56 protein-coding genes (1 of these 56 running past the window's edge) are annotated in these 55382 nt (G+C 65.2%); 31 read left to right on the top strand and 25 right to left on the bottom strand.

Going from position 1 to position 55382, the window contains the following annotated elements:
• The 14 genes from ffh to Q4543_RS10745 all read left to right on the top strand — a co-directional run.
• Positions 1–1376, top strand: partial view of a signal recognition particle protein gene (gene ffh, locus Q4543_RS10810; RefSeq protein WP_303438161.1) — the 3' portion only. The gene continues 142 nt to the left of window position 1, outside the view; the window shows 1376 of its 1518 coding nt (coding positions 143–1518); the start codon falls outside the window, past its left edge; the stop codon is at positions 1374–1376.
• Positions 1377–1910, top strand: a complete 534-nt coding sequence (locus Q4543_RS10805) for a GNAT family N-acetyltransferase (protein ID WP_303438159.1) — start codon at positions 1377–1379, stop codon at positions 1908–1910.
• Positions 1907–2437 (top strand): GNAT family N-acetyltransferase, encoded by a 531-nt coding sequence (locus tag Q4543_RS10800; RefSeq protein WP_303438157.1) that lies wholly within the window; start codon positions 1907–1909, stop codon positions 2435–2437. Before Q4543_RS10805 ends, Q4543_RS10800 begins: the two co-directional genes overlap by 4 nt.
• A gap of 111 nt (positions 2438–2548) precedes the next feature.
• Positions 2549–2854, top strand: coding sequence for a chorismate mutase (locus Q4543_RS10795; protein WP_216003090.1), 306 nt, complete (start codon positions 2549–2551; stop codon positions 2852–2854).
• Between the two features lie 39 nt (positions 2855–2893).
• The gene (gene rpsP, locus Q4543_RS10790; protein ID WP_303438153.1) at positions 2894–3259 is read left to right on the top strand and encodes a 30S ribosomal protein S16; all 366 of its coding nucleotides are present in this window, start codon (positions 2894–2896) and stop codon (positions 3257–3259) included.
• 130 nt (positions 3260–3389) lie between these two features.
• A complete protein-coding gene (locus tag Q4543_RS10785; protein ID WP_303438151.1) occupies positions 3390–4178 on the top strand; it encodes a MipA/OmpV family protein in 789 nt (262 codons plus the stop codon).
• Positions 4179–4257: 79 nt separating this feature from the next.
• Positions 4258–4764, top strand: a complete 507-nt coding sequence (gene rimM / locus Q4543_RS10780; RefSeq protein ID WP_303438148.1) for a ribosome maturation factor RimM — start codon at positions 4258–4260, stop codon at positions 4762–4764.
• A complete protein-coding gene (locus Q4543_RS10775; protein ID WP_303438146.1) occupies positions 4761–5549 on the top strand; it encodes a hypothetical protein in 789 nt (262 codons plus the stop codon). The genes rimM and Q4543_RS10775 overlap by 4 nt, the downstream gene beginning before the upstream one ends.
• Before the next feature lie 46 nt (positions 5550–5595).
• Positions 5596–6174, top strand: a complete 579-nt coding sequence (locus tag Q4543_RS10770; protein WP_303438144.1) for a hypothetical protein — start codon at positions 5596–5598, stop codon at positions 6172–6174.
• A 32-nt stretch (positions 6175–6206) separates the two neighbouring features.
• Positions 6207–7019 (top strand): tRNA (guanosine(37)-N1)-methyltransferase TrmD, encoded by an 813-nt coding sequence (gene trmD, locus Q4543_RS10765; protein ID WP_303438141.1) that lies wholly within the window; start codon positions 6207–6209, stop codon positions 7017–7019.
• Positions 7016–7462, top strand: coding sequence for a GNAT family N-acetyltransferase (locus Q4543_RS10760; protein WP_303438138.1), 447 nt, complete (start codon positions 7016–7018; stop codon positions 7460–7462). The genes trmD and Q4543_RS10760 overlap by 4 nt, the downstream gene beginning before the upstream one ends.
• Before the next feature lie 258 nt (positions 7463–7720).
• A complete protein-coding gene (gene rplS, locus Q4543_RS10755; protein WP_216003098.1) occupies positions 7721–8095 on the top strand; it encodes a 50S ribosomal protein L19 in 375 nt (124 codons plus the stop codon).
• A gap of 11 nt (positions 8096–8106) precedes the next feature.
• Positions 8107–8328 carry a 50S ribosomal protein L31 gene (gene rpmE / locus Q4543_RS10750; RefSeq protein WP_216003099.1) on the top strand — a complete coding sequence of 74 codons (222 nt, stop codon included), beginning with the start codon at positions 8107–8109 and terminating at the stop codon, positions 8326–8328.
• A 452-nt stretch (positions 8329–8780) separates the two neighbouring features.
• Positions 8781–10520 (top strand): SulP family inorganic anion transporter, encoded by a 1740-nt coding sequence (locus tag Q4543_RS10745; RefSeq protein ID WP_303438133.1) that lies wholly within the window; start codon positions 8781–8783, stop codon positions 10518–10520.
• Between the two features lies 1 nt (position 10521).
• Here Q4543_RS10745 and Q4543_RS10740 read toward each other — a convergent pair whose 3' ends face one another.
• The 3 genes from Q4543_RS10740 to Q4543_RS10730 form a co-directional block, all read right to left on the bottom strand.
• A complete protein-coding gene (locus Q4543_RS10740) occupies positions 10522–11241 on the bottom strand; it encodes a metallophosphoesterase family protein (protein WP_216003101.1) in 720 nt (239 codons plus the stop codon).
• A 155-nt stretch (positions 11242–11396) separates the two neighbouring features.
• Complete coding sequence (gene serA, locus Q4543_RS10735; protein WP_303438131.1) at positions 11397–12992, bottom strand: phosphoglycerate dehydrogenase; 1596 nt, start codon at positions 12990–12992, stop codon at positions 11397–11399.
• Positions 12993–13075: 83 nt separating this feature from the next.
• Positions 13076–14230: a phosphoserine transaminase gene (locus Q4543_RS10730; protein WP_303438129.1), complete on the bottom strand. Its 1155-nt coding sequence runs from the start codon at positions 14228–14230 to the stop codon at positions 13076–13078.
• 428 nt (positions 14231–14658) lie between these two features.
• Here Q4543_RS10730 and Q4543_RS10725 point away from each other — a divergent pair, with 428 nt between their 5' ends.
• The 5 genes from Q4543_RS10725 (at position 14659) to Q4543_RS10705 (ending at position 19788) form a co-directional block, all read left to right on the top strand.
• A complete protein-coding gene (locus tag Q4543_RS10725) occupies positions 14659–16101 on the top strand; it encodes a cobyric acid synthase (RefSeq protein ID WP_303438127.1) in 1443 nt (480 codons plus the stop codon).
• Positions 16102–16259: 158 nt separating this feature from the next.
• A complete protein-coding gene (locus tag Q4543_RS10720) occupies positions 16260–17165 on the top strand; it encodes a siderophore ABC transporter substrate-binding protein (RefSeq protein ID WP_303438125.1) in 906 nt (301 codons plus the stop codon).
• 1 nt (position 17166) lies between these two features.
• Complete coding sequence (locus Q4543_RS10715) at positions 17167–18099, top strand: iron chelate uptake ABC transporter family permease subunit (protein ID WP_303438123.1); 933 nt, start codon at positions 17167–17169, stop codon at positions 18097–18099.
• Positions 18092–19036 carry an iron chelate uptake ABC transporter family permease subunit gene (locus Q4543_RS10710; protein WP_303438121.1) on the top strand — a complete coding sequence of 315 codons (945 nt, stop codon included), beginning with the start codon at positions 18092–18094 and terminating at the stop codon, positions 19034–19036. Before Q4543_RS10715 ends, Q4543_RS10710 begins: the two co-directional genes overlap by 8 nt.
• Complete coding sequence (locus Q4543_RS10705) at positions 19033–19788, top strand: ABC transporter ATP-binding protein (RefSeq protein WP_303438118.1); 756 nt, start codon at positions 19033–19035, stop codon at positions 19786–19788. Before Q4543_RS10710 ends, Q4543_RS10705 begins: the two co-directional genes overlap by 4 nt.
• A 179-nt stretch (positions 19789–19967) precedes the next feature.
• On the opposite strand, the gene Q4543_RS10700 is transcribed toward Q4543_RS10705, so the two are convergent.
• From Q4543_RS10700 to Q4543_RS10675, 6 genes are read right to left on the bottom strand one after another with little or no spacing between them, the layout of a single operon-like run.
• Entirely contained in the window at positions 19968–20708 is a 741-nt protein-coding gene (locus Q4543_RS10700) for an SDR family oxidoreductase (RefSeq protein ID WP_303438115.1), read from the bottom strand.
• Positions 20709–20718: 10 nt separating this feature from the next.
• Positions 20719–22164 carry an aldehyde dehydrogenase family protein gene (locus Q4543_RS10695; protein WP_303438113.1) on the bottom strand — a complete coding sequence of 482 codons (1446 nt, stop codon included), beginning with the start codon at positions 22162–22164 and terminating at the stop codon, positions 20719–20721.
• Positions 22139–23788, bottom strand: coding sequence for an ABC transporter ATP-binding protein (locus tag Q4543_RS10690; protein ID WP_303438110.1), 1650 nt, complete (start codon positions 23786–23788; stop codon positions 22139–22141). The genes Q4543_RS10695 and Q4543_RS10690 overlap by 26 nt, the downstream gene beginning before the upstream one ends.
• The gene (locus Q4543_RS10685) at positions 23788–24600 is read right to left on the bottom strand and encodes an ABC transporter permease (protein ID WP_303438107.1); all 813 of its coding nucleotides are present in this window, start codon (positions 24598–24600) and stop codon (positions 23788–23790) included. The genes Q4543_RS10690 and Q4543_RS10685 overlap by 1 nt, the downstream gene beginning before the upstream one ends.
• Positions 24597–25535, bottom strand: a complete 939-nt coding sequence (locus Q4543_RS10680) for an ABC transporter permease (protein ID WP_303438105.1) — start codon at positions 25533–25535, stop codon at positions 24597–24599. Before Q4543_RS10680 ends, Q4543_RS10685 begins: the two co-directional genes overlap by 4 nt.
• On the bottom strand, positions 25535–25975 hold the full coding sequence (locus Q4543_RS10675) for an NUDIX domain-containing protein (RefSeq protein ID WP_216003114.1): 441 nt from the start codon (positions 25973–25975) through the stop codon (positions 25535–25537). Before Q4543_RS10675 ends, Q4543_RS10680 begins: the two co-directional genes overlap by 1 nt.
• Positions 25976–26044: 69 nt before the next feature.
• On the opposite strand from Q4543_RS10675, the gene Q4543_RS10670 reads away from it, so the two are divergent.
• Entirely contained in the window at positions 26045–27187 is a 1143-nt protein-coding gene (locus Q4543_RS10670) for an alpha-D-ribose 1-methylphosphonate 5-triphosphate diphosphatase (RefSeq protein ID WP_303438101.1), read from the top strand.
• A gap of 1 nt (position 27188) precedes the next feature.
• Here Q4543_RS10670 and Q4543_RS10665 read toward each other — a convergent pair whose 3' ends face one another.
• Positions 27189–27704, bottom strand: a complete 516-nt coding sequence (locus Q4543_RS10665) for an invasion associated locus B family protein (RefSeq protein ID WP_216003223.1) — start codon at positions 27702–27704, stop codon at positions 27189–27191.
• A gap of 205 nt (positions 27705–27909) precedes the next feature.
• Between Q4543_RS10665 and Q4543_RS10660 the strand changes: the two genes are divergently transcribed.
• On the top strand, positions 27910–28908 hold the full coding sequence (locus Q4543_RS10660) for an asparaginase (RefSeq protein ID WP_303438099.1): 999 nt from the start codon (positions 27910–27912) through the stop codon (positions 28906–28908).
• 86 nt (positions 28909–28994) lie between these two features.
• On the opposite strand, the gene serB is transcribed toward Q4543_RS10660, so the two are convergent.
• From serB to Q4543_RS10640, 4 genes are all read right to left on the bottom strand, one after another.
• Entirely contained in the window at positions 28995–29858 is an 864-nt protein-coding gene (serB, locus tag Q4543_RS10655; protein WP_303438096.1) for a phosphoserine phosphatase SerB, read from the bottom strand.
• Between the two features lie 130 nt (positions 29859–29988).
• On the bottom strand, positions 29989–31671 hold the full coding sequence (locus Q4543_RS10650) for a peptidoglycan -binding protein (protein ID WP_303438095.1): 1683 nt from the start codon (positions 31669–31671) through the stop codon (positions 29989–29991).
• A gap of 3 nt (positions 31672–31674) precedes the next feature.
• Positions 31675–32853: a biopolymer transporter ExbB gene (locus tag Q4543_RS10645; protein ID WP_216003118.1), complete on the bottom strand. Its 1179-nt coding sequence runs from the start codon at positions 32851–32853 to the stop codon at positions 31675–31677.
• Positions 32854–32905: 52 nt separating this feature from the next.
• Complete coding sequence (locus Q4543_RS10640; protein WP_216003119.1) at positions 32906–33448, bottom strand: gamma-glutamylcyclotransferase; 543 nt, start codon at positions 33446–33448, stop codon at positions 32906–32908.
• A 64-nt stretch (positions 33449–33512) separates the two neighbouring features.
• On the opposite strand from Q4543_RS10640, the gene Q4543_RS10635 reads away from it, so the two are divergent.
• The gene (locus Q4543_RS10635; RefSeq protein WP_303438092.1) at positions 33513–34424 is read left to right on the top strand and encodes a DUF2125 domain-containing protein; all 912 of its coding nucleotides are present in this window, start codon (positions 33513–33515) and stop codon (positions 34422–34424) included.
• A 125-nt stretch (positions 34425–34549) separates the two neighbouring features.
• On the top strand, positions 34550–35824 hold the full coding sequence (locus Q4543_RS10630) for an acetylornithine deacetylase/succinyl-diaminopimelate desuccinylase family protein (RefSeq protein WP_303438089.1): 1275 nt from the start codon (positions 34550–34552) through the stop codon (positions 35822–35824).
• Here the strand turns inward: Q4543_RS10630 and Q4543_RS10625 are convergent.
• Genes Q4543_RS10625 through Q4543_RS10615 form a run of 3 tightly spaced genes read right to left on the bottom strand, consistent with a single transcriptional unit; the run spans position 35814 to position 42583 of the window.
• The gene (locus tag Q4543_RS10625; RefSeq protein ID WP_303438087.1) at positions 35814–36713 is read right to left on the bottom strand and encodes a transglutaminase family protein; all 900 of its coding nucleotides are present in this window, start codon (positions 36711–36713) and stop codon (positions 35814–35816) included. The genes Q4543_RS10630 and Q4543_RS10625 overlap by 11 nt on opposite strands.
• Before the next feature lie 9 nt (positions 36714–36722).
• Positions 36723–39089: a circularly permuted type 2 ATP-grasp protein gene (locus tag Q4543_RS10620; protein ID WP_303438218.1), complete on the bottom strand. Its 2367-nt coding sequence runs from the start codon at positions 39087–39089 to the stop codon at positions 36723–36725.
• Positions 39090–39142: 53 nt separating this feature from the next.
• Positions 39143–42583, bottom strand: a complete 3441-nt coding sequence (locus tag Q4543_RS10615) for a DUF2126 domain-containing protein (protein ID WP_303438085.1) — start codon at positions 42581–42583, stop codon at positions 39143–39145.
• Positions 42584–42838: 255 nt separating this feature from the next.
• Between Q4543_RS10615 and Q4543_RS10610 the strand changes: the two genes are divergently transcribed.
• Positions 42839–43792, top strand: a complete 954-nt coding sequence (locus Q4543_RS10610; RefSeq protein WP_303438083.1) for a helix-turn-helix domain-containing protein — start codon at positions 42839–42841, stop codon at positions 43790–43792.
• 6 nt (positions 43793–43798) lie between these two features.
• Here the strand turns inward: Q4543_RS10610 and Q4543_RS10605 are convergent, their stop codons facing one another.
• The gene (locus Q4543_RS10605) at positions 43799–44761 is read right to left on the bottom strand and encodes an NADPH:quinone oxidoreductase family protein (RefSeq protein ID WP_303438082.1); all 963 of its coding nucleotides are present in this window, start codon (positions 44759–44761) and stop codon (positions 43799–43801) included.
• A 281-nt stretch (positions 44762–45042) separates the two neighbouring features.
• Here Q4543_RS10605 and Q4543_RS10600 point away from each other — a divergent pair, with 281 nt between their 5' ends.
• The gene (locus tag Q4543_RS10600; RefSeq protein ID WP_216003126.1) at positions 45043–45417 is read left to right on the top strand and encodes a helix-turn-helix domain-containing protein; all 375 of its coding nucleotides are present in this window, start codon (positions 45043–45045) and stop codon (positions 45415–45417) included.
• A gap of 54 nt (positions 45418–45471) precedes the next feature.
• Entirely contained in the window at positions 45472–46311 is an 840-nt protein-coding gene (gene hisN, locus Q4543_RS10595; protein ID WP_303438078.1) for a histidinol-phosphatase, read from the top strand.
• Here hisN and Q4543_RS10590 read toward each other — a convergent pair whose 3' ends face one another.
• Together Q4543_RS10590 and pip are read right to left on the bottom strand one after the other, a co-directional pair.
• Entirely contained in the window at positions 46312–47835 is a 1524-nt protein-coding gene (locus tag Q4543_RS10590) for an ABC transporter substrate-binding protein (RefSeq protein ID WP_303438075.1), read from the bottom strand.
• Between the two features lie 52 nt (positions 47836–47887).
• Positions 47888–48886: a prolyl aminopeptidase gene (gene pip, locus Q4543_RS10585; RefSeq protein ID WP_303438072.1), complete on the bottom strand. Its 999-nt coding sequence runs from the start codon at positions 48884–48886 to the stop codon at positions 47888–47890.
• 53 nt (positions 48887–48939) lie between these two features.
• Here pip and ubiG point away from each other — a divergent pair, with 53 nt between their 5' ends.
• A complete protein-coding gene (ubiG, locus tag Q4543_RS10580) occupies positions 48940–49686 on the top strand; it encodes a bifunctional 2-polyprenyl-6-hydroxyphenol methylase/3-demethylubiquinol 3-O-methyltransferase UbiG (protein ID WP_303438070.1) in 747 nt (248 codons plus the stop codon).
• Positions 49683–49988, top strand: a complete 306-nt coding sequence (locus Q4543_RS10575; RefSeq protein ID WP_216003131.1) for a YciI family protein — start codon at positions 49683–49685, stop codon at positions 49986–49988. Before ubiG ends, Q4543_RS10575 begins: the two co-directional genes overlap by 4 nt.
• On the opposite strand, the gene Q4543_RS10570 is transcribed toward Q4543_RS10575, so the two are convergent.
• The 3 genes from Q4543_RS10570 to Q4543_RS10560 all read right to left on the bottom strand — a co-directional run bounded on the left by Q4543_RS10570 (position 49985) and on the right by Q4543_RS10560 (position 51517).
• Positions 49985–50425 (bottom strand): MarR family winged helix-turn-helix transcriptional regulator, encoded by a 441-nt coding sequence (locus Q4543_RS10570; RefSeq protein WP_216003132.1) that lies wholly within the window; start codon positions 50423–50425, stop codon positions 49985–49987. The genes Q4543_RS10575 and Q4543_RS10570 overlap by 4 nt on opposite strands.
• Before the next feature lie 66 nt (positions 50426–50491).
• Positions 50492–50752 (bottom strand): glutaredoxin 3, encoded by a 261-nt coding sequence (grxC, locus tag Q4543_RS10565; RefSeq protein ID WP_303438063.1) that lies wholly within the window; start codon positions 50750–50752, stop codon positions 50492–50494.
• A gap of 36 nt (positions 50753–50788) precedes the next feature.
• Positions 50789–51517 (bottom strand): ComF family protein, encoded by a 729-nt coding sequence (locus tag Q4543_RS10560; RefSeq protein ID WP_216003134.1) that lies wholly within the window; start codon positions 51515–51517, stop codon positions 50789–50791.
• Positions 51518–51531: 14 nt separating this feature from the next.
• Here Q4543_RS10560 and Q4543_RS10555 point away from each other — a divergent pair, with 14 nt between their 5' ends.
• Both Q4543_RS10555 and hemH read left to right on the top strand, forming a co-directional pair.
• The gene (locus tag Q4543_RS10555) at positions 51532–52350 is read left to right on the top strand and encodes an SAM-dependent methyltransferase (RefSeq protein ID WP_216003135.1); all 819 of its coding nucleotides are present in this window, start codon (positions 51532–51534) and stop codon (positions 52348–52350) included.
• Between the two features lie 53 nt (positions 52351–52403).
• On the top strand, positions 52404–53456 hold the full coding sequence (gene hemH, locus Q4543_RS10550; protein WP_303438055.1) for a ferrochelatase: 1053 nt from the start codon (positions 52404–52406) through the stop codon (positions 53454–53456).
• A 92-nt stretch (positions 53457–53548) separates the two neighbouring features.
• Here hemH and Q4543_RS10545 read toward each other — a convergent pair whose 3' ends face one another.
• A complete protein-coding gene (locus tag Q4543_RS10545; protein ID WP_303438054.1) occupies positions 53549–53740 on the bottom strand; it encodes a ferrochelatase in 192 nt (63 codons plus the stop codon).
• A gap of 140 nt (positions 53741–53880) precedes the next feature.
• Positions 53881–54471 (bottom strand): L,D-transpeptidase, encoded by a 591-nt coding sequence (locus tag Q4543_RS10540; RefSeq protein WP_216003138.1) that lies wholly within the window; start codon positions 54469–54471, stop codon positions 53881–53883.
• A gap of 195 nt (positions 54472–54666) precedes the next feature.
• Here Q4543_RS10540 and Q4543_RS10535 point away from each other — a divergent pair, with 195 nt between their 5' ends.
• Positions 54667–55236 (top strand): CAP domain-containing protein, encoded by a 570-nt coding sequence (locus tag Q4543_RS10535; protein ID WP_303438050.1) that lies wholly within the window; start codon positions 54667–54669, stop codon positions 55234–55236.
• Positions 55237–55382: the final 146 nt, after the last annotated feature.

Below are 55382 nucleotides of genomic sequence, written 5' to 3'. Positions count from 1 at the left end.
CGCGCCAGTTTATCAAGGCGGTCGAGAAAAAGGCCACCGGCGCGGCGGTCACCAAATCCATCACCCCCGGCCAGCAGGTCGTGAAGATCGTCCATGACGAGCTGATCGCCACGCTTGCCGGCGAAGGCGAGCCCGGCAGCTTGCGCATCGACACACCGCCCTCGCCGATCCTGATGGTCGGCCTGCAGGGTGGCGGCAAGACCACCACCACCGCCAAACTGGCCAAGCGGCTCAAGGAGCGTGACAAGAAAAAGGTCCTGATGGCCTCGCTCGACGTCAACCGCCCGGCGGCGATGGAACAGCTGGAAATCCTCGGCAAGCAGATCGGCGTCGACACCCTGCCCATCGTCAAGGGCGAAGACCCGGTGGCCATCGCCAAGCGCGCCAAGACTCAGGCCAGCCTTGGCGGCTATGATGTCTACATGCTCGACACCGCCGGTCGCCTGTCGATCGACGACGAGCTGATGGCACAAGTCGAAGCGGTGCGCGACGTCGCCAACCCGCGCGAGACGCTGCTGGTGGTCGACGGCCTGACCGGTCAGGACGCCGTGCACACGGCGGAAAACTTCGACAGCCGCATCGGCATCACCGGCGTGGTGCTGACCCGGATGGATGGCGACGGGCGCGGCGGCGCCGCCCTGTCGATGCGCGCGATCACCGGCAAGCCGATCAAGTTCGTCGGCCTTGGCGAAAAGATGGACGCGCTGGAAACCTTCGAACCCGACCGGGTCGCGGGCCGCATCCTTGGCATGGGCGACATCGTCGCGCTGGTCGAGAAAGCGCAGCAGACGCTCGAGGCCGAACAGGCCGAGCGCATGATGAAGCGCTTTTCCAAGGGTCAGTTCAACATGAACGACCTCAAGATGCAGCTCGATCAGATGATCAAGATGGGCGGCATGGGCGCGATGCTTCAGATGATGCCGGGCGCGGCCAAGATGGCCAAGCAGATGGACGATGCCGGCATGGACGACAAGGTCCTGCGCCAGCAGATCGCCCTGATCAATTCCATGACCAAGAAGGAACGCGCCAACCCCGCGCTGCTTCAGGCCTCGCGCAAGAAGCGCATCGCCAAAGGGTCGGGCATGGATGTGGCCGATCTCAACAAGCTGCTGAAGATGCAGCGGCAGATGTCCGACATGATGAAGAAGATGGGCAAGATGGGCAAAGGCGGCATGCTGAAACAGGCCATGAAGGGCATGTTCGGCAAGGGCGGCATGCCCGAAGGCATGGACCCGTCGCAAATGGACCCCAAGCAGATCGAAGCCGCGGCCAAGGCGATGGGCGGCAAGATGCCCGGCGGCTTGGGCGGCTTTCCCGGTCTGGGCGGCGGCGGTGGCCTGCCCCCCGGCCTTGGCGGATTCGGCAAGAAGAAGTAAATGCCAGCCCCTGTCCTGCATACGCCTCGGCTCACGCTGAGGGGCCACACGATGGCCGACCTGACGGCGCTTTGCGCGCTGCTCGGAACGGATCGTGCGTGCTATATGGGCGGGGCGGTATCGCATCTGGACGCGTGGCGCTGGATGGCCTCCGAGGTGGCCATGTGGGACCTGATGGGCCACGGCGCTTGGGGCATCGAAACCCGCGATGGCGTGTTTCTGGGCCAGGTCGGCATCTGCCAGCCGCCGCATTTCCCCGAATGCGAAATCGGCTGGACGCTGCTGGAAACGGCCGAGGGCAAGGGCTATGCGTTCGAAGCCGCAACCGCCGCGCTGCATTGGGCCTGGTCGCAGGGGTTCGGCACGCTGGTATCCTATGTCGACCCGGCCAACGCCCGGTCACGCGCCTTGGCCGAACGGCTGGGCGCGATCCACGACCCCGCCGCGCGCCTGCCCGATGGCGACACGCCGGATGATTGCCTTGTCTTCCGCCACAGCCCCGATTCCGACGGCAACCCGGAGGCCTACGCATGAGCCTTGTCGCCGCCCCTGTCCTTGAGAGCGAAAACCTGATCCTGCGCGGCCCCATTGCGTCGGACGCAGAGCCCGTGATTGCCTTCCTGATGGACCGTCCCCGTTCAGACGGGTTTGGCGGCAGCGATACCCGCTCCGACGCGTGGCGCTGGTTCACGGTCAATCTCGGGCACTGGCTGCTGCGCGGCTACGGCTATTTCACCATCGAGCTGAAAGACAGCGGTTTGCCCGCCGGTCTGTGCGGCATCTGGAACCCCGAGGGCTGGCCCGAACCGGAAATCGGCTGGGTGACCTTTGCCGGTTTCGAGGGGCGCTCGATCGCCTACGAGGCCGCGCTGCGGGTGCGCCGCTACGCCTACGACGACCTCGGCCTGACCACGCTGACCTCGAACATCGTGCCCGGCAATACCCGCTCGGCAAAGCTCGCCGAACGGCTTGGGGCCCGCTATGAGCGGACCTACACCAACGTGGCGATGGGCGAAGACGACCTGTTCCGCCACCCCGGCCCGGACGAGGTGCTGGGATGAGCGCCGCCTGCGAACAGCTCCACCCCGCGACCGCCGCCCTTCGGGCGACAGCGCATGGCATCGCGATGGCGATTTTCGCCGTTTCCCTCTTCAAACCGAAAGGCTGGGCCATTGACTGAAACCATCGACCCGGTTGCGCGCGCCGCATCCCTTCTGAAAGGGCACCGTGAAAGCATCGACAGGCTCGATGCGATCCTTGTCTTCACGCTGGCCGAACGGTTTAAGCACACGCAGGCCGTGGGGGTGCTCAAGGCCACCCACGAGCTGCCCCCATCCGATCCCGCGCGGGAAGAACAGCAGATCGCGCGGTTGAGGGAATTGGCGAGTCAGGCGGATCTCGATCCGGAATTCGCCGAGAAGTTCCTGAATTTCATCATTCAGGAAGTCATCAAGCACCACGAACATCACCAATCCTGACGGCCCCCGTCAGCAACGCCATTCAAAGGAGAAAACCCAATGGCTCTTAAAATCCGGCTCGCCCGCGGCGGTTCCAAGAAGCGCCCCCACTACGCCATCGTCGTCGCCGATTCGCGCATGCCGCGCGACGGTCGTTTCATCGAAAAGGTCGGCACGTATAACCCGCTGCTCGCCAAGGATGACGAAAACCGCGTAAAGCTGGACGTCGAGCGCGTTCAGTACTGGATCAGCCAGGGCGGCCAGACCACTGACCGCGTGTCGCGCTTCCTCGAAGCCGCTGGCGTCATTGAAAAGAAACTGCGCAACAACCCCGACAAGGCCAAGCCGGGCAAAGCCGCCACCGAGCGCGCCGAAGCCAAGGCCGCCAAGGTTGCCGCAGCAAGCGAAGAGACCGCAGCAGAGTAATCCACTGTTGCAAGGTTGCATGGGGCGCGTGGGAAATCATCCCGCGCGCCTTTGTCGTTTGATTGGTGCTGTTATTTCGTGGCAATCACGCTAGTCTTCTCTCGTACCGCTTTGCCCGGGGTCCTGCCAAATGTTCATCGCTCGCCTTGCCTATTGCCTGCCGCTTGCCGCCGCGCTGATCGCCGGCACCGCTTCGGCGCAGGAAGCCGTGTCGACGCAGGGAACGTCGCCCGGCGTGGTGTTCTCGCTGCGGGGCGGCGTTGCCAGCGCCCCCGATTTCTTCGGCTCCGACGATTACACCGCAGGCCCAGACCTTGGCTTCAGCTTCCACGGGCTGACGCTGAACAATGGCTTCAGTCTTGGCGACAGCGATCCGTGGAACGATGCGATGGGCCTCGGGTTCGGCGGCTCGTTCCGCTTTATCCCCGAGCGCGATTCGTCGGACCACGACACGCTGCGCGGCATGGATGACATCGACGCCACCGTCGAGCTTGGCTTTGGCGTCAGCTACACCGGCAACGCCTACGAGGTCTTCGGCAATGTGCGCCGCGGCTTTGGCGGCAGCGAGGCATGGGTCGGCGAAGCCGGGATGGACATCATCGCCCGCCCTGACGAGCGCTGGAAGCTGACCATGGGCCCGCGCCTGTTCTGGGGCAACGACAGCTACGCCAACACCTATTTCGGCGTCGACAGCGACGAGGCCACCGCCTCGCGCAGTGCCTTCGACGCCGATGGCGGGCTGCTGTCCGCCGGCGTCGAGATGGGCGCCAGCTACCAGTTGAACGACGACTGGGGCATCGAAGGCGCGGTGACGTGGGAAAACTACCGCAACGATGCCGCCGACAGCCCGATCGTCGACGACACCGACCAGTGGACCGTGCGGCTGGGTGTGACCCGCGTGATGCGGCTTCGGTTCTGATCCTGCGGGAATGATTGCAAAGGCTCCGGGCGCTGGTCTATCCAGTGACCCGGAGTTTTCATGTTCAGAGGAACGCAACTTGAGCGATACGATCTGCGTCGGCACGATTTCAGGCGCCTTCGGGGTGCATGGCGAAGTCCGCCTCAAGAGCTTTACCGCCGATCCCGAAGCCATTGCGGATTACGCGCCGCTGACCACCGAAGACGGCAGCCGCAGCTTTGATGTGCAGATCACCCGCCCACTCAAGGGCGGCTTTGCGGCGCGCCTGTCCGGCGTGCGCAGCAAGGAAGACGCCGACGCCCTGAACGGCACGCAACTGTTTGCGCCGCGCGACCGGCTGCCCTCGCTGCCCGATGACGAATATTACCATGCCGACCTGATCGGCCTGACGGTGGTCGATCCCGGCGGGGTCGAGATCGGCACAGTCAAGGCAGTGCTCAACCACGGCGCGGCGGATCTTCTTGAACTGATCGTGCCCGGCTCCTCCAGAACCGTGCTGCTGCCCTTTACCCTCGCAGCGGTGCCGACGATCGACCTTGCGGCGGGGCGCATCGTGGCCGACCCGCCCGAGGGCCTGCTGGAATGACGCTTGTCGTCATTCACCCAGGATTTCACAAGACCGGTACCAGCACTGTCCAGATCGCATTGTCCCGAAACCGGGCGCTGCTGGAACCGCATCTGCGGCTGTACCTGCGCGAGGATTTCGAGCCGCTGGCCCATTCCGCACGCAGCTATTCGGTGAGCCGCAGCGACAAGCATCGCGACGCCATCGGCCGCAACGCGCTGCGCTTCTTTCGTGGCATCGGGCGCGACGATCCGCGCCCGGTGCTGATCTCTTCCGAGGATCTGAGCGGGCACATGCCCGGTCGCAACGGCATCACCCGCTACGACGCCGCCCCAACCATTCTGGCGCTGATCGCAGAGAACGCCGCGCATTGGTTCGGCCCCTCGCTGGATCTGACATTCTATTTCAGCACCCGTGCGCCTGACCCGTGGCTGCGCTCTTGCTGGTGGCAGAACCTGCGCTCGACCCGGCTGACGCAGGATCTCGACCAGTTCTCGCAGGGGCTTCCCGACGCCGCGGACCTGCCTGCCATCGTCGGCGCCGTTGCGGCCCGCACCGCGTCCTGCCCGCTCGAAGACAGCACCCTGCGGCCCGAAGGCCCGCTGAGCCCCATGCTCGATCTGCTGAGCCTGCCGGATCAAATTCGCAACCTTCTGGTGAGTCCGCCGCCGATGAACCAGCAGCCGGATCTGGGAATTGCCGAGGTGCTTCTGGCGCTGAATCGCAGCGGCCTGGAGGACGAGGCGCTTTCGGAAGCCAAAAAGACCATGCGCAGGCTTGCGCAGAAACAAGGCAACGTGACCTGACGGCATCCCTTGGGGAGTGCAAGTCTCGGTATTTGCGGAATTCCTCTTGATTTTAGCGCGCCCGCAGGGAAAAGCCTTGTGCAAGACTTTCAAGAAAATGGAGAAAATTGTGAGTACTGTTCGTCACAAGTTGTTTTCCTCCTGGGCAGTGTTGTCGCCCGCGTTCAATAATATTTCCGCGCCAATCCGCACGTTCGGCGTGCGTCCGGGTTTGTCCCGCGCGGCCACCCTTGCCGCACGCCTGCTGGACAGCCGCGCCAACAAACCCAATCTGATGCGCCGCCCTGCGCTGCGTCGGGCGCTGGCCAAGGCCCCCGCAACCGACCAGATGCGCGCCACCGTTGACGCGGTATTGACTGGCGACGCACATGATTGCGCCAGCCCTGCGCTTGCCGAACTCTTCGGCCGCATCATCGAGCACTGGCATGATGGCGATGCCTCGACGCTCGGCAATGCCGAGCTGCTTCAGCTCTGCACGCTCAAGGAACTGGTCGAGGCCGGCCCGGCACGCGCCGCGGAACTGTCGGACCAGTTCGTGCATCCCGACCGCGTGCTGGAAATCCGCGACCGCATTTCCGAACACGGCACTTCGGAGCATAGCATCGCCGAGCAACGCGCCGCTTGAGCCGCGCCGGGCAAGGCGCTAAGGCGTTGCGCATGAGCGACGATCAAACCCCTTCCGCGCCGACCCCGAAATCCCACGGTCGCAAGACCATTCGCGCGGCGACAAAGCCGCGCGAACTGGTCGAGTCCAGCCCGGCGCTGGCCCGCGCCTGGACGGCGCAGGTCATATCGCTGTTCCCCGAGGCGTTTCCGGGGGTGCTGGGCCTGTCGCTGACCGGCAAGGCCTTGCAAGATGGTATCTGGCAGATCGACCCCATCCCCCTGCGCGATTTCGGCATCGGCAAGCATCGCAACGTCGATGACACCCCCGCCGGTGGCGGCGCGGGCATGGTGCTGCGCCCCGATGTGATGGGCAACGCCATCGACGCCGCCCGCGCCCGCATCCACCCGGCCGCCCCGATCATCTACCTGTCGCCGCGCGGGCGGCGGTTCGATCAGGCGATGGCCCAAAGCCTTGCCCGCGGCCCCGGCGCAACGCTGATCTGTGGCCGCTTCGAGGGGCTCGATGAACGGGTCATCGAGCATTACAACGTCACCGAGGTCTCGCTGGGCGATTTCGTCCTGACCGGCGGAGAACTGGCGGCGCAGGCGCTGCTGGATGCCACCGTGCGGCTGCTGCCGGGGGTGCTTGGCAATGCCGAGTCGACCGACGAGGAAAGCTTTTCTCACGGGTTGCTCGAGCATCCGCAATATACCAAGCCCGCCGAGTGGAAGGGCCGCGCCATCCCGCCGGTGCTGATGTCGGGTCATCACGGCGAAATCGCCAAGTGGCGCCGCGCCATGTCGCAAGACATCACCCGCACCCGCCGCCCCGATCTCTGGGCCGCGCATGAGGGCAAGAAATGATCCGCCGCGCCACTCGCGATGATCTGCCCGCCATCGTCGCCCTTCTCGCAGACGACCCGCTTGGCGCGGCGCGCGAGGAAACCGGCGGAGCGCTGGCGCAGGCCTATACTCAGGCGTTCGAGGCCATCGAATCCGATCCGAATATCTGCCTTATGGTGATGGACCGGGGCGGCGCGGTGATCGGCACTCTTCAACTGTCGATGACGCCCAGCCTGTCGCGCAAGGGTGCGCTGCGGGCCACCATCGAGGCGGTGCGCATCCATGCCGATGCCCGCGGCGCCGGGCTTGGCACCACGCTGATCGACTGGGCCATCGCCGAAGCGCGGCGGCGCGGCTGCGCATTGGTGCAACTGACCTCGGATCTGAGCCGCACCGACGCGCATCGCTTTTACCGGCGGCTTGGCTTTCAGCAAAGCCATGCCGGGTTCAAGAAACCGCTCTAGTCCCATATTTTCCTTGATCGGCGCGCCCCCTGCGCCTATACGCAGCTCGTCTGCGCAGCCAACGAGTCGCGCGGGCTTCTTTGGTGTTGCCTGACCCGCTGCTTTGGCGGACCCGGAAGGCCCCGAAGACCCATATAAAGAGAACGACGCCGGTAACCTCCCGCGGGCGCATGTGATGCGGACCCGATCAAAGACGCGGAGCTCTGGGGCGCGAGACATCTTCACGGACCAACCGTGAGCAACCAGGAGAAGCGTCAGATGGACCTGATCGCACAGCTCGAGGCAGAACAGATTGCCTCGCTGGGGAAAGCCATCCCCGATTTCAAGGCCGGCGATACCATTCGCGTCGGATACAAGGTGACCGAAGGCACCCGGACCCGTGTGCAGGCCTATGAAGGCGTGTGCATCAGCCGCAAGAACGGCAAGGGCATCGCGGGCTCGTTCACCGTTCGCAAGATTTCCTTTGGTGAGGGCGTCGAGCGCGTGTTCCCGCTGTATTCGACCAACATCGACAGCATCGAGGTTGTGCGCCGTGGCCGCGTTCGTCGCGCCAAGCTGTACTACCTGCGCGAACGTCGCGGCAAGTCGGCCCGTATCGCCGAAGTCACCAACTACAAGCCGCTCGGCGCGTAAGGAGAGAAGCCATGAAATCCGGCATCCACCCCGATTACCACGTCATCAACGTCAAGATGACCGACGGCACCATCTACCAGACCCGCAGCACATGGGGCAAAGAAGGCGACCAGATGTCGCTGGATATCGACCCCACCGTTCACCCGGCATGGACCGGCGGAACGTCGCGCCTGCTCGACGCTGGCGGCCGCGTGTCGAAGTTCAAGAAAAAGTACGAAGGTCTGGGTTTCTGATCCACGCCTTTTTGCACTGCTTGACGCCGCTCCTTCGGGGGCGGCGTTTTTCGTTCAGGGGCACGCGTCAGGGTTGCCATGGCGCTTGCCGTCCGGCGGGGGGAACGGGACACGATCCCGCTGCTGAAAGATTGGCATGGCGGCGCGAAGCTGCCGTGGCGCCCCAACTGGCTGATCAACGGTGCCAAGCCGCCCCGCGGCGCCCGGCTGCTCAGGGAACAAATCTTGCCATCGGGCTGTTGGAAGGCGATGCTGAGCCGCGCGGGTTGCTAGCCCGGCCTGACATGATGCTGGCGGGCGAACCGCTTTGGCGCCTTGGGCGGCGCACGTTTCGATTGCAGGGCGGCATTTCCGCCCGGCGCGGTGTTTGCGCTTCACAAATTCTATATTTGGAATATATATGCGACATCGGCGGCCCTGATCGCCGCCACGGCCCAATCCAGGACGAACCGATGACCCTACCCCCGATCTCGAGCTACCTGCCGATCCTTGGCTGGGCGCGCAGCTATACCCGCGACACCGCCATGTCGGATCTGGTCGCGGCGATCATCGTGACCATCATGCTGATCCCGCAATCGCTGGCCTATGCGCTTCTGGCCGGACTGCCCGCCGAGATGGGGCTTTATGCCTCGATCCTGCCGCTGGTGGCCTATGCGGTGTTCGGCACCTCGCGCACGCTGGCGGTGGGGCCGGTCGCGGTGGTATCGCTGATGACTGCCGCCGCCATTGGGCAGCTTGGCTTGTCCGATCCGGCCGACATTGCCCTCGCGGCGATCACGCTGGCCTTCATTTCGGGCGTGTTCCTGACCCTGCTCGGGATACTGAAGCTGGGCTTCGTCGCGAATTTCCTCAGCCATCCGGTGATTGCCGGGTTCATCACCGCCTCGGGCATCCTGATCGCGGGGTCTCAGCTGAAGCACATCCTTGGCATCGATGCTCACGGCGAAACCTTGGTGAAGCTGGTGCCGTCGCTGATTGAACATCTCGGGCAGACCAACCTTATAACGCTGGTGATCGGCGTGCTGGCGACGGCGTTCCTGTTCTGGGTCCGCAAGGGGTTGAAGCCGCTTCTGGTCTCGCTGGGGGTGCCGAAAAAGCTGGCCGAGGTCGGGGCCAAGGCCGGACCGGTTGCCGCCGTGGTACTGACAACGCTGGCGGCCTGGACCTTTGATCTTGGCGCCCATGGCGTCAAGCTGGTGGGCGAGGTGCCGACCGGCCTGCCGCCGCTGTCTGCGCCGTCGTTCGACGTGGAGATGTGGCGCACGCTATTGCTGCCCGCTGTGCTGATCTCGATCATCGGTTTTGTGGAATCGGTGTCGGTGGCGCAGACGCTCGCCGCCAAGCGCCGCCAGCGCATCAGCCCCGATCAGGAGCTGATTGGGCTGGGCACATCGAACATCGCCTCGGCGATGTCCGGCGGCTTTCCGGTGACCGGCGGCTTTTCACGATCGGTGGTGAACTTCGATGCCGGGGCCGAAACCCCCGCCGCCGGAGCCTATACCGCCATCGGCATCGGCGTCGCCACCCTAGCGCTGACGCCGCTGCTGTTCTTCCTGCCGACAGCAACACTGGCGGCGACGATCATCGTTGCCGTGCTCAGCCTTGTCGATTTTTCGATCCTGAAAAAGACATGGGTCTACAGCAAGGTCGATTTCACCGCCGTCGCCGCGACCATCGTTCTGACGCTGACGCTTGGGGTGGAAACCGGCGTTTCGGCCGGGGTGCTGCTGTCGATCTTCCTGCATCTTTACAAGACGTCGAAACCGCATGTGGCCGAGGTTGGCCTTGTGCCGGGCACCCATCACTTTCGCAACGTCAAGCGCCACAAGGTCGACACGCTGCCCGACGTGCTGACGCTGCGGGTGGATGAGAGCCTGTATTTCGTCAACGCCCGCTTTCTCGAGGAATACGTGCTGGGCAAGGTCGCCGTCTGCAATGATCTGCGCCACGTGGTGCTGATGTTCCCGGCGGTCAACGATGTCGACATGAGCGCGCTGGAAACCCTCGAAGAGCTGAACACCCGCCTTGGCGAAAACGGCATCGACCTGCATCTGACCGAGGTCAAGGGCCCGGTGATGGACAAGCTCAAACGCTCGCATTTCCTCGATGCGCTGACCGGGCAGGTGTTCCTGTCGCAATATGATGCATGGGTTGCGCTGAAGGGCGGCGGGGATCTCGCCGCCGCCCAGTGAGTTACAGCGCGCGCCGCCCCTCTGCGCCAAGGGCAAAGCCCTTGCGGCCCTCGATCAGGCAGGGCACCAGCGGGCGGCCATAGCCCGCGCCGGCATCAAGGTTGATGCGGTTCACATAGGCTTCGGGCGCTTGCAGGGCGGTATGCCCGTGCACCACGACGCGGCCCCAATCGGTGGTATCGCTGAGGAACGGTTCGCGGATCCACAGCAGATCGCTCTCTTCCTGATCGTGCAGCGCCACGCCGGGACGCAGCCCGGCATGAACAAAGATCTGGTCCTGCGTCTCGTGCAGACGCGGCAGCGCGGCGATCCAGTCAAGATGCGCCTGCGGAATCGCCTTGTGCGCGTCGGCGTGGATATCCTCGGGCCAGCGGCGCACGTCGGTATCGACGCCATAGCTCTCCAGCGTCTTGTCGCCGCCGATCGGCGGATCGGTGTAATACAGCGGACGCGTGGTGCGCCGGTCCTGAAAGGCGAGAAAGTCGAGATAGCGCAGCAGATAGCGGTCGTGGTTGCCCATGATGCAGACCCACGGCCTGCCCTCTGCCTGCCCCTGCATCAACAGCTCGATCACGCCCTTGCTGTCCGGGCCGCGGTCGACGAAATCACCGGTAAACACGATGGGGGCATCCTTGCCGCCCTCGCGCTCGATGGTGTCCAGCGCCATGTGAAGCTGATCAAGATAGCCGTGAACGTCGCCTACGGCAAAAATCGGTTGCATCGGATTGGTCCTTGTCTGACCCGATAATACTTGGTCATGCCGCAGCGCAGAACAAGGGCGGCGCACCGGATTGATAGCGCTATATGGCGCTGCGGACACGACACGAAAAAGGGCGCCCCCAAAAGGAGCGCCCCCAAAGTCAGACCCTGACGGGATCAGGCCACGTCGAAATGCAGCGGCTTGACCTGCCGGAACAGCCCGGTGTTCTTGAGCGCGGCGACCGCCGAGTCCTTCATCGGCTCATCAAGATACGCGATCGCGATGGCCTCGCCGCCCTGCACCGACCGGCCAAGGGTAAAGTTCGCAAGGTTGACCTTGTGCTCGCCCAGCATGGTGCCCAGCGTGCCGATGATGCCGGGGATGTCCTCGTTGGTGGTGTAGAGCATGTGCTCGCCAACCTCGGCGTCGATGTTGATGCCCTTGATCTGGATGAAGCGCGGCTTGCCGTCGCTGAACACGGTGCCCGCGATCGAGCGTTCCTTGGTCGGGGTGGCGATGGTCACCTTGATATAGCCCTCGAACACGCCCGATTGCGCCTGATTGGTGGTGGCGATCTGGATGCCGCGATCCTTGGCCAGCGCCGGGGCCGACACCATGTTCACCTCGGGGTTGATCGACTTCATGATGCCCGCGATCAGCGCGCAGTTCAGCGCCTGCAAGTTCATCGTCGACGCTTCGCCGTCATACAGGATATTGATCGCCTTGATCGGCTCGTCATCGGTCATCTGGCCGATGAAGTTGCCAAGATGACCTGCGGTGGTGATCCACGGCCCCATGACCTTGGCTTCCTCGGCGGTCACCGACGGCATGTTGAGCGCGTTGGTCACGGCCCCGGTCAGCAGGTAATCCGACATCTGCTCGGCGACCTGAAGCGCGACGTTTTCCTGCGCTTCGGTGGTCGACGCGCCAAGGTGCGGGGTGCACACAACGTTTTTCAGGCCGAACAGCACGTTGTCGGTGGCAGGCTCTTCGGCGAACACGTCGAAGGCGGCACCGGCGACATGGCCGGATTTCAGCAGCTCGGCCAGCGCCTTTTCATCGACCAGACCACCACGGGCACAGTTGATGATGCGCACGCCCTTCTTGGTCTTGGCGAGGTTTTCGGCGGACAGGATGTTGCGGGTGCCATCGGTCAGCGGCACGTGCAGCGTGATGAAATCGGCGCGCTTGAGCAGCACGTCCAGCTCGACCTTCTCGATCTGCATCTCGGCGGCCTTCTCTTCCGACAGGAAGGGATCATAGGCCACGACCTTCATCTTGAGGCCGCGCGCACGGTCACAGACGATGCCGCCGATGTTGCCCGCACCGATGACGCCAAGCGTCTTGGCGGTCAGCTCGACGCCCATGAACTTCGACTTTTCCCACTTGCCGGCCTGAGTCGAGGCATCGGCTTCGGGGATCTGCCGCGCCACCGAGAACATCATCGCGATGGCATGTTCGGCGGTGGTGATCATGTTGCCGAAGGGCGTGTTCATCACGATCACGCCTTTTTTGGACGCGGCTTCCTTGTCGACGTTGTCGGTGCCGATGCCAGCGCGGCCAACAACCTTGAGGTTGGTGGCATGTTCCAGCAGCGACGGCGTCACCTTGGTGGCCGAACGGATGGCAAGGCCGTCATACTGGCCGATGATCTCGGCCAGCTTGTCCTTGTCCTTGCCGACGTCGGGCAGGTAATCGACCTCGATGCCACGATCGCGGAAAATCTGGACGGCGGTTTCTGAAAGCTTGTCGGAAACGAGAACCTTGGGCATGGGGATGGTCCTTTGGATATGGGGGGAGCGGTCGGTGGGCCGTCGATGGCCCACCGTTGCGGAATTTCAGGATGATCCGGGGATCAGGCGGTCGCGGTCTGCTCTTCGAGCACCGACTCGAACGCCCATTTCAGCCAGAGGGTCAGCGCCTCGACATCCGACGCCTCGATTGTCGCGCCGCACCAGATGCGCAGGCCAGCGGGGGCGTCGCGATACGCGCCCACATCCAGCGCCACGTTGTACTCTTCGAGCTTCTTGGCGACGGCCTTGGCAAAGGCGGCACCGTCCTTGATGCGATCATCGGTGAACTTGAGGCAGACGGACGTGTTCGACCGCGTCGCCGGATCGGTGGCAAGGTTGGCGATCCAGTCATGACGGTCGCAGAAATCCCACAACACCTTGGCGTTGGCATCGGCGCGCTCTTGCAGCTTGGCCAGACCGCCGATCTCGCGGGCCCAGTCCAGCGCCACGAGATAATCCTCGACCGCCAGCATCGAGGGCGTGTTGATGGTCTCGCCCTTGAAGATACCGTCGATCAGCTTGCCGCCCTTGGTCAGGCGGAAGATTTTCGGCATCGGCCATGCGGGGGTGTAGGATTCCAGCCGCTCGACAGCGCGAGGGGACAGGATCAGCATGCCGTGCGCCGCTTCGCCGCCCATCACCTTCTGCCAAGAGAAGGTGGTCACATCCAGCTTGTCCCAAGGCAGATCCTGCGCAAAGGCGGCGCTGGTGGCGTCGCAGATGGTCAGGCCAGCGCGGGTGGCGGGGATCGCATCGCCGTTGGGAACGCGCACGCCCGAGGTGGTGCCGTTCCATGTGAACACCACGTCGGTGTCGAAATCCACGGTCGCAAGATCGACGATCTCGCCATATTCGGCGGTCTTCACCTCGGCATCGATCTTGAGCTGCTTGACCACATCGGTCACCCAGCCAGCGCCAAAGCTTTCCCATGCAACCATGGTGGCCTTGCGCTCGCCCAGCAGCGACCACATCGCCATTTCAACGGCGCCGGTATCAGAGGCGGGAACGATGCCGATCTTGTAATCGGCGGGAATGCCCAGAATCTCGCGGGTGCCTTCGATGGCAGCGGCGAGCTTTTCCTTGCCGATCTTGGCACGATGCGAGCGCCCGAGCGCAGCATCGGCAAGCATGTCGACAGTGAAATGGGGGATCTTCGCGCAGGGACCAGACGAAAAACGCGGATTCGCCGGGCGTGCGGTGGGGTGCTTGTCAGCCATGTAGCCTAACCTTACAGATAGATGCCCTTCGTTGGGGAAGGGTGTCCCGCCGCTGCTCCTATGCGGCCCGCTTGGCAAAAGCAAGAGTTTTGTCCAGCGCTGCATTTTTGGTCGCCTGCCGGTTGGGCAAGGCGTTTCAAAGCCCAATCCAACTTGTGATCACACATGTCAAGGCTCTGTATATGTTCACTATATCGCGGATTTCTGACCGCTGACACGGATGCAGAGTTTTGCCCGTTTCTTGTGAAACCACAGCACCGCAGGATCACAAAGGTCTTGGATCTGTGGTTTCCGATAGGTTACAAAACCCAGCTTTGACGGGAAACCCCCACCCCGACACCGCCACGACTCGCTCCGGATTGCGGTGCGCGGCGCGCTCCGCTACCCCGTCAGCAGAACCGGCTCATCAGCCGAACAGGAAGACGCGAATGCCAGCGATCATGATTCAGGGTACCGGCTCCAACGTCGGCAAATCGCTGCTGGTGGCAGGGCTGTGCCGGGCAGCGCGGGCGCGCGGGATCGACGTGGCGCCGTTCAAGCCGCAGAACATGTCGAACAACGCCGCCGTGACCGTCGATGGCGGCGAGATCGGTCGCGCACAGGCGCTTCAGGCGCTGGCCTGCGGGCTGCCGCTGCACAGCGACATGAACGCGGTGCTGCTCAAGCCGCAAACCGACACCGGCGCGCAGATCATCGTGCAGGGCAAGCGCATCGCCACCGCCGAGGCGCGCGACTACGCCGCGCAGCGCCCGCGTCTTATGACGGCGGTGCTCGACAGTTTCCGGCGGCTCTCGCAACGGCATGATCTGGTGATCGTCGAAGGCGCGGGCAGCCCCGCCGAGATCAACCTGCGCCCCCGCGACATCGCCAACATGGGATTTGCAAGGGCGGCGAATGTGCCTGTGGTGCTGGCCGCAGACATCGACCGCGGCGGGGTGATCGCCCAGATCGTCGGCACGCAGGCGGTGCTCGACCATGATGATGCCGCGATGATTCGCGGCTTTGTCGTCAACCGCTTTCGCGGCGATCCGGCCCTGTTCGAAGATGGCTACGCGATGATCTCCGATCACACCGGCTGGCCCGGATTAGGCGTGCTGCCGTGGTTCGCCGATGCGTGGAAGCTGCCCGCAGAAGACGCCTTTGATATCGCCACGCCCAAGCGGGCAAAGGGGTTGCACATCGTCTGCTTCGCGCTGTCGCGCATCGCCAATTTCGATGATCTCGACCCGCTGGCGCAGGAACCGGGCGTGCGGTTGACCATGCTCGGGCCGTGCCGGGCGCTTCCCGGCGATACCGATGTGGTGATCCTTCCGGGGACGAAATCGACGCGTGGCGATCTTGCGTTCCTGCGCGCGCAAGGCTGGGATATCGACCTTGCGGCGCATCTGCGGCGCGGCGGCCATGTGCTTGGGATCTGCGGTGGCTACCAGATGCTGGGGGATACCGTGTCTGACCCACAAGGGATCGAAGGGCTTGCGGGCACCACCCAAGGCCTTGGCCTGCTGCGGCTGGATACGGTGATGACCGGTGACAAGCGCCTGACGGAAACCACCGCCACCCATGCCGCCAGCGGGCAGCCGTTTCGCGGCTATGAAATCCACATCGGGCGCAGCGACGGTGCAGACCGCGCCCGCCCCTTTGCCCATATCGACGATCAGCCCGAGGGCGCGGTCAGCGCCGATGGCCGGGTGCAGGGCAGCTATCTGCACGGCATGTTCCGCGACGATGGCTTTCGCGCCGCGTGGCTGGCGCAATTCGGCGTGGCCAGTCGCGGTGGATACGATGCGGGCGTGCTGCGCGTGCTCGACGATCTGGCGGCACATATGGAACGACATCTGGATGTCGCGGGGATCTTGTCGCTCGCCAGATGAGTCCCTCTATCGCGAATTCCGTCTTTGCATAAAGTTGATCGGAAAAGTCAGGGAAGGGATTGCCACCGGCCTATACCCGACCTTATCACTAGGAAACATTCGCGAAGCCGGCCGACGGGCCATGCCACGCCCTTTGTTCCCCGACCCGGAGTTTGCCCATGCGACCGATCCTTCTGGCAGGGCTTTTGGCCTGTGCCACTGCCCTGCCCGCCTTTGCCGCGGACGTCACCATCGAAACTGCCACCGGCCCCGCCACGCTGCCGCAAGCGCCGCAGACCATCGCCGTCTTCGATGCGCCTTCGGTCGACACCATCGCGGCGCTTGGCCAGCCGATCGCCGGGCTTCCCGCGCCGCTGTATCTAAAGAACATCGAGGAAATCTCCAAGGACGCGACCACCGTCGGCACGCTCTTCGAGCCGGATTTCGAGGCACTGGCCGTGATGGCCCCCGATCTGATCATCGCCGGGGGCCGCTCTGCCACGCAGGTCGAGCCGCTGTCGCGCGTCGCCCCCACCATCGACATGACGATTCAGGGCAACGGCATGGTCGATCAGACCCGCGCGCGCATCAAGGCCTTCGGCACCCTGCTGAACCGCGAAGAACAGGCGCAAGCGCTCGAAGCGCAACTTGACGACAAGCTGGCCGCCGCGCGCGACGCGGTTGCGGGCAAGGGCAACGCGCTGGTCATCCTGACCAATGGCGGCAAGATCTCGGCCTTTGGCGCCGGCAGCCGGTTTGGCTGGATCCACGATGCGGTCGGCCTGCCGCAAGCCCATCCGGGGTTGGAGGCCGACACCCACGGTCAGGCGATCAGCTTTGAATTCCTTGCCGAAACCGATCCCGACTGGCTGCTGGTGATCGACCGCGGCGCGGCGATTCAGGCGGGTAGCGAGGCAGCGCAGGCGACGCTCGACAACCCCATCGTGGCGCGCACCAAGGCGGCGCAGAATGGGCACATCGTGTATCTTGATGCCGCGCCCATCTATATCTCGGGGGGCGGCGCCCATTCGATGATGCACACGCTGGACCAGCTGACCGAAGCGTTTTCGGACGTGCAGGGCTGACATGCGCGGCTGGCTCACCACCTTTGCCGCGCTTGCGGCGCTGATCGCGGTCAGCCTGCTGCTTGGGGCGGCGAGCCTTGAGAGCGACGGCTGGCTGCTGCTGGTGAGCCGCATTCCCCGCACCATGGCGGCGTTGCTGGCCGGGGCGGGGCTGGCGCTGGCCGGGGTGGTGGTGCAGCAGGTGGTGCAGAACCGCCTTGTGGAACCGTCGCTCACCGGCGCGCCGGAGGCATCGATGCTGGGCCTGCTGGCGGTGACGCTGATCGCGCCCGGCATGGCGGTTGCCGGCAAGATGCTGATCGCCGCCGCCTGCGCGCTGGTCGGCATGATCGGCTTTCTGGCACTGGCGAAACGCCTGCCGCGCGACGACGCGATGTTGCTGCCCATTGTCGGGATCGTCTACGGAGGCATCCTTGGCGCCATCGGCATCTGGTTCGCCTGGGCAGAGGACCTCGTGCAATATCTTGGCGCGTGGCGGCTGGGTGAATTTTCTGGTGTCATGATGGGGCGGTACGAATGGCTCTGGGCGATCGCGGCGCTGGCCGGGCTGCTGTATCTGGTGGCGGACCGGATCACCATTCTTGGGCTGGGCGAGACGCAGGCGCGCAGCCTTGGGCTGAATTACCGGCAAACGCGGGCCCTCGGGCTGGTGGTGGTGTCGGTGATCACGGCCTTGGTGCTGGTGACGGTCGGAGCCTTCCCCTTCGTCGGGCTGGTCGCGCCCAATCTGGTGGCGCGCTGGCGCGGCGACAATCTGCGCGCCAACCTGCCGATGGTGGCCATCGGTGGCGGCGCATTGCTGCTGGGCGCCGACGTGATCGGGCGTGCAGTGCGCTATCCGTTTGAAATTCCTGCCGCGACGGTGATCGCAGTGCTTGGCGCGGGGGTCTTCTTGTGGCTGCTGCACGCCGCCCCGAGGGCGCGGCATGGCTGAGCGCCGGGTGCTTTGGCTTGGCCTTGGGCTGCTGCTGCTCGCGGGCGCGTTCCTGTGCTGGCAGATCCGTGCGCCCTATGGCTTCATCCTTGAACTGCGCGCCGCAAAGCTGGGCGCGCTGGTCTGCGTCGGGGCCGCCACCGGCGCTGCCACCGTGCTGTTCCAGACGGTTGCGGGCAACCGTCTGCTGACACCGGGGCTCGTCGGCTTTGACGCGCTGTTCGTGCTGCTGCAAACGCTGCTGGTCGCGGCGCTTGGCGGCGTCGGCTTTGCGCAGATCCCCTCGGGGCTGCGCTTCGTGATGGAGGTCAGCGCGATGGGCCTCGGCTCGGTGCTGCTGTTCGGGCTGCTGCTGCGGCGCGATGCGAAAGACATCACCCGGATGATCCTCACCGGCATCATCCTTGGTGTGCTGCTGCGCGGCGCGTCCGAGATGGTGCAGCGCCTCATGGACCCATCGGATTTCGCCGTGGTGCAACAGGCGATGTTCGCCAGCTTCGGCGCGGTCGACCCGGGGCAGCTTGGGGTGTCTGCGGTGGTTCTGCTGGGCGCGCTGGCCGTGTCTCTCCGGCTCGCCCCGGCGCTGGACGTCTGCGCATTGGGGCGCGGAACGGCGCGCGGGCTGGGGCTGGATCACGACCGCATGGTGCGTATCGCGCTGCTGCTGATGGCGGCGATGGTGTCTGTCTCGACGGCGCTGGTCGGCCCGGTAACCTTCCTTGGCCTGCTGACGGCAAGCCTCGCACGACATCTGACCGGCACCCACCGCCACGCGGTGCTGATCCCGGCAGCGGCGCTGCTGGGGGCGCTGATCCTTGTCGCGGGGCAATTCGTGTTCGAACGGCTGCTCGGCAGCGCCTCGGCGCTGGCGGTTATCGTGGAATTCTTCGGAGGGCTGGCCTTCCTCTTCCTCGTGCTCAAACGGAGACCCAGATGATCGACGTCCAGAACCTGAGCTATGTCGTCGACGGAACCGAGATCCTGCACAATGTCTCGACCCAGCTGGACCGCGGCGGCATCACCGCGCTGATCGGCCCCAACGGTGCGGGGAAGTCAACGCTTCTGCACTGCATTTCCGGGCTTGAATCACCGTCCTGCGGCAGCGTGCGGATCGACGGGCTGGACCCGTTTACCGCACCGCCGCGAAGCCGGGCGCGCGCCGTGGCGCTGCTGCAGCAAAGCCCGGCGCTGGTCAGTCGCCTGACGGTGCACGAACTGGTCAGCTTTGGCCGCTGGCCACATCATCAGGGTCGCCCCACGCAGGCCGATCACGACGCGGTGGAGCGCGCATTGGTCGCCTTTGCCCTGAGTGATCTGGCAGAGCGCAGCATCGCAACCCTGTCGGGCGGGCAGCGCCAGCGCGCCTTCATCGCGATGACATGGGCACAGGAAACGCCGTGGATGCTGCTGGACGAGCCGCTCAACGCACTGGACCCGCGCCATGCCCGCGACCTGATGGCGCGGCTGCATGCGCTGTCGCGGGACGGGGCACGCAGCATCGTGATCGTGCTGCACGACATCAACGCGGCGGCGGGCTGGGCCGATCATATCGTCGCCATGAAGGACGGGCGCATCGTGGCGCAGGACGACAGCGCCGCCCTGCTGACCGAAGACACCCTGCGCGAGGTCTTCGACACGCCGTTCGAACTGCTCGAACACCGCGGGCGCAAGGTGGTGGTCGCGCGCTGAACGCGCACAGCCCGTAACGCGACCCCATCAGGCTCTAGCCACGACCCAACCCAGCCGGAATCACAGCCCGTCGCTCCCGACACCGCGCCCTCTCTTCTTCTGGCTCAAAATATCCCGGGGGAGTCTCCGCAAGGAGACGGGGGCAGCGCCCCCAATCCCCCTCGCCACCGGGCAAGGCCTCAGATACAGCGCCCGCCGTCTACCTGCATGCACACGCCTGTCACCATCGACGCCTCGTCCGAGCACAGAAAAAGCGCCGCGTTCGCCATATCTTCAGGGGTCGAAAACCGCCCCAACGGGATGGTCGACAGAAACTTCGCGCGGATCTCCGGGGTGTCCTCACCCATAAAGCTTGACAGCAACGGCGTGTCCCCCGCCACCGGGTTGATCGCGTTCACCCGCACGCCGAAGGGTGCAAGCTCCACCGCCATCGCCCGCGTCGCGGTGTTCATCCAGCCCTTGGAACTGTTGTACCAGTTGAGCTTGGGCCGGGGCGACACCCCCGCCGTAGACGCCACGTTCAGGATCGCCCCTGCCCCGGCGGCCTTCATCCCCGGCACCAGCGCCCGCGCCGTCAGGTAGACCGACTTGCAGTTCACCGCAAAGACCCGGTCGAAATCCGCCTCGCTCACATCTTCCATATAGGCTGGCAGATGCGTCACCCCGGCGTTGTTCACCAAAATGTCGACCTTGCCAAAACCGGCCTGCGCGGCCACCACCATCGCCTCGACGCTGGCGCCATCGGCCACATCGACGCGCTGCGCCACGCCGCCACAGGCTGCCGCGACCCGTTCGGCGCCCTCGAGGTTGATGTCGGCCACCAGAACCTGCGCCCCCTCGGCAGCGAAGCGCATGGCGATGCCCTCGCCAAAGCCTGATCCTGCGCCGGTCACGATGGCGCTCTTGCCTTGCAATCTCATGTCGTCCCCCTCATCCGTGCCGCGCCGCGACGGTCTTGAGCACCGAGAACCCGTAGAGCGCCTCGAAACCCTTTTCGCGCCCGTGGCCCGATTTTCCAGTGCCGCCAAAGGGCAGTTCAACGCCGCCCCCGGCCCCGTAATTGTTGATGAACACCTGCCCCGCCCGCAGCCGTTTGGCCAAGCGCATCTGGCGCGCGCCGCTGTCGGACCAGACGCTGGCGACCAGCCCGTAATCGGTGCTGTTGGCGAGGCGCAGCGCCTCGTCTTCGGTATCGAACGGGATGATCACCTGCACCGGGCCAAAGATTTCCTCGCGCGCCAGCACATGATCGGGCGGCACCGGGCCAAACAATGCCGGGCGCACGTAATGCCCGCCCTCGGGCACCCCTTCGGCCAGTTGCGCCCGCGCCAGCAGCGGCAAATCCGCGCCTTGGGCGATAAACCCTTCGACCCGCGCTTTCTGTCTTGCGTTGATCAGCGGCCCAATGTCGGGATCATCCATCGCCGGGCCGACGACCTTGGCGGCATAAGCCTCGGCCATGCGCTGCGAGACCTCCTCCAGCACTTCGCGCTGCACCAGAATACGCGAGGCAGCCGAGCAGGTCTGCCCGGCGTTCTGAAGCCCGGCATTGACCAGAAACGGCAGCGCAGCATCCAGATCGGCATCGGCAAACACCAGCTGCGGCGACTTGCCCCCCAGTTCCAGCGTCACCGGCACCACGTTGGCCCCCGCCGCCTGCTGCACCGCCGCCCCGGCCCCGACCGAGCCGGTAAAGCTGACGTGGTTCACCCCCGGATGCCCGGCAAGCGCCGCCCCGGCCTCGGCCCCAAGGCCCGGCACCACGTTCAGCGCGCCATCGGGCAGCCCCGCCGCCTGCGCGATACGGGCAAAGGCCAGCGCCGTCAAACATGCATCTTCGGCGGGCTTCAGAACGCAGGCGTTGCCCATCGCCAAGGCCGCCCCGACCGAACGTCCGATGATCTGCATCGGGTAATTCCACGGCACGATATGACCCGTGACGCCATGCGGCTCGCGCAGCGTATAGACGGTGTAGCCGTCCAGATAGGGGATGGTCTCACCATGGATCTTGTCTGCTGCACCGCCGTAGAATTCGCAGTAGCGCGCCAGCGCCAGCGCATCGGCCCGCGCCTGCCCCAGCGGCTTGCCAACGTCCATCGCCTCGATCTGCGCCAGCTCGTCGACATGTTCCAGCACCGCGACGCCGATCCGGGTCAGGATGCGGCCCCGCTCCAGCGCGCTCATCGTGCCCCATGCGCCATCCAGCGCGGCTTGTGCGGCCTGCACGGCGGCGTCGATGTCGGCGGGCGTGCCCTTGGCAATGCGGCCGATCTCGGCTCCGGTCGACGGGTTGGTCAGCGGCAAGGTCTGCGCGCTGTCGCGCCACATCCCGCCAATAAGCATCTGCGCGCTATCGCGCGTGAGGCCATCCAGCATCGGTAACTCCTCCTCCCGAGAGGGGCGGCAGCTTGGGCGCCGCATCCAAGAGTAATTTGGTATACCAATGTTGCGGGTTGTCAAACACCGATGCGGTCGGCCCCTGTTCGACGATCTTGCCAGCGCGCATCACCAGCACCCGGTCGGTGATGCCGCGCACCACGCCAAGATCATGGCTGATGAACAGCGACGCCAACCCGTGCCGGTTCGTCAGCTCTGCGATCAGATCAAGGATGCGGGCGCGCACCCGTACATCCAGCGCCGAGACCGCCTCGTCGAAGATCACCAGTTCGGGGCGGATGATCAGCGCGCGGGCAATGGCGATGCGCTGGCGCTGACCGCCGGAAAAGGCGTGGATGTGCCTTTGGGCATCTTCGGGGGCAAGGCCAACCTCGGCAAGCGCCTCGGCGATGGCGGTTTCGGGCGCCACCCCCGTGAGGTGAAACGGCTCGGACACCAGTTTTCCAACGCGGTGGCGCGGGTTGAAGCTGCCGTAGGGATCCTGAAACACCGCCTGCATCTGGCGGCGGGTGCCTTTGCTGCCCACCGGTTGACCGCCAAGGGTGATGCTGCCCCCCTGCACCGGCTCAAGGCCTAGAATGGCGCGGGTCAGCGTCGATTTCCCGCAGCCGGATTCGCCCACCAGCCCGACACGCTCGCCGCTGGCAACGGTCAGGCTGACGCCATCGACGGCACGCGCCGGCGCACCGCGTTTCAGCCCGGCGCGCCGGCCCGAATAGCTGCGCACCACGTCCTTGGCCACCAGCAGCGGGGCGCCGGGGCCCTTGGGCATCACGTGCGGCTGGTGCGCTGACGCCTCGAGCAGCGCGCGGGTGTAGGGGTGTTTGCGCTGTGCCAGAACCTGCGCGGTGGGCCCGGTTTCGACGATCCGGCCAGTCTTCATCACTGCGATGCGGTCGGCGTGCTGCGCCACGACCGCAAGGTCGTGGGTGATGAGCAGCATCGCCATACCATCGCTTCGCACCAGCCCGTGCAGCAGATCGAGAATCTGCGCCTGCGTGGTGACATCCAGCGCGGTGGTCGGCTCGTCTGCGATCAGCAGCTTTGGCTTGAGCGCAATGGCCATGGCGATGACGACGCGCTGGCGCTGGCCGCCGGAGAGTTCGTGCGGGTAGCGCGAGGGTGGAATTTTTGCCGGATCGAGGCCGGTCCGGGCGAGGGTTTCGGCGGCCTGCCTGTTCGCTTCGCCCCGTGAGGTTTTCTGGTGAATGCGGATGGTTTCGGCGACCTGATCGCCGATGCGGTGAAACGGGTTGAGCGCCGTCATCGGTTCCTGAAACACCATGCCGATGTCGCGGCCGCGGCGGGCGCTCATCTGCGCTTCGGTTTCGGACAGAAGATCTGTGCCGTGCAGCGCGATGCACCCCTGCGGACGGGCGCCCTTGGGCAGCAAGCCCATGGTTGCAAAGGCGGTCATCGACTTGCCGGAACCGGATTCACCGGTGAGGGCAAGGATTTCCCCGGCGGCCAGAGACAGCGAGACATCGTGCAGGATCGGCGTGTCATGGATGCGCAGCGACAGGTGATCGAGGGCAAGCAAGGGGGGGCGCTGCCCCCCCGCCTGCGGCTCCCCCCCGGGATATTTGAGGCCAGAAGAAGACATCAGGCGGCGCGTCCTTGCAGGCGTGGATCGAGGCGATCGCGCAGCCCGTCTCCGAGCAGGTTGAGGCCGAGGACGGTCAGGACGATGGCCGTGCCGGGGATGATGGCGACATGCGGCGCGAGGGCGACCATGGTTTGTGCATCGGCGAGCATCCGGCCCCAGGACGGGATTGGCGGCTGCGCGCCAAGGCCGACGTAGCTGAGCCCGGCTTCGGCGAGGATGCCGAGCGAGAACTGAATGGTGCCCTGCACGATCAGCAGGTTCATTGTGTTGGGCAGGATATGTTCGACGCTGATGCGCAGGGCGGATTTACCGGCGGTGCGGGCGGCGAGGATGAATTCGCGATGCCAGAGCGGCAGGGCCGCGCCTCGGGTCAGGCGGGCGAAGACCGGGATGTTGAAGATGCCGATGGCGAGGATGGCGTTGATCGCGCCGGGACCAAGCAGCGCCGTGACGAGGATGGCGATGACGAGGCTGGGGAAGGCGAAGACCAGATCGTTGAAGCGCATGATGGTCTCGTCGAGCCAACCGCCCTGCCGTGCGGCGGCGGCAAGGCCAAGCGGCACGCCAAGGCCCATGCCGATGCCCACCGCCACCAGCGCCACGGCCAGAGAGGTCCGCGCGCCGGTCATGATCATGCTCAGCATGTCACGGCCAAGGTGGTCAGTGCCGAGGAGATGCTGCACCGATGGTGGCTGGAGCCGGGCGGGAATGTCGACGCTGGTGACGTCTCCCGGGGTCCAGGCAAAAGACAGCAGGGCGGCGGCGAGGACCAGCACGGTGAGGACGGCGCCAAGAACGAGGGATTTCATCGGCGCAGCCTTGGGTCGGCGGCGACATAGGCGAGATCGGTCAGGAAATTCACCGCGATCACCGCGAAGACCAGCAGCATGGTGACGGATTCCACCACGATCAGGTCGCGCTGGGTAATGGCCTGAAAGATCAGCCGCCCAAGGCCGGGCAGGAAGAACACTTGTTCGATGATGATTGCCCCTGCCAGCAGGAACGAGAATTGCAGCCCGAGGATGGTCAGCACCGGGATCAGCGCCGCCCTCAGCCCGTGGCGCCAGAGCGTCTGGCGGCGCGACAGGCCCTTGGCGCGGGCGGTGCGCATGAAATCTTCGGACAGGATGTCGATCAGCGACGAGCGCAGCACGCGCGCAAGGATCGCCGCCTGCGGCAGCGCCAGCGCCACCGCCGGAAGGGTCAGCGATTTCAGCGCCATGACCGGGTCGCTCCAACCCGGAAAGCCGCCGGCGCTGAACCAACGCAGCTTCAGCGCGAAAAGCAGCACCAGCAGCATGGCGAACCAGAAGTTGGGAATCGCAACGCCCAGCTGCGTCGCCCCGACAACGCCCAGATCCGCGGCCTTGCCGCGATGCGTCGCCGCGACGATCCCGGCGGGCAGCGCGATGACCACCGCCAGCCCCAGCGCCAGCAGCGCCAGCGGCAGCGACACCTGCACCCGCTCGGCGACCATCTGCGCCACCGGCGCGCGATAGGTGTAGGAAACCCCGAAATCACCGGTCATCATGCCGCCGATCCATGCGAGGTAGCGTTGCACGGGCGGCAGATCGAGCCTCAGTTCGCTGCGCAGCGCCGCGACCGTATCGGGTTGCGCGTTCATCCCCAGCATGAAGCTGGCGGGATCGCCCGGCGCCACCTCGACCACGAGGAAGATCACCGCCGAGGCGACGACAAGGCTGAGCGCAAGACTGACCAGCCGCCGTGCAAGATAGCCCATCATTACCGGACAATCCGTTCCAGCGGATCGTATCGCACACCGTCGCCCCATGCGGCCTGCAACAGGCTGTCGGGCTTGAACCGGATGCCCGACAACTCGCTCCGCGAAAACAGGCGGCGCCGGGTGACCACGCCTTCGGGGTCTTGCCAGTCATCGGACAGCGTGCCGCCCGCGAGGGCGCAGCGAAAGAACAGCTCGACCTGATGGAAGCCATGTTCCGGCGCGTGGAATTCATTGACCAGCGCCAAGGCGCCCACCGTCACCGACAGGCCGCATTCCTCATGCACTTCGCGCGCCAGATTGTCGTGCAGCGAGCTGCCCTTTTCCACGCCGCCGCCGGGCGCGCACCAAAGATCGCTGAGGCCACCGCCATAAGCGTTGACCAGCAGCAGTCGATCATCAATCAGGATCAGCGCGCGCGCGGCAAGGCGGGGAGATGTCATGCCCCAAGTTTTGCACCTTTATCGGGGCGGCGGAAGGGCTTATTGCGACCCCCGACAGGAGGCCACGAGATGATCGCACTGAGCTTTGAAGGCGCGCGGGTGATGCGCCCCGCCGGATGGGATGACGCTTGTCTGAGCATCGCCGACGGGCGGATCGGCGGCGATGGTGCGCGCGTCGATCTGAGCGGTTACGACATTCTGCCCGGCATCGTCGACATCCACGGCGATGGCTTCGAGCGCCACATGGCCCCCCGGCGCGGTGCCTTGCGCGAAAGCACGGCGGGCGTGCTTGCCTGCGCGCATGAGCTGGCGGCGAACGGCATCACCACGGCGATGCTGGCGCAGTTCTGGTCTTGGGAAGGCGGGATGCGCGGGCCGGAGTTCGCGGCCGAGGTCTTTGCCGCGGTACACGCCGTCGCGCCGACGGTGCCGGTGGATCTGCGGCTGCAACTGCGGCTGGAGACGCATTTCCTCGACAGTTTCGCCGATGCCGAAGCGGCTGTGGCGCGCTGGGGCATCGGGCAGGTGGTGTTCAACGATCATCTGCAGCACGACCGGTTGGCATCGGGGCGAAAGCCGCAGCGGCTGACCGGGCAAGCGCTGAAATCGGGCCGCTCGCCAGAAGCCCATCTGGCGCTGATGACCGCCCTGCACGAGCGCCGCGCCGAGGTTCCCGCCGCGCTGGATGCGCTCTGCGCAAGGCTGCGCGCGCGCGGGGTGATCCTTGGCAGCCACGATGACCGCAGCGCCGAAGATCGCGCAATATGGCGTGCCCGCGGTGCGCGGCTGTCGGAATTTCCCGAAACGCTGGACGCGGCGCGGGCAGCGCGGGAGGCTGGCGATGGCATCGTGCTAGGCGCGCCCAACGTGGTGCGCGGCGCATCGCACGCGGGCAACATCGCGGCGGCAGAGCTGATCGGGAACGGGCTATGCGACGCGCTGGCATCGGATTACCACTACCCCGCCCCGGCCCGCGCCGCGTGGCGCTGCGTCGAACTGGGCCTGCGGGACGAAGCCGGCGCGTGGCGGCTGGTGTCAGAGGGTCCGGCCCGCCTGCTGGGTCTGCACGACCGGGGGCGAATCGAACCCGGGCTGCGCGCCGATCTCGTGATCCGGCACCGGGGCACGGGCCGCATCGCCGCCACCATCGCGGGCGGCGAGATCGCCTTTCTGTCCGGTGAGATCGCGGCACGCTTCCTCGCGCGCCGCTAGCTTACTTGCAGCGCTTCTCGGCGTCTTCGATCGCGGCGGTGAACCCCATCAGCGAAAAGGTATCCTTGGTCTGCGTGCCGCGCGCCGAATGCGCCGTCAGCACCGCATCAGAGCCGGATCGCATCGCGGCGATCAGCTTGGCATCATCCGCCGGAGACGCGGGCCACGCCCATTCTCCGTCAACGTAAAGCTCGAACTGGTTGCCGCTGACATTGGCATTGACGGTCGACCCGGGGGCAAAGGGATAGCCGCCGGTAAACGCCACCTGCCCGGCCACATTCGCGCCGGGGCGATAGAACACCATCAGCAGGATATCGCCCCGCCTGACCGACACAACGCGCCCGTCCTTGCTGTTGACGCTTTCCTTATAGGTGGTCACCGCCCAGCATTCGCGCGGGTTGTCCCCCTCGAATACCGACCAGTCGGTGATCGCGTTGACGCGGTTCTGACTTTCTTCCTGCGCCGTAGCCACCCCTGCGAAAGCAAGCGCAACGGCCCCGGTCAATGCCCCGATCATGGAAGAGCGAAATGCCTTCATGTCCTGCAGCCTCCAGCTGTCTTATTTCCTCGACGCCTGCCTCCTCGCATGGCTCCCGGGTCTTGACCAGCGGGGCACACGAAGCGCATAGGCCGTTACTACTCGACCGCGGCAGGATAGACTGAAAAACCTGCGCCCATAAAGCCCCTGTTGGCAAGATATCGCCTGATTGTGAGGACCCCAGATGCAACAGCCCCCCGTGCCCATGGTCGACATCATCCGCGGCCCCTTCGCGGAAAGCGCCCATCTTGGTCATGCTGTTCTGTGCGACGAGACCGGAGAGATCGCGCAAGCCTGGGGAGATCCGGACACGGTGATCCTGCCGCGCAGCTCGGCAAAGATGCTTCAGGCGCTGCCGCTGGTCGCTTCGGGCGCGGCAGAAGCCTTCGGGCTGAGCACAGAGCGGCTGGCCCTGTCCTGCGCCTCGCACGAAGGCGCGCCGGTGCATGTGGCAGCGGTCAACGCCTGGCTGAGCGATCTGGAACTGAGCGACAATGACCTGATCTGTGGCCCGCAACCCTCCCGTGACAGCGCGCTGAAACTGCAAATGATCCGCGATGGCCAAAGCCCCTGCCGGGTGCATAACAACTGTTCGGGCAAACACGCGGGCTTTCTGACGCTGACCAGACACCTCAAGGCCGGGCCGGATTACGTCGATCCCGCCCACCCGGTGCAGACTTCGGTGAAGGAGCTGTTCGAGACCGTCACCGGTGCCCCGACCCCGGGCTTCGGCATCGACGGCTGCTCGGCGCCGAACTTCGCAACCACGATGCACGGCATGGCGCGGGCAATGGCGTTCTACGCCTCGGCGCATACCCGCTCTGATACGCTCTCAAAGGCCGCCGCCGCGCTCACGCAGGCGATGATCGCCCATCCGCTGCTTGTCGCAGGCGAGGGCCGCGCCTGCACCCATCTGATGCGTGCCGCCAAAGAGCCGGTCGCGATCAAGACCGGCGCCGAAGGCTTTTTCATCGCCATCCTGCCGCAGCGCCGTCAGGGCCTTGCGCTCAAGATCACCGACGGTGCGACCCGCGCCGCAGATTGCGCCGTCGCGGCGATTCTCGCCTCCCTTGGCGTGCTCGACCCGGACCACCCCGACGTGAAACGCTCGCTCAACCCCGACGTGCTCAACTTTGCAGGCCTTCAGACCGGCGAAATCCGCCGCGCCCCAAGCTTCCCGTAAGGCGCCCCTCTTCATCTTGCCCTTAAACTCCGGGGGTGTGGGGGCTGGCCCCCACCTCCGCCCCGTGTAATCAGCGCAGCCTCCGTTCAGGCGAATTCCGCTTTCGAATAGCCCTGAAGATACAACAGCGCTGTCAGGTCGCCGTGGTTCACCCGCAAGCCGCATTGCGCCTGCACCGATGGTTTGGCGTGCAGGGCGACGCCCATGCCTGCCCGCGTCAGTATGCCAAGATCGTTGGCCCCGTCACCCACCGCGATCACATCCGCCTCAAAGATCCCAAGCTGTGCGGTGATCTCTTCGAGCGCCTGCACCTTGGCTTCGCGGCCAAGGATCGGGCGCGCGACCTCTCCGGTCAGCCGTCCGCCGCTGGCGATGAGCGTGTTTGCGCGGGTCTCGTCAAAGCCGACAAGGTCGGCAATCTTCTTGGTAAAGGCGGTGAACCCGCCCGACACCAGTGCCGCATAGGCACCGCTTGCCTTCATCGTCGACAGCAGCAGAGGCGCGCCGGGCATCAGCGTGATGCGCGTTGCTAGAACCCTGTCGATCACGCTTTCCGGCAAGTCTCTGAGCAGGCCGACACGCTCGATCAACGCGCCTTCGAAATCGAGCTCGCCGTTCATGGCACGGGCGGTGATATCCTTGACCCGCGCCCCGACCCCGGCCTCATCAGCCAACTCGTCGATGCATTCCTGCTGGATCATTGTCGAATCCATATCGGCGAGCAGCATCTTCTTGCGCCGCCCCGTGGCGGGCAACAGATTGAGGTCCGCCTGATCGGCAATCGACGCGCGTAGGGCGTCAAGGTCGGCGGGCGCAATCTCGACCGGGAACTCTGCGGCTTCGCCGTTCGACAGCCAAGTGATGTCGCCACCCCCGAGCGCGTTGCGAAGCGCCGAAACCAGCGCGGCATCAAGCGCCTCCGGACGGGCGATGAGAGAGACGATGTGCATGGCGGCCTCCTGCATGAATTGCCGCGCTTCTGGCACGGGAGCGCATGGTTTTCCAGCCTTGCTATGCAGGAGACAGTGGGGGCCAGCCCCCACACCCCCGGAGTTTAAGGGCAAGATGAAGAGGGGCGCCTTAGCGTTCGGTCAGCTTCAGCTCGATGCGGCGGTTCTGGGCGCGGGCGTCGACGGTGTCTGCCGGATCGACGGGCTGGTATTGCCCAAAACCATTGGCGGCCAGCCGATCTGGCGGGAAGCCGAGGTAATCCACGAGGTAGCGTACCACCGACAGCGCCCGCGCCTGACTGAGTTCCCAGTTGTCGGCATAGCGGCCCGTGCCGCTGAGCGGGAGGTTGTCGGTATGGCCATCAACCCGCAGGATCCAGTCGATGCCGGCGGGAATGTCATTCATCACCCCGCGCAGAATGCTGGCGATCTTGGCGATTTCCTGCGTGCCCGCCGATGACAGCTCTGCCGCGCCCGGGTCGAACAGCACCTCTGAGGAGAAGACGAAGCGATCACCCTCGATCCGGATGCCTTCCTGATTGCCAAGCACCCCGCGCAGTTTTCCGAAAAATTCCGAGCGGTAGGCTTCGAGATCCTTGGCCTGCTCCTCGAGCCGCTTGCGTTCGGCTTCTTCGAGCTGGCGGCGGCGGCGTTCTTCGCTGGCAACACGGGCGAGCGCTGCGTTCAAGTCCTGACCAAGATTCTGAAGCTGCACCTGGCTGGCGTCATCGCGCGATCTGGCATCGTCGAGCAGCGCCTGAAGCTGGCCAAGCTGGTTGCGCAGCGCCGCAGCCTGCTGGTTGAGCAGTTCGGTCTGACGTTCGGCTTCGCTGGCGCGAGCTTCGGTCTGCGACAGCTGATCGCGCGCCACTGACAGCAGCGCCGCCCGCTTTTCCGCTTCGGACAGCCGCTCGCGCAGGGTTTCGCTGGTTTGCGCCTGAGACTGCGCGGTTTGCAGCTGGTCTTCCAGCGTGTCGCGGGCAGAGCGGGCGGCGGCGAGCAGGGTCAGGGTGTCTTCGGCACGTTTGCGCTGTTCTTCGAGGGCGAGGGTCATCGCCGTCAGTTCGGTGTCGGCATTTTCCAGCCGGTTGCGCAGCGCGGCGGCGGCTTCGGCATCGGCGAGGCGCTGCGCCTCTTCTTCGCTGAGGGCCTGTTGCAGCGCGTCCACCTGCCCGCTCAGCGTGCCGATCTGTGCCTCCTTGCCAGCGTTTTGCGCGCGCAGATCTTCGGCCAGCGCCTCGAGCGCCTCGCGGCGGGCGGCAGCGAGACGCGCGGCTTCGGCGGCGGCGTCGGTTTCGCTGCGGGCCGCGGCCAGCGCGGTCTCGAGCGCGTCGCGTTCAGAGCCGAGCCGGTCACGATCTGCGGCGAGCGAGGCAATTTCGCCCTGCGCCTGCGTTTGTTGCGCCAGAAGCGCGGCGACGCGCTCTTCGAAGCCGCTGATGCGGTTCTGAGCTTCGTCGAGCTGCGCAGCCTGCTGATCGCGGGTCGCGGTCAGCTGCGCGATCAGGCCAAGCTGTTCGCTCATCCGGGTTTGTGCATCGGACAGCGTGGTTTCCAGCTCGCCGATGCGGCCGGTCATTTCCCGATTGCGGCGCTGTTGCAATCCCAGCGCCTGACTGAGATCGGCAAGATCGGACGACAGCGTATCAAGCTGGCTTTCCTGCCCGCTGATGGTGTCAGACAGCATCGACTGGATCACCATGAAGATGGTCAGCACGAACATCAGCACCAGCAGCAGGCCGGTCATCGCATCGACGAAGCCGGGCCAGATATTGGCCTGAAACCGTGCGCCGGTGCGTCGTGACAGCGCCATGGCTCAGCTCTCGTGGCGGGGCGGTTGCGGGCGCTGCCCCTGCACCAGCTTGCCCACGGTGCGGTTGAGCGTGGCCAGATCGGTGCGCAGCTCGGCCATGGTTTCCTGCCGCCCGGCCGAGATTTCCTCGAGCAGGCGCAGCATCTGCACGTCGATGGAGCGCAGGCGCATCCGGCTTTCGGCATCAAATCCATCGGCGGTTTCGCGATCCGAGATCGCTTCGGCCAGCCGTTCCTGTCCTTCGGCGATGCGCGCGAGCGAATTGGCCGAGGGCGCGGTGGCTTCCAGTCGTTCAGTCATCCGTTCCAGCGAATCCGCCAGTTGGCCAAGGCGCGCGTCGACCTCTTGCTGGCCGTCCTGACTGCGCGAGAACATCAGCGTCAGCCGTTCCATCTGGTCGGTCATCTGGTCGAGCACATGCGCCACGACATCGTCGGAGCCGCCTTCGCCATCGCCGCTGAACGACAGCCGGGTGATCGAGCTGAGCCATTCCTCGAGTTCGCGGTAAAAGCGGTTCTGGCCGTGGCCGGCGAACAGTTCCAGAAGGCCAAGGATCAGCGATCCGGCAAGGCCCAGCAGCGACGAGGCAAAGGCCACGCCCATGCCGCCAAGCTGGCTTTCAAGGCCGGTCATCAGGCGGGCAAAGGTATCGGTGCTGGATTCACCTTCGGTCGGGGCGAGGCTGCGGATGGTATCGACCAGCGCGGGCACGGTGGTTGCAAGGCCATAGAACGTGCCCAGCAGGCCGAGGAAGATCAGCAGCGAGACCAGATAGCGGGTGATCTCGCGCGCCTCGTCGATGCGGGTGGCGACCGAATCGAGGATCGAGCGGGTCGACGAGGTGGTGATCTGAAGCCGCGTGTCGCGTCGCCTAAGCAGCGCCGCGAGCGGGGCCAGCAGGCGCGGCGGGGTGGCCCCGGCATCGCGGCCAAAGGCAAAGTTCTCGATCCAGCGCACCGACTGGATCAGCTGCACCACCTGCCAGAAACAGGCCAGCACGCCGAGCCCGAAGACAAAGACGATGAAGCCGTTGAGATAGGGGTTCGACTCGAACACCGGCAGCACGCTGGGCAGCAGCACAAAGCCCCCAGCAGCACACAGGCCAAGAACCGCGAGCATGAGCGCGGTCTGACGGAAGGGTCGGCTGAAATGCGGCTCGGCCTCAAGGTCGGGCTTGTTCATATGGCGTCCGGATGGCTCTTCTGATTGCGGCGAGCCTACGGCGGCAGCCCAGTCAAGCCAAGCGGTTATCGGCCAGATGCTGCACGCGCGCCCGCAACCAGTGCAGCTCTGCATCGGGAATGCCAATCTGGTCGAGATGATCGGCGGTGTTTTCGAGATATTGCCGGTTCGGCCCCATGCCGCCGGTGGCGTTTGCGATGATTTGCGCCTGCTCTTCCAGCGGCAGGCCGCCGCAATATTGCACATGATGCGGGTCGATGACGTAGGTGACCGCCTCGATCCGTGCCCCGCTGTCCAGATCGATGGCGAGGTTGCGTTCGATATAGGCCGACGAGATCAGTTCGCGCTCGCGCAGGTAGGCCAGCGTGCTGTCTTCGGTGCCCGGAGCAGCGCGCAGCGCAAGCCCCTGACACAGCGCGCCGGGACACTCATCCAGCGCCAGCACGAGGCCGGGCGTGTCGATCGTGCCACGGTGATGGATCGAGCGCATGCAGAAGCTGCGGTGATAATCCGGCAGTGTGGCATGCACCGTCTCCGCGACCTCGAAGCCGGGATTCCACAGAAGCGAGCCATAGCCAAAAACCCAGAGCGTCATGCGTTTTCCTTTCCCCATTGGCACTGTAAACACCACGTTGAACTGCCATGAAAGGGGCTTGCCCGTGAAACCTCTGCTTGCCGCCATCGTTCTTGCCGCTCTCGCCTGGTCGGGGGTCTGGTTCTGGCAGGCCCATGCCCAGAGGCAAGCCATCGACGCCTGGGCCGCCAGCCGCGCCGCCGACGGCGTGATGGTGCATTGGGATGACGTTGCGGTGAAAGGGTTTCCCAACCGCATCGACACCAGCTTTACCGGACTGCGCAGCGAGGGCGACGGGCTGACCCTCGAAACCCCGCAACTGATGCTGATGCAGATGGTGTGGAACCGCGATCACATCATCCTTGCCCTGCCACAGGGGGCCTCGCTGAGCAGCGGCGAGGAGGTTTACCACATCGACGGAGACGGGCTGCGCGCCAGCATCGTCAGCGACGACGGCAGGATGCAGCGCCTGCACGTCGAGGCGGCTGTGCTTAACCTGTCGGGCGGCGTTTCGGCGGCGATGTCCGGGGTGACCGGCGCGGTGACGCTGATCCCCGAGGAGCCCGCTTATCATGCCACCTTCAACGCCGCCGAGCTGGCGCTGCAGGACAGCCTTGGCAGCGGCGGTCTGCGGCTGGACGCAACGGTCGGGGTCACGCAGGCGGGGCAAGCCGACATCACCCGCATCCGGCTGGCGCGGCTGGAACTGGATCAGGGCGCGCTTCAGCTGGCGGCGACAGGCGATGTCGACGTGACCGAGGGCGGGGTGCTGGATGGCAAGCTGAGCGTGCGGGCCGAAAACCTTGCCGAGGCGCTGGAAGCCGAGCGCAAGGCGGGGCGCATCGCTCCGGCAATGCTCGCGATGATCGAACAAGGCGCGGCGTTGCTGTCGGGCCTGTCGGGGCGCAAGGACAGCATCGATGCCACGTTCGAATTCCGCAATGGCCGCACATGGGTTGGCATTCTGCCCATCGGCCCGGCACCGCAGCTGCGCTAGACCTCAGGCGTTTCTGCAGAAGTTTCGCCCCCGAACGCGCCGCGCCCGCAGGGTTTTCCCGGCGAACATCCCTGCGGCTTTCGGGGCGGCTTGCACAGCGCCGCATTCGCGGGAACACTGCGCGCATGAGTGATCCCCTGTCCCACCGCATCGAAGCGAAACGCGCCGAGCTGATCGACCTGACCCAGGCGCTTATTCGCGTGCCAACGCTGAACCCGCCCGGCCAGCATTACCGCGACATCTGCGAGCTGATGCAAAGCCGCCTGTCAGCCCGCGGTTTCGAGTGCGAGATGATTCGTGCCGTTGGATCGCCCGGCGACAGCGACCGCTTTCCGCGCTGGAATCTCGTCGCCCGCCGCACGGGCACCCGGCCCGGAGATTGCGTGCATTTCAACAGCCATCATGACGTGGTCGAAGTTGGTGCTGGCTGGACCCGCGATCCGTTTGGCGGCGCTTTGGAAGACGATCGCATCTACGGGCGCGGCGCCTGCGACATGAAGGGCGGGCTGGCCGCATCGGTCATCGCCGCCGAGGCGTTTCTTGAACAACACCCCGATTTCGCTGGCTCCATCGAAATCAGCGCAACGGCGGACGAGGAATCCGGCGGTTACGGCGGCGTCGCCTATCTTGCGCAGCAGGGCTATTTCGCGCCCGAGCGGGTGCAGCACGTCATCATCCCCGAACCGCTCGACAAGGATCGTATCTGCCTTGGCCATCGCGGCGGCTGGTGGGCCGAGATCGAGACCAAGGGCGAGATCGCCCATGGCTCTATGCCCTTTCTGGGCGATTGCGCCGTGCGGCACATGGGCGCCGTGCTGCAAGCCTTCGAAGACAGGCTGTTCCCTGCCATGGCCTCGCGCCACACCGACATGCCCGTGGTGCCCGAAGGCGCGCGCCAGTCGACGATGAACATCAATTCCATCCACGGCGGCCAACCCGAAAACCCGCCCGATTTCGATGGTCTGCCCGCCCATTGCGTGCCCGACAGCTGCCGCATCACCATCGACCGTCGTTTCCTCGTCGAGGAAACCGCCGACGGGGTGCGCGACGAGGTCATCGCCCTGCTCGACGATCTCAAGGCCAACCGCGCCAATTTCGACTATGACATCCGCGAATTGAATCGCGTCATCCCGTCGATGACCGACCGCGATGCGCCGGTGGTCACGACCGTGGCACAAGCGATCCGCGACATGCTGGGCACCGATCCCACCTATGTTGCCTCGCCCGGCAGCTATGATCAGAAGCACATCGACCGCATCGGCAAGCTGAAGAACTGCATCGCCTATGGCCCCGGCGTGCTGGAACTGGCGCACAAACCCGATGAGTGGGTCGGCGTGACCGACATGATCGACAGCGCCCGCGTCATGGGGCGCAGCCTTGAAAAGCTGCTCACGCGGTGAGCTTTGCCTCGACGGGCACCACATCGACCATGTGGCGCGTCTCATGCCCGCCTTCCGAGCGCAGCGAGCCTTTCGACGGCGCAACGTCGGAATAATCGCGCCCGAAGCCCACGGTCACGTGGTCGAGCCCGACGCGGATCGCGTTGGTCGGATCGAATTCGACCCAGCCCGCATCGGGGCCGCACCACGCCCGCACCCAAGCGTGCATGGCATCGGCGCCCTCCAGCCGGGGCTGGCCCTCGGGGGGAAGCGTGCGCAGAAAGCCCGACACATAGCCCGCCGGAACGCCAATCTCGCGCAGGGCCGAGATCATCACATGACTGATGTCCTGACAGACGCCGCGGCGGGCGCGGAAGGCTTCGATCGGAGTCGTGGTGACTTCGGTGGCGGAACTGTCGAAGTCGAACAGATCGTTGAGCGCATGGCTCACGGCCTCGACCGCCTCAAGCGCCGACATCCCCGGCCGGGTGCAGCAACGCGCAAAGGCGGCGATCTCGGATTCGTGGCGCAGACGCGGCGACGGGCCAAGGAAGTGATGCGGGCTGGGGGCACGGATGCTCTGGATCTGTGCCACCGCGCGCGGCAGATCGCTCAGCGCGCAGCTCAGATCGAGCCCGTCGCGCGGGGTGCGGCGCAGCACCCGGCCTTCGAATAGGAAGTCGATCTCGGACAGCCGCCCCTCGTGGGTGACCTCTGTCGTCGGATTGCCGAAGAAATCGACATCGTCGAGCCGGAAATCCGGCGGCGGATCGGTGGTCACCTGCCCATAAAGCAGTTGCTGCTGACCTTCGATGCTGCGCGGCAGAATGCGCAGCAGCGTGCGATGTGATCCCGCCGGGTGGTCGTACCGGTAGGCGATGCGCAGCTTGATGTCATAGCTTTGCGACATGAAACGCCCCTAGCTCAGGTATTGCGCGGTCAGCGCTTCGGAGATCCCGGCCAGTTCGCGCCGGATCCGGTTCAACCGCCGGGATGAAATCTGGCCAGAGGTAGACACCGCCAGCATGGTCTGAAGCATCAGGATACGCCGGGTCGCCTCGCCCATGCGCGGCTGCGCCGTGGCCTCGGCGATCTGTTCTTCCTCTTCGCGCAGGATGTCGATCTGGTAGAGCAGCGAGCGCGGGTTTTCCCGGTCGAGCGCCAGCATGTCGATCACCGTCTCGCGGCTGGTCTCGATGGTGTAGCGGCGGCGGTGGGTCATCACGCTGTCGCCGATCTCGACCGCGGCATCCAGCCCGCCGGGAGGGGTTGCCTCGTCCGCCAGCACCGCCAACACGGCGGCAATGTGATCGGCCCGTTCCAGCGCCCGCCCCAGCGTCAGGAAGCGCCAGCCGAGAAAGCGGAACATATTGTCATGGACCAGACCGGAAAAGCCCGCCGTCTTGCGCAGCAGAACGGTCATGGCGCGGGCGGCATCGTCGCCGTGAGTGACCTTGGCGGCCAGCTTGCGGGCGGTTTCCGACAAATCGTTCAGCGCGTTCCAGCCATCGGTCGAAAACCGGTCGCGCACCTTGCTCGCGCAGACCACCGACGCATCGAAATGGCCCAGCAGCATGACAGGCACCGGGTCTTCGATGTCATGGCCAAAGGTGGTGAGGAATTCGCCAAGGGCCGAAACCAGCGGCACGTTGCGCGTGCCATGCTCTTCGAGCCTGAGATGCCATGCCCGCAGCACCCGCACCGCGCCCTCGGCGCGTTCGGCGTAGCGCCCAAGCCAGAACAGGTTGTCCGCCGCCCGCGCCGGAAGCAGCCCCGGCTGGCGGCGCAGAAGCGGCCCGGATGCCGTGCTGGTCAGCGTGTCGGCATGGATCGCCTTGTCGGACATCACCCAGACATCGGCGACCGAGCCGCCCGCCTGCATGGCCAGCGCCGTCGGATCGCCGTCGCGCCCGATGCGGGCATAGCCGCCGGGCATCACCGCCCAGCCATCTGGCGTGCGCGTGGCAAACACCCGCACCACCATCGGGCGCGGTTTCAGCTTGCCGTCGATCATCGCGGGGGTGGTCGACAGGGTGACGGCCTCTTGCCCGACCAGCGATTTGCCCTCGCGTGCGATCCAGTCTTCGATCGGGCCGCGCGCCTCGCCGCGGAACTTGCCGCCAAGCGCCGTGGTGCGGTCGATGTCAAAGGGCAGCTTGGTCGACTGCGCCGAACCGATCATCATCCGTTCGAGGTTTTCCAGCACATAGGCGCGCTCGTGATCCTGCCCGCACCACCATGTGGCGATGTTCGACATCTTCAGCGGCGCGCCCATCAGGTGTTCGCAGATGCGCGGCAGGAACGCCATCAGCGCCCGCGCTTCCAGCACGCCAGAGCCGAGGCAGTTCACCAGATCCATCGCGCCAGAGCGCAGCGCCGAGACCATGCCGGGGGTGCCGAGCGCCGAGGTCTCATCCAGTTCGAGCGGATCGGCAAAGCGCGAATCCAGTCGCCGCCACAGCACCGAAACCGGCTCTGGCCCGGCGATGGTGCGCACCGAAAGCTGCCCGTCCTGCACCTTGAGATCTTCGCATTCCAGCAGCAGGAAGCCGAGGTAGCGGGCGATATAGGCGTGTTCGTAATAGGTGTCGGTGTGCTGCCCCGGCGTCAGGATCGCCACGCGCCCGCCATCGCCCCCCTTGAGCCCGACCATCGCGTCGCGGAAGACGCGAAAGAAGGTCGCGAGCCGCTCGACGTTGCTTTTGGGGAACAGATCGTGAAACACCCGGCTGGTCGCCATGCGGTTTTCAAGCGCAAAGCCCGACCCGGATGGTGCCTGCGCCCGATCGCCCAGAACGAACCACGACCCATCGGGCGAGCGGCCGATCTCGAAGGCCAGAAAATGCAGGTAATGCCCCGAGCGCGGCTTGATCCCGACCACAGGGCGCAGCCATTCGGGGTTCTGCGCGATCAGATCGGCGGGCAGAAACCCGTCCCGGACCAGCTCGCCGTCGCCGTAAAGGTCGGCCATGACCTTTTCCAGCAGCTCGGCCCGCTGCGCGATGCCCTCGGCCAGCCCGTCCCATTCATCCTGACCAATGATCACCGGCACATGGCTCAGCGGCCAGTCGCGCATGGTCGATTCATCGCCGGAATACTGGCGGAAATACACCCCGGTATCGTGCAGATACTGATCGCCCCGCGCAAAGGAGCGGGCCAGCTGTTCGGGGCTCTTGCTTGCAAGGTAGCGTATCAGCGGATCCCAGACAGGACGCAATGTCCCGTCCGGGCGCTTCAGCTCATCGGCAACCCCCGGCAGGGACTCGTAGCCCTGAAGGAAGCGCATCAGCGCATCGGGTGTGCCGACCTTGTTCAAGCGTCTCCATCTCCGTCACGGGGTCAGAGGCCGGGCATCCGCCGCAGATCCAGAGTCATCGGGAACTCTGGATGCGGATATTCGGTCTCTGGCCAATAGGAACCGGGGGTATGACCCAGTTTCTCGAACCGCGCAAGGCGGCGGGCATCGGCTTCGTTGGTGTTCACCGGGAAGGTATCATAGTTCCGCCCGCCCATATGTGCGACATGATAGGTACATCCGCCCAATGCCTTGCCCGTCCATGTATCGAAGATATCGAACACGAGCGGCACGTTGACCGGCAGCGTCGGGTGCAGCGCCTCGGCCGGCTGCCACGCCTTGAAGCGCACGCCGCCAACCTTGACGCCATTGGCATCGGTCTTTGCCAGCGGCACCGGGCGCTTGTTGCAGGTGACGATATAGCGGTCCGGGTCCATCGCGGTCAGCTGCACCTGCATGCGCTCGACCGAACTGTCGGTATAGCGCACGGTGCCGCCGATGGCGCCGCGTTCGCCCAGAACATGCCACGGCTCGAGCGCCTGATTGAGCTGCAGATGCACGCCTTCGTATTCGACCTCGCCCGCAAAGGGGAAACGGAATTCCTTTTGCGCCTCGTACCATTCGGAGCGGAAGTCAAAGCCGTGTTCCTTGAGATCGCGCAGCACATCAAGGAAATCCTGCCAGACGAAATACGGCAGCATGAAGCGATCGTGCAGCGTGGTGCCCCAGCGCACCGGCTTGCCCTGAATCGGCGCTTTCCAGAACCGCGCCAGCAGCGCCCGGATCAGCACCTGCTGAGCAAGCGACATCTTGGCATCTGGCGGCATCTCGAAGCCGCGGAATTCCACGAGGCCAAGCCGCCCGGTCGGCCCGTCGGGCGAGAACAGCTTGTCGATGCAGATCTCGGCCCGGTGGGTGTTGCCGGTGACATCGATCAGCATGTTGCGCAACAGGCGGTCGGTCAGCCACGGCTGCGGCGGCTCGCCCTCTCCCGGCGCCGGGAAATGCGACAGCGCGATTTCCAGCTCGTACAGGCTGTCGTGGCGCGCCTCGTCGATGCGCGGCGCCTGACTTGTCGGCCCGATGAACAGCCCCGAGAACAGGTAGGACAGCGACGGGTGTCGCAGCCAGTACAGCACCATCGAGCGCATCAGGTCGGGCCGGCGCAGGAACGGGCTGTCGAGCAGCGTCTCGCCGCCGACCACCACGTGGTTGCCACCGCCGGTGCCGACATGCTTGCCGTCGATCATGAACTTGTCGGCGCCAAGCCGGGTCTGGCGGGCGTCTTCGTAGACGCCGAAGGTGATCTCCTTGACGTCTTTCCAGTTGTGGGCCGGGTGAATGTTGACCTCGATCACGCCGGGGTCGGGCGCAACGCGGATCACGTTCAGGCGGCTGTCATTCGGCGGGGTGTAGCCTTCGATGTGCAGCGGCAGGCCAAGCTCGGCGGCGGTTTGCTCGGCGGTGGTCAGCAGTTCGAGGTAATCCTCCAGCGCCTCGACCGGCGGCATGAACAGGCACAGGCGGCCATCGCGCGGCTCGACCGCGATGGCGGTGCGTACCTGACTGCCCGCCGGATCGACGCCGACGCCCTGAGGCATCATGGTCTGGCGCGCGCCGGTGTCACGGGCCGCGGTGACCCTCTGCTCGTGGCCGGGGGTGACATCGGGCAGGGTTTCCGATTCCTCGCGGGCCTGATCGGCCTCGTCCTGCGCAATGCGTTCCAGCGCGTCCATCAGCGCGGCGCGGCGCTCGTCGAATTCGGCGTGGAAATCGGGCAGTTCCTCGACCGGCACCGAGGGATCGGTCGGATAGACATAGGGGTAGGACGAGGGCGGGATGTAGGGCAGCGCGCCCAGCGGCAGGCGGAAACCCACCGGGCTGTCACCGGGGATCAGGAACAGATGGCCGCGCCGGGTCTTCCATTTCTCGGACTGCCAGCGCGTGGTCGGCGGGACATGCTTGCTTTGCCACTGGCGCTGGATCGGCAGCACATAGCCCGCCGCCTTGTTGAGCCCGCGGTTGAACACCCGCGCTATGCGCGCCCGCGTCTCGGGATCCTTGAGCTTGTTGTCTTCGGGGGTCACATTCACCGGAAGTTCGGCTTCCTTGATGATCCATTCCACCGGGTCTTCGAAAGCGGGCTGCGCGAAATCCGGGTTCAGCCCGATGTTCTCGGCAAAGGCGGCCATGAATTTCCCGGCGTCGGCGGCATCGGCCCCCTTGGCTGTTTCACGTGCGACAAGATCGGGGTTCTTCCAGATCGGCACGCCGTCGCGCCGCCAGTACAGCGAGAAGGTCCAGCGCGGCAGCGTTTCGCCCGGGTACCATTTGCCCTGACCGTAATGCAGGAAGCCGCCCGGCGCGAAGCGGTCGCGCAGCTTGCGGATTAGCTGGTCGGCCTTGTCGCGCTTGGTCGGTCCGACGGCGGCAGTGTTCCACTCGGCGCTTTCGAAATCGTCGATCGACACAAAGGTCGGCTCGCCGCCCATGGTCAGGCGCATGTCCTGCTGCTTGATCACCGCATCGACCTTGTCGCCAAGCTTGTCGAGCGCCTCCCATGCCTCGTCCGAGAACGGCTTGGTGATGCGCGGATGTTCGGCGGTGCGGATCACCGTCATGTCGAAATCGAACTCGACCTTCGGCGCGCCGTCGGCGGCAAACCCGCCGGTGATCGGCGCGGCGTTGCGGTAATGCGGCGTTGCGGCCAGCGGGATATGCGATTCCCCGGTCAGCAGGCCCGATGTCGGATCAAGCCCGATCCAGCCCGCGCCGGGCAGGAACACCTCGCACCACGCGTGCAGGTCGGTGAAATCGTGATCGGTGCCGGACGGGCCGTCAAGCGCCTGAAGATCCGGCTTCAGCTGGATCAGATAGCCCGAACAGAACCGCGCCGCAAAGCCGAGGTTGCGCAGGATCTGCACCAGCAGCCACGAGGTATCCCGGCACGAGCCGCGCTTTTGCTGAAGCGTTTCCTCGGGGGTCTGCACCCCCGGTTCCAGCCGCACGATATAATCGATGTGCTGCTGCAGCTTCATGTTGATGTCGACGAGGAAATCGACGGTGTTCATCTTCTTCTTGGGAATGCCCTTGAGGTACTCCTTGAGATGCGGGCCGACCGGCTCGGGGCGCGAATAGATGCGCAGGTCGTTGCGAAACTCTTCGGGGTATTCAAACGGCCACTCATCGGCGATCTCGTCCACGAAAAAGTCGAACGGGTTGTAGACGGTCATGTCGGCGACCAGATCGACCTCGATCTTGAACTCGCGCACCGGCTCGGGGAAGACGAAGCGCGCCAGCCAGTTGCCATAGGGGTCCTGCTGGTGGTTGACGAAATGCCCGGCGGGCGACACCCGCAGCGAATGCGAGATCACCCGCGTGCGGGAATGGGGCGCCGGGCGCAGGCGGATCAGCTGGGGCCCAAGTGTGACCGGGCGGTCGTACTTGTAGTGGGTCAGGTGGTGAATGCTTGCCGTGATCGCCATGTGAGTCCCGTCTGCCTAAAGTGAAGTGCCAACTCTTGAGAATTACCCAATCGGTGATCACCCTGAATGTAAAGCTCGCGAAAGGGTCGAGGGCGCACGGGGTCTCGCCTTCTTGCGCCATCGCACCATCGTTGCGCAGTGGCGTGGGCTCTTGTTCCAAGGTCGCATGGCGCGTCGCCGGGTCGGAAGATTAGGCTTCGCCCAGACAGAAGGCCCCTCGCGCAAAGGCGGCCTCGCAGCGGAGGAACACCACAGATGACGCCATCGACCGAGCATATCGACCGGGTCTTCAGGACCGTCAGCTCTGACCGGGCGGCGACGAAATCGCTGCTTGCGGCCTCGTGGAAACGCTCGATGACCCATTATGGGCTCGACCCGGCGCAACGGCGGGCGAAAGAGCGGCTCGACCAGCCCGCGCTGAGCCGTCGCAAGGATCGCGTCGGGCAGCTGCTGGATATCGCCATGCCAAAGCTCGACCAGCTGTTCGGGCTGGTCTGTGGGTCCGGCTGCGGCGTGCTGCTGACCGATGAATTCGGCCTCGTGCTCGACCAGCGCCGGACCGACGCCGATGCCGGCACCTTTGATTCCTGGGGGCTGTCCCCCGGCGCCGATTGGTCCGAGGCCGCCGAGGGCACCAATGGCATCGGCACCTGCCTTGCCGAAACCCGGCGGCTGACCATTCACCGGGGCGACCATTTCCTCGCCCGCAACATCTCGATGAGTTGCATGGACGCGCCGATCTTCGGCCCCGATGGCGCGGTGGTGGCGGCGCTGGACATCTCGTCGGCGCGGGCCGATCAGACCGAAGGCATGAACCGGCTGATTGCCGCAACCGTGGCACAGACCGCCCGCGCCATCGAATCCGACCTGTTCCGCGCGCATTTCCCCAAGGCCCGGATCATTGTCGCCGACAGTGACGACGACGCAGCGGTCCTGCTGGCGGTGGATGCCGACGATCTGGTGATCGGGGCGACCCGCGCCGCGCGGCGCAGCTTTCGACTGGAACCGCGCGGCGCGCTCAAACCGCGCCCGGCGGCGGATCTGTTCGATCGCGGCGAGGACGAGCCGAGCGGCTTTGAAAAGGCCCAGCGGGCGGCGGTGGTGCGGGCGCTGACCCGCGCCGAGGGCAATGTCAGCCAAGCCGCCCGCGCGCTCGGGATCGGGCGCGCGACGCTGTATCGCCGGATGAAACGGCTCGGCATGAGCTGACAGCCCTCAGGGCATCGTGATCACAACCTTGCCGGTGGATTTGCGGGTCCGGAGCAGATCGAGCCCTTCGGCCACCCGCTCCAGCGACAGCACATGGCTGACATGCGGGCGGATTCGCCCCTCGGCGTACCAGCCGAAAAGGGTTTCCAGCGAGCCGGTCAGCACCCCCGGCGCAAAGTCGAGATAGCCACCCCAGTACAGGCCCATCACCGTCAGGTTCTTGACCAGCAGGTGATTGGCCTTGATCTGCGGCACCTCGCCCGAGGCAAAGCCGATGCACAGGATGCGCGCTTCGGGTTTGCAGGCGCGGAAGGCGTCGGTGAACTGCGCACCGCCAACCGCGTCATAGACCACATCCGCGCCGCCCAATGCCTTGACCTGAGCGCGCAGATCCCCCGCCGTGGCGTCGATCAGATGATCCGCCCCGGCCGCCTGAGCCACCTTCAGCTTGTCAGCGCCTCTTGCGCAGGCAATCACATTTGCGCCCATCAGCTTGCCGATCTCGACCGCCGTCAGCCCGACCCCCCCGGCAGCCCCGAGCACCAGCAGCGTCTCGCCGGGGCGCAGCCGCGCCCGGTGATCCAGCGCCAGATGCGAGGTGCCATAGGCGATCTGGAACGCCGCCGCGTCTTCAAAGCTCATGCTGTCGGGCATCTTCACCGCCCGCGCCGCGTCAAACACGCCGCGGCTTGCGAGGCCGCCCTGCCCGCCGAACACCGCGACCCGGTCGCCCACGGCAATTCCGGTGACCCCTTCGCCCAGCGTCTCGACCACACCGGCGACCTCCATCCCAAGCGTGAAGGGCAGCGGCGGCGTGTTCTGATAGCTGCCGTCGATCATCAGCAGATCCGCGAAATTCAGCCCGCAGGCGCGGATTGACACGGTGATGTGATCAGCCTTCGCCTCGGGATCGGGCAACTCTGTCAGTTGCGGAGAAATATCATGCGAATTAATGTGATAAGCGCGCATTTGCGTCTCCGGCCTATGCCATAGTTTGGTTGTTATAACCTTTTTGAGTCAATAACACGAAAATCTAGAATGCGACTCATCTTTCACTCAACCTTAACTTGTTTCATGTTAACTCTCCTCATCGTTAGGGGCGCAAAATGCTTGCTTCGGTGCAATCCGCCGATGTAGTTTCGCGCCATCAGGGATTGGCTGAGGCGACGCGTCTCTTGGTCGTTCGGCCGTTGATGCCAGAACAAGAAGAAAAGACATCGCCCCACCGGGCGTGATAGAAGGAACAACCGATGACGCATCCCGTCGACGTCCATGTAGGCAAACGCATCCGCCACCGCCGGTGGCTGGTGGGAATGACCCAACAGCAACTTGCCGAACAGGTCGGGATCAAGTTCCAGCAGATCCAGAAATACGAAACCGGTGCAAACCGGGTCAGCGCATCCCGGCTTTGGGATATCGCCGACGCGCTCGACGTCCCGGTGAGCTTTTTCTTTGAAGGCATCGAATCCGAACAGGACGCCACAGACGCCCCGGTCGCGGCCATGCCCGCCGACATCCTTGGCGACAAGGAAGCGCTCGATCTGGTGCGTTCGTATTACGCGATCCCCGAGAACCAGCGTCGCCGACTGTTCGAACTCGCCCGCGTCCTGTCCGACGTGGCTTGAGCCTCTGGGCCCGCTGCGGTAGCTGATCAGCAGATCCAGCAACGGAGCGGGCACATGACCTCTACTCACGCCAACGGGGCCAGCGGCCGTCACCGTGCCGATATCTCCGAACCGCTCGCGGCAGAGCTTTGGGCGACCGCTCATGCGTTGGCCGATGCCGCACGCGCGGCGATCTTGCCGCATTTCCGCGCGCTTGGGCTTGATGCCGAAAACAAGGATGCCTCTGGCTTCGATCCGGTGACCATCGCCGACCGCGCCGCTGAGGTCGCGATGCGCGAGGTTCTGGCACAGCGCCGCCCAGCGGATGGCATCCTTGGCGAAGAGCTGGGCACCACAACCGGCACCAGCGGACTGACATGGGTGCTTGACCCGATCGACGGCACGCGCAGCTTTCTGTCGGGCACCCCGACCTGGGGCGTGCTGATTGCCCTGTCCGACGACAGCGGCCCCCGGCTTGGCATTGTCGATCAGCCCTTCACCGGCGAGCGGTTCTGTGGTGGCCTCGGCCGCGCCGACTATGTCGGCCCGCTTGGCACCCGCGTGCTTGGTACCCGAGGCACCACGGATCTGGCCAAGGCGATCCTCTTCACCACCTTCCCCGAGATCGGCACCCCTGCTGATCGAATCGCATTCGAAAAGGTCAAGGCGCAGGCGCAGCTGACCCGCTACGGCACCGATTGCTATGCCTATGCGCTGCTGGCGGCGGGGCACATCGACCTTGTGATCGAGGCGGGGCTGTTCCCCTATGACGTCGGCGGCCCGATTGCGGTGATCGAGGCGGCAGGCGGTATCATCACCAATTGGGAAGGCGGCCCGGCCCATGGCGGCGGCCGCGTTCTGGCAGCGGCAAATGCGTCGCTGCACGCCAAGGCGCTGGCGCTACTCAACGGCTGATCAGGCCAGCCACCAGCGTTCCGCCATCCGTGCATTGTCCAGCCCACGCGCTGTCCCAAGGGTCTGCGGCGTGGCGATGCGCTCGCCCACCGCTGACAGGTGGTCGGCAAACACCGGGATCAACAGGCCACCCTCATCGCGCAGGATCTGCTGCATCTCGGCATAAAGCCCCCCGCGCCGGGCGCTGTCGAGCTCGGACCGGGCTTCGAGCAGCAGCGCCTGAAACCGCGGGCTTTGCGCCATGCCCCAATGCGATTCGTTCCACGGCGCGCCGTGCTGAAGCGCGGTCGAGAACATCCAGTCTTCGGTCACCCGGCCCGACCACGCGGTGGCGCGGAACGGCCTATCTTGCCAATCAGCATCCTGTGCACCGGTTGGCACGATCTCAATCCCGGCGGGGCTGGCAGCGTTCGCATAAAGCTGCGCCGCCCCGGGCGCGCCCTCGAACGCGCTGTCCGAAACATGCAGCGCAACGGAAAGCCGGCTGAGCCCCGCTTGCCGCAGATGCCATGCGGCCAGATCCGGGTCATAGGCGGGCGCAGTCAATGCAGCATCGTGGTGATTGAGCGGGCCGATGGGGCTGTCGGCCCCGATACGGCCATGCCCCAGCAACACGGCATCCAGAATCGCCTGCCGGTCGATGGCGTGTTTCAGCGCCTGCCGGATGTGCCGCGCGTCAAACGGTGCGGTGCCCGTTTGCATCGCGAAGCCGTAGAACTGGTTGCCCGACACCTGCTGCACCGTCAGCCCCGGCACGTCGCGCAGCCGCGCCGCCCGCGACGGTGCAACCCGGTCGATGACATCGACCTGCCCCGAGCGCAGCGCCGAAGCCCGCGCCGCGCCATCCGGCATGGCGTGAAATTCCAGCGCTTCGAACCAGCCCGCGGAACCGTCCTTGTAATGCCCCTCGACCCGCGTGCCGACAAAACGCCGCCCCGGCTCGAATGCCGCGACGCGATACAGCCCGGTGCCGATTCCCTGCGCCATCGCCTCCGAGATGCGGCTCGCCGGATAGATCAACAGTTGCGGATCGGCGAGCAGGTAGGGGAAATCCGCATTGCCCGCCGCCAGCGTGAACCGTATGCGATGATCCGACAGGCGATCTGCCTTTGCGATGGTCTCGACCAGCGGCCGCGCGCCAGAGCCGCCGCCCTTGTGCAGCGCCAGCGAGGCGAGCACATCGCGCGCACCAAATTCGCTGCCGTCGTGAAAGCGCACGCCTTTGCGCAGCGTCACGTCCCAGATGCGCGCGTCGGCGCTGGCAGTCCAGTCGGTGGCAAGCTCGGCACGCAGCGAGCCGTCGGCGGCGATTTCGGTCAGCGTGTCGAAAACAGCCATCGCGGCAGCGGCCATGAATCCGCCAGTGATCTTGCGCGTATCCCAGCTGTCGGTGGCGCTTGCGCCCGACAGCCCAGCCCGCAGCGTGCCGCCGATACGGGCAGGCGCTGCGGCAAGACCAGACGCGCCAAGCACCGCCGCGGCCAGCGCGGTCTGGATCAGGCGACGTCGTTTGAACCCGCTCATGCAGCCCCCCTTGGGCCGAAACGAATCCCGGCCAGGACAGAAAGACCAGAGGTTAACGGGGCCATGGGTCCTGTAAACCTTCTTCTGCGGCGATCTTGTCCATCACCCGCACCAGCTCGGCGCTGATTCCCGGTTCGGATAGCGCGTGCCCGGCATTGCGGATCATCCGCAGATCGCAATCGGGCCAGGCCCGCGCCAATTCCCACGCGCGGCGCGGCGGGCAGATCATGTCGTAGCGCCCCTGCACGATCACGCCGGGGATGTCCGCCAGCCGATCGACATTGTTCAGGATCCAGCCATCCTCGGCCAGGAAGCCCGCGTTAACGAAGTAATGGTTTTCCAGCCGGGCAAAGGCGCGGGCGTAATCGCCGGGCGCATCGCCGCCGCTGCCGTTGGAATAGACCGAGGCCAGCGCGTTTTCCCAGCTGGCCCAGGCGCGGGCAAAGCGCGTCTCTTCCAGCACGTTGCCCGAGAACAGCCGCCGGTGATAGGCGGCGATCAGATCGCCCTGCTCCTCCTCGGGAATCATGTCGCGGAACCGCGCCCATGGCTCGGGCCAGAACTGCCCCGCGCCGCCGCCATAGAACCAGTCAAGCTCGGCCTGTGTCATCATGAAGACGCCGCGCAGCACCAGCCGCCGCACCCGATCCGGATGGGAGATGCCGTAGATCAGCGACAGCGTCGCGCCCCAGCTGCCGCCAAAGACGATGAAATCCTCGATCCCCAGCGCCTCGCGGATCGCCTCGATATCGCGCACGAGATGCCAAGTCGTGTTGCCCTCGACCGAGGCATGGGGCTGCGAGCGCCCGCACCCGCGCTGATCGAACAGCACCACGCGATAGGCGCGCGGATCGAAATAGCGGCGCATGGCGGGCGAACAGGCGCCACCGGGGCCTCCGTGAAGCACGATGACCGGCAGACCTCGGGGGTTGCCGCATTGTTCGACATAGATCTTGTGTCCATCGCCCATGTCGATCATGCGTTGGTCGAATGGGTCGATGGGCGGATAGAGATACTGCACTGCGCTCTTTTGGCCCGAGTTTTTGTCCATATCAGGACTATATTGGCAGGCAGGCCCGAATGACCATGGGGGAAATTCAAGATATGAGCATCACTGTCGACCCAGCCGAGATCGCCAAGTTCGAGGCGATGGCCGCCGAATGGTGGGACCCTGCCGGCAAGTTCAAACCGCTGCACATGATGAACCCGGTGCGGCTTGATTACATCACCCGGCAGGTGGCCGCCGAATACGGCCGCGACCTTGCGTCGGATCGCCCGTTCGAAGGGCTGCGCATCGTCGATATCGGCTGCGGCGGCGGCCTGCTCTGCGAGCCGATGGCACGGCTTGGCGCCACCGTGGTGGGCGTCGATGCCGCCGAGCGCAACATTCCCGTGGCGCAGCTGCACGCGCAGCAATCGGAGCTGACGATCGACTATCGTCACACCACCGCCGAAGCGCTTGCCGCAACGGGCGAGCAATTCGACGTGGTGCTCAACATGGAGGTGGTCGAGCATGTGGCCGACCCCCTCGCCTATCTGAGCGCCTGCCGCGCCCTGCTCAAACCCGGCGCGCTGCACCTGTGTTCGACGCTGAACCGCAACGCGAAAAGCTTTGCGATGGCGATTCTCGGCGCGGAATGGGTGATGCGCTGGCTGCCCAAAGGCACCCATGACTGGCAGAAATTCATCACGCCGGACGAGCTTTACGAGCTGTTGCGCCGCGCCGGGCTGACCCCGGTCGACCGCAAGGGATATGTGTTCAACCCGATCAGCTGGGCCTGGCATATTTCCGATCGCGACCTGTCGGTCAACTACGTGACCGCCGCCCTCGCCCCGGGAGAAAAAGCATGAGCCTGATTCCCGAGGGCAACCGCCTGTTCGTCATCGACATCGACTACACCGCGCCCTTCGAAGAGGTGCAAAAGGTGCTGGCGCCGCACATGGACTACGTGCGCGCCTGCTATGCCTCGGGGGTGTTCCTGATGTCGGGGCCCAAAGAGCCGCGCACCGGCGGCATCGTCATCGCGCAAGGCACACGGGCGCAGATCGACGGTATCATCGCGGGCGATCCATTCACCACCGCCGGGGTGGTTGCGACCACGATCACCGAATTTTCCGCGTCGAACATGGCCGAGGCGCTGAAGGCGCTCTAGTCGCCCTCGAGCTTGAGGCGCAAGTCGCGCAGCACCGGCAGCATGGCCCGCACCTTTTCGGCGCCAATCTCGCCGACCAGCTCGGTCACCACCGGGGCCATCGCCAGCAAGGCCGCCTCGCGGGCGTTCTTGCCAGCGGTGCTGATCGCCACCATCTTGCGCCGCGCATCGTCCCAATCGGGGCGGATATGCACGTAACCGGCCATCTCTAGCTTGGCGAGCGTGTTGGTCATCGCCCCGCGCGTGACATGAAAGCTACGCGCCAGCTGCGCCGGGCTGCGTTCGTCCTGCGCCCGCGCCAGATGGTTGAGCACAGAGAAATGCGAGATTTCCATCTTGTTGGGCAGCACGCGCGTCAATCTGTTCCGCAGGAGCTGGTCCGCGGTCAGGATCTCGCTAAAGAGCGATATGGCAAGCGCGGTCTCTGGTTTGGTCATTCTGCCGTGTCTGTCTGGGTGCCGCTCGTTCTGGACCGCAACCCCCGGACGGGTCAACCGGAAAGCTCAGGCTGCGGCGAGAAGCGCATCGAGCTTGCCGTCGCGTTCCAGCGCATATAATTCGTCGCAGCCGCCCACATGTGTCTTGCCGACAAAGATCTGCGGCACGGTTCGCCCGCCGTTGGACCGCTGGGTCATTTCCGCACGGCGCGAGGGTTCGACCGCAAGGTCGATCTCGTGAAACGCCGCGCCTTTCGAATTCAGCAGGCGCTTGGCAGCCTGACAATAGCCGCAATAGGGGGTGGTGTAGATCTCGATCGGTTGCATCAACGGGGCCTTTCGCTTCGCGCTATTTCACCGGATCTAAGCCTCCTTTGCAACGCGCGCCAGTACGCTGACGCAAACTTCACTGGCGCCTGCCGCAAGACAGGCCTCGGTTGCCGCACAAAGCGTCGCACCGGACGTCAGGACATCATCGACGATCAGCACCGGGCGGCCCGCAATCGCCGCCACGCGCGACGGGCGCACCCGCAGCACATCGCTCAGCGTGGTGTAGCGCTGCTCGCGGGTCTTGCCCTCGAGCGAGGCGGTATGCCGGAGCCGTTCCAGCGCATCGGGCGCATGATCGATGCCAAGCTCGCGCGACAGCGCACGCGACAACAGCGCCGACTGGTTGTAGCGGCGTTTGAAATGGCGCCGAAAATGCAGCGGGATGGGCACCGCCACCATGTTCTCGCGCAGCAATGGCCGGATCTGGCGCGCCATCCACACGGCGGCGGGCAGCGCGATGTCGTGGCGATCGCCGTGCTTGAGCATCAGCACCAGCTTGCGCCCATTGTCCTTGTAGACAAGCCCGGCCCGCCCCTGACTCCACGCCGGGGGCGTGGTCAGGCAGTCGTCGCAGAATTCCGCATCCTCCGAATCGCCGATCAGCGGCACCCCGCAGCAATCGCAGACCAGCCCCGAGATGAACGGCGTATCGCGCCAGCAGGGGCCGCACAGGCCGAAATCGGTTTCCACCAGCCCGCCGCAGATCAGGCAGCGCGACGGGTAGACCAGCTTCAGCACGGTTTGCAACGCGGGCATGAACATTCTAACTGTCCTCCATGACCAGTCCCGCGCCCCTCGTCGACCGCCCCGCCCTTGCCCGGCACAGATCTCGTGCCGCGAGCAACCCCGCGCTGTTTCTGCACGAGGCCGCCCGCGACGAGGTGCAGGATCGCCTCTTCGTGGTTAACAGAACGTTTAAATCGCCGGTCGTGGTGAGCCCTTTTCCGCAGGTCTGGCAGGAAATGCTGCCGGGGCTGGACGTCATTCCTGACGAAGACGTGCTGGCGCTCAAACAGGGCGCGCATGATCTGGTGATCCACGCCATGGCGCTGCATTGGTCGAATGACCCGGTCGGCCAGCTGGTGCAATGCCGCCGCGCGCTGGCCCCGGACGGGCTGTGCCTTGCGCTGTGTTTCGGCGGGCAGACCCTCAGCGAGCTGCGCAGTGCGCTTGGTCAGGCGGAAATCGAGATCTCCGGCGGCCTGTCGCCGCGGGTGCTGCCGATGGGCGAGATCCGCGACCTAGGCGGTTTGCTGCAGCGTGCCGGGCTGGCGTTGCCGGTGGCCGACAGCTTTGCGCTGACCGCGAGCTATGAAAGCCCGCTGCACCTGATGCGCGACCTGCGCGCGATGGGAGAGACTAACGCCTTGAGCGCGCGGCTGAAACAGCCGACGCGGCGCGCCGTGATGCTGCGCGCCGCCCAGCTTTACGCGCAGACCTTCGGAACCGATGGCCGCATCCCCGCCACCTACGAGATCGTCACGCTGACCGGCTGGGCCCCCGACGACAGCCAGCAAAAGCCGCTGCGCCCCGGATCTGCGGCGCATCGTCTCGCCGATGTACTGAATACGCGGGAAACGCCCCTGAGCGATTGATTCATTCAGAATCTGCGATACCTAAGCAAAACACTTTGGGAAAAGGTCAGGAAATGCTCGACGACACCGCCAGCCGCCCCGTTCACGCCCCCGCCGACCACCCGAAGGTGTCCGCGCCGAAGGTCGGCATTCTGCTCGCCAACCTTGGTACGCCGGATCACTACAGCTATTGGCCGATGCGCCGGTATCTCAGTGAGTTTCTTTCGGATCAGCGGGTTATCGACTATCCGAAATGGAAATGGCAGCCGCTGCTTCAAACCATCATCCTGACCAAGCGGCCCTTCAGCTCTGGCAGGAACTACAAGTCGATCTGGAACGAGGAGCTGAATGAAAGCCCTCTGATGACGATCACCAAGCAGCAGAGCTCCGCCATCGCCGCACGGATGCAGGCGCAGTACGGCGATCAGGTGATGGTCGATTACTGCATGCGCTACGGCAACCCGTCAACGCAGTCGAAGGTCGATGCGATGGTCAAGGCCGGTTGCCGCAAGATCCTGTTCTTTCCGCTCTATCCGCAATACGCCGGAGCGACCTCGGCCACCGCCAACGACCAGTTTTTCCGGGCGCTGATGGATCAGACCTGGCAACCGACGGCCCGCGTCGTCGATCCCTACTTCGAACATCCGCGATATATCGAGGCCCTCGCCCAGTCGGTCGAACGCGGCTATGCCGCGCTGCCGGACAAACCCGACATGCTTGTGGTCAGCTATCACGGCATGCCGAAACGCTACCTGATGCAGGGCGACCCCTACCACTGTCAGTGCCAGAAGACGACGCGCCTGCTGCGCGAACAGCTCGGCTGGGACGAGACGCAGATCACCACGACCTTTCAGTCGGTGTTCGGCCCCGAGGAATGGCTCAAGCCCTACACCGTCGATCATGTCGCCGAGCTGGCGAAACAGGGCAAGAAAAACATCGCGGTGATCGCCCCTGCGTTTTCCGCCGACTGCATCGAGACGCTGGAAGAGATCAACGAGGAAATCCGCGAAAGCTTTGAACACGCGGGCGGCCAGCGGTTCAGCTATATTCCCTGCCTCAACGACGACGGCGCGCATATCGATGCGCTGTGCACGGTGATTTCAGAGAATCTTGGCGGCTGGGTCTAGGACCCGGCCAGCCCGACCCGGGCGCTAGACACAGAAAAAGGCGATGCCTGCGGGCACCGCCTTTTTCAAATTCAAAAACCGAAAACCCGGTATCAGTTCGACGCAGCTGCGGCGATCACGGCGATCAGCAGCAGCGGGATCACGATGCCGGCCGACGACGACGACTGCTGTGCTTCTTCGACGACGACAACGGGTTCCATGACCACGTCATCCTTAGCATAGGAGCCAGCCATTGCGGTCGATGCAGTTGCAGCGAAAACGGTGGCGAGAGCGAACTTCTTCATGTTAACCTCCAGAAAATCGCTTGTCGTAATGATTTCAAACGACAAGCACCCAAGACTTACCTCGTGAGTCTGTCTAACCAGCAATCAAAGTTTTTTGCAATCTGACTCACTTCGCCCGTGTCCAGCCTGCCGCAGTATTGTCAAATTAGCAACACCTGCGTCCCGACCTCTGCCATGTCGTAAAGAGCTTCGATGTGCTCGTTATACAGGCCGACGCAGCCATTCGAAGACCGGCGGCCGATCTTGCGGGTGTCATGGGTGCCGTGGATGCGATAGTAGGTCCAGCTCAGATGCAGCGAGCGGGTGCCAAGCGGATTGTCCGGGCCGGGGCCGACGAAATCGGGCCACTCGGGGTTGCGTTCCTTCATCGACGGCGTCGGACGCCAGCTGGGCTTGGGGTCCTTGAGGATCACCTCGGTGCGGCCGCGACGGGTCAGATCCTCGGTCAGCGGCACGGAACACGGGTAGAGATGATAGGTGCCGGCCTCTTCCCAGTAGTGCAAGGCGCGCGACTGGGTATCGACAAGGATCGCGCCCTTGGTCAGGTTCGAGAAATACGGCTGCCAGTCGAGCGAGCGGAAGCTCGACACGTTGCGGCGCACGATATTAGAGACATCCCGCTCGATCTCGACCGTACCGGTGCTGTCGAGCGTTTGCGCCAGTGCCGGAGTTCCGACAAATGCCGCTCCGGCCGCAAGGAACGCGCGCCGGTCAAAACCTGTACCTGCCATGTGGATCCTGTCCCCCAAGCTGGGTCCGGCCATGCGCCGGACATACGGATAACAAGGGCACATCATATGACCTGAATGCCGCAGTCGCAAATCAAACCCGGCGCATTCACGCCGATGTGCGTTTGATTGGCAACGCCCAACGCGCTAATCGGGATCAAACCCGAGATTTCGATCCGAAACAACCAAGGCAGTATTATGCAAAGACGTGCGTTCTTGATGATGGGGGCGGCGCTGCTGGCGGCAGCCTGTGCCCCCGCGCCCTATAACGAAGCTCCGGCGCTTGGTCCGGATGGCAAGCCTCTGCCCAAGGTTTACCGGATCTCGGCCAATGACACCGGACGGATCGAATATTCGGTGCTCGATTCGGTCAACGCGCTGCGTCAGGCCCGCGGGGTTGCGCCGCTGCAGCTGAATGCCCAGCTCAACGCCGCCGCCGCGACCCATTCGCGCGACATGTCGGTGCAGAACCGCCCGTGGCATTTCGGCTCGGACGGCTCGTCGCCGATCGACCGGGTGCAGCGCGTCGGCTACACCGGGCGGCTCGTGGGCGAGAACATCTCGGAAACCTACGAAACCGAAACCGAAACTCTCGCGGCTTGGATGGAAGATCCCGCCACCCGCGACGTGATCCTTGACGCGGCAGCGCGCGATCTGGGCATCGCCTGGTATCAGGAGCCGAACGGCAAGATCTGGTGGACGCTGGTCACCGGCGTGCCGAGCGCGTCTTCGATTCCGGGCGCCGAGCAGATCGCCCTCGGGCAGTAAACCCCCTGGCAGGGGGGGGGGGGGGGGGGGGGGGGGCCCCCCCCCCCCCCCCCCGGGGGGGGGCCGCCCCCGCCCGGGGGGGTTGGTGGTGGGGGGTGGGGGCGGGGCCACCCGGGGGGTGGGGTGCAGAAGGCGGGCGGGCCCCC

Source organism: Salipiger sp. 1_MG-2023 (assembly GCF_030547555.1).
Classification (GTDB): Bacteria; Pseudomonadota; Alphaproteobacteria; order Rhodobacterales; family Rhodobacteraceae; genus Salipiger.
This window is presented reverse-complemented; position numbering and strand designations above follow the sequence as displayed.

Excerpts from the sequence above, each read along its gene's own strand:
- Q4543_RS10720 (WP_303438125.1), top strand. The coding sequence starts at position 16,260 with ATGCGACCGATCCTTCTGGCAGGGCTTTTGGCCTGTGCCACTGCCCTG.
- Q4543_RS10600 (WP_216003126.1), top strand. The coding sequence starts at position 45,043 with ATGACGCATCCCGTCGACGTCCATGTAGGCAAACGCATCCGCCACCGC.
- Q4543_RS10725 (WP_303438127.1), top strand. The coding sequence starts at position 14,659 with ATGCCAGCGATCATGATTCAGGGTACCGGCTCCAACGTCGGCAAATCG.
- rpsP (WP_303438153.1), top strand. The coding sequence starts at position 2,894 with ATGGCTCTTAAAATCCGGCTCGCCCGCGGCGGTTCCAAGAAGCGCCCC.
- Q4543_RS10760 (WP_303438138.1), top strand. The coding sequence starts at position 7,016 with ATGATCCGCCGCGCCACTCGCGATGATCTGCCCGCCATCGTCGCCCTT.
- Q4543_RS10745 (WP_303438133.1), top strand. The coding sequence starts at position 8,781 with ATGACCCTACCCCCGATCTCGAGCTACCTGCCGATCCTTGGCTGGGCG.
- rpmE (WP_216003099.1), top strand. The coding sequence starts at position 8,107 with ATGAAATCCGGCATCCACCCCGATTACCACGTCATCAACGTCAAGATG.
- grxC (WP_303438063.1), bottom strand. The coding sequence starts at position 50,752 with ATGCAACCGATCGAGATCTACACCACCCCCTATTGCGGCTATTGTCAG.
- Q4543_RS10560 (WP_216003134.1), bottom strand. The coding sequence starts at position 51,517 with ATGTTCATGCCCGCGTTGCAAACCGTGCTGAAGCTGGTCTACCCGTCG.
- Q4543_RS10605 (WP_303438082.1), bottom strand. The coding sequence starts at position 44,761 with ATGCGCGCTTATCACATTAATTCGCATGATATTTCTCCGCAACTGACA.
- Q4543_RS10730 (WP_303438129.1), bottom strand. The coding sequence starts at position 14,230 with ATGGCTGACAAGCACCCCACCGCACGCCCGGCGAATCCGCGTTTTTCG.
- Q4543_RS10690 (WP_303438110.1), bottom strand. The coding sequence starts at position 23,788 with ATGTCTTCTTCTGGCCTCAAATATCCCGGGGGGGAGCCGCAGGCGGGG.
- hemH (WP_303438055.1), top strand. The coding sequence starts at position 52,404 with ATGCTCGACGACACCGCCAGCCGCCCCGTTCACGCCCCCGCCGACCAC.
- Q4543_RS10680 (WP_303438105.1), bottom strand. The coding sequence starts at position 25,535 with ATGATGGGCTATCTTGCACGGCGGCTGGTCAGTCTTGCGCTCAGCCTT.
- hisN (WP_303438078.1), top strand. The coding sequence starts at position 45,472 with ATGACCTCTACTCACGCCAACGGGGCCAGCGGCCGTCACCGTGCCGAT.
- pip (WP_303438072.1), bottom strand. The coding sequence starts at position 48,886 with ATGGACAAAAACTCGGGCCAAAAGAGCGCAGTGCAGTATCTCTATCCG.
- Q4543_RS10545 (WP_303438054.1), bottom strand. The coding sequence starts at position 53,740 with ATGAAGAAGTTCGCTCTCGCCACCGTTTTCGCTGCAACTGCATCGACC.
- trmD (WP_303438141.1), top strand. The coding sequence starts at position 6,207 with ATGAGCGACGATCAAACCCCTTCCGCGCCGACCCCGAAATCCCACGGT.
- Q4543_RS10555 (WP_216003135.1), top strand. The coding sequence starts at position 51,532 with ATGACCAGTCCCGCGCCCCTCGTCGACCGCCCCGCCCTTGCCCGGCAC.
- Q4543_RS10660 (WP_303438099.1), top strand. The coding sequence starts at position 27,910 with ATGCAACAGCCCCCCGTGCCCATGGTCGACATCATCCGCGGCCCCTTC.
- Q4543_RS10615 (WP_303438085.1), bottom strand. The coding sequence starts at position 42,583 with ATGGCGATCACGGCAAGCATTCACCACCTGACCCACTACAAGTACGAC.
- Q4543_RS10535 (WP_303438050.1), top strand. The coding sequence starts at position 54,667 with ATGCAAAGACGTGCGTTCTTGATGATGGGGGCGGCGCTGCTGGCGGCA.
- Q4543_RS10700 (WP_303438115.1), bottom strand. The coding sequence starts at position 20,708 with ATGAGATTGCAAGGCAAGAGCGCCATCGTGACCGGCGCAGGATCAGGC.
- Q4543_RS10640 (WP_216003119.1), bottom strand. The coding sequence starts at position 33,448 with ATGACGCTCTGGGTTTTTGGCTATGGCTCGCTTCTGTGGAATCCCGGC.
- Q4543_RS10710 (WP_303438121.1), top strand. The coding sequence starts at position 18,092 with ATGGCTGAGCGCCGGGTGCTTTGGCTTGGCCTTGGGCTGCTGCTGCTC.
- Q4543_RS10575 (WP_216003131.1), top strand. The coding sequence starts at position 49,683 with ATGAGCCTGATTCCCGAGGGCAACCGCCTGTTCGTCATCGACATCGAC.
- Q4543_RS10645 (WP_216003118.1), bottom strand. The coding sequence starts at position 32,853 with ATGAACAAGCCCGACCTTGAGGCCGAGCCGCATTTCAGCCGACCCTTC.
- Q4543_RS10695 (WP_303438113.1), bottom strand. The coding sequence starts at position 22,164 with ATGCTGGATGGCCTCACGCGCGATAGCGCGCAGATGCTTATTGGCGGG.
- ubiG (WP_303438070.1), top strand. The coding sequence starts at position 48,940 with ATGAGCATCACTGTCGACCCAGCCGAGATCGCCAAGTTCGAGGCGATG.
- Q4543_RS10570 (WP_216003132.1), bottom strand. The coding sequence starts at position 50,425 with ATGACCAAACCAGAGACCGCGCTTGCCATATCGCTCTTTAGCGAGATC.
- Q4543_RS10610 (WP_303438083.1), top strand. The coding sequence starts at position 42,839 with ATGACGCCATCGACCGAGCATATCGACCGGGTCTTCAGGACCGTCAGC.
- Q4543_RS10785 (WP_303438151.1), top strand. The coding sequence starts at position 3,390 with ATGTTCATCGCTCGCCTTGCCTATTGCCTGCCGCTTGCCGCCGCGCTG.
- Q4543_RS10590 (WP_303438075.1), bottom strand. The coding sequence starts at position 47,835 with ATGAGCGGGTTCAAACGACGTCGCCTGATCCAGACCGCGCTGGCCGCG.
- Q4543_RS10625 (WP_303438087.1), bottom strand. The coding sequence starts at position 36,713 with ATGTCGCAAAGCTATGACATCAAGCTGCGCATCGCCTACCGGTACGAC.
- Q4543_RS10665 (WP_216003223.1), bottom strand. The coding sequence starts at position 27,704 with ATGATCGGGGCATTGACCGGGGCCGTTGCGCTTGCTTTCGCAGGGGTG.
- Q4543_RS10715 (WP_303438123.1), top strand. The coding sequence starts at position 17,167 with ATGCGCGGCTGGCTCACCACCTTTGCCGCGCTTGCGGCGCTGATCGCG.
- Q4543_RS10620 (WP_303438218.1), bottom strand. The coding sequence starts at position 39,089 with ATGCGCTTCCTTCAGGGCTACGAGTCCCTGCCGGGGGTTGCCGATGAG.
- Q4543_RS10675 (WP_216003114.1), bottom strand. The coding sequence starts at position 25,975 with ATGACATCTCCCCGCCTTGCCGCGCGCGCGCTGATCCTGATTGATGAT.
- Q4543_RS10670 (WP_303438101.1), top strand. The coding sequence starts at position 26,045 with ATGATCGCACTGAGCTTTGAAGGCGCGCGGGTGATGCGCCCCGCCGGA.
- Q4543_RS10775 (WP_303438146.1), top strand. The coding sequence starts at position 4,761 with ATGACGCTTGTCGTCATTCACCCAGGATTTCACAAGACCGGTACCAGC.
- serB (WP_303438096.1), bottom strand. The coding sequence starts at position 29,858 with ATGCACATCGTCTCTCTCATCGCCCGTCCGGAGGCGCTTGATGCCGCG.
- serA (WP_303438131.1), bottom strand. The coding sequence starts at position 12,992 with ATGCCCAAGGTTCTCGTTTCCGACAAGCTTTCAGAAACCGCCGTCCAG.
- Q4543_RS10740 (WP_216003101.1), bottom strand. The coding sequence starts at position 11,241 with ATGCAACCGATTTTTGCCGTAGGCGACGTTCACGGCTATCTTGATCAG.
- Q4543_RS10705 (WP_303438118.1), top strand. The coding sequence starts at position 19,033 with ATGATCGACGTCCAGAACCTGAGCTATGTCGTCGACGGAACCGAGATC.
- rplS (WP_216003098.1), top strand. The coding sequence starts at position 7,721 with ATGGACCTGATCGCACAGCTCGAGGCAGAACAGATTGCCTCGCTGGGG.
- Q4543_RS10630 (WP_303438089.1), top strand. The coding sequence starts at position 34,550 with ATGAGTGATCCCCTGTCCCACCGCATCGAAGCGAAACGCGCCGAGCTG.
- Q4543_RS10540 (WP_216003138.1), bottom strand. The coding sequence starts at position 54,471 with ATGGCAGGTACAGGTTTTGACCGGCGCGCGTTCCTTGCGGCCGGAGCG.
- Q4543_RS10650 (WP_303438095.1), bottom strand. The coding sequence starts at position 31,671 with ATGGCGCTGTCACGACGCACCGGCGCACGGTTTCAGGCCAATATCTGG.
- Q4543_RS10800 (WP_303438157.1), top strand. The coding sequence starts at position 1,907 with ATGAGCCTTGTCGCCGCCCCTGTCCTTGAGAGCGAAAACCTGATCCTG.
- Q4543_RS10805 (WP_303438159.1), top strand. The coding sequence starts at position 1,377 with ATGCCAGCCCCTGTCCTGCATACGCCTCGGCTCACGCTGAGGGGCCAC.
- Q4543_RS10685 (WP_303438107.1), bottom strand. The coding sequence starts at position 24,600 with ATGAAATCCCTCGTTCTTGGCGCCGTCCTCACCGTGCTGGTCCTCGCC.